Annotated in this window: 39 protein-coding genes and 1 tRNA gene; 17 read left to right on the top strand and 23 right to left on the bottom strand. The window is 66.4% G+C overall.

Features of this window, described 5'->3' with window-relative positions:
• Positions 1-189: 189 nt before the first annotated feature.
• Positions 190-1,155, top strand: a complete 966-nt coding sequence (locus CG716_RS27745) for a hypothetical protein (protein WP_133067036.1) — start codon at positions 190-192, stop codon at positions 1,153-1,155.
• Positions 1,156-1,242: 87 nt separating this feature from the next.
• Here CG716_RS27745 and CG716_RS27740 read toward each other — a convergent pair whose 3' ends face one another.
• The 6 genes from CG716_RS27740 to CG716_RS27715 form a co-directional block, all read right to left on the bottom strand.
• Positions 1,243-2,424 carry a sensor histidine kinase gene (locus CG716_RS27740; protein WP_094484353.1) on the bottom strand — a complete coding sequence of 394 codons (1,182 nt, stop codon included), beginning with the start codon at positions 2,422-2,424 and terminating at the stop codon, positions 1,243-1,245.
• Positions 2,421-3,074, bottom strand: a complete 654-nt coding sequence (locus CG716_RS27735; RefSeq protein WP_094484352.1) for a response regulator — start codon at positions 3,072-3,074, stop codon at positions 2,421-2,423. The genes CG716_RS27740 and CG716_RS27735 overlap by 4 nt, the downstream gene beginning before the upstream one ends.
• Positions 3,075-3,386: 312 nt before the next feature.
• On the bottom strand, positions 3,387-4,751 hold the full coding sequence (locus CG716_RS27730; protein ID WP_094484359.1) for an FAD-containing oxidoreductase: 1,365 nt from the start codon (positions 4,749-4,751) through the stop codon (positions 3,387-3,389).
• A 38-nt stretch (positions 4,752-4,789) separates the two neighbouring features.
• Entirely contained in the window at positions 4,790-5,290 is a 501-nt protein-coding gene (locus CG716_RS27725; protein ID WP_094484351.1) for a DUF4126 family protein, read from the bottom strand.
• A 66-nt stretch (positions 5,291-5,356) separates the two neighbouring features.
• On the bottom strand, positions 5,357-6,211 hold the full coding sequence (gene hisG, locus CG716_RS27720) for an ATP phosphoribosyltransferase (protein ID WP_094484358.1): 855 nt from the start codon (positions 6,209-6,211) through the stop codon (positions 5,357-5,359).
• Positions 6,212-6,220: 9 nt separating this feature from the next.
• The gene (locus tag CG716_RS27715; protein WP_094484350.1) at positions 6,221-6,502 is read right to left on the bottom strand and encodes a phosphoribosyl-ATP diphosphatase; all 282 of its coding nucleotides are present in this window, start codon (positions 6,500-6,502) and stop codon (positions 6,221-6,223) included.
• 65 nt (positions 6,503-6,567) lie between these two features.
• On the opposite strand from CG716_RS27715, the gene CG716_RS27710 reads away from it, so the two are divergent.
• Positions 6,568-7,155, top strand: a complete 588-nt coding sequence (locus tag CG716_RS27710) for a YgdI/YgdR family lipoprotein (protein WP_234818070.1) — start codon at positions 6,568-6,570, stop codon at positions 7,153-7,155.
• Here CG716_RS27710 and CG716_RS27705 read toward each other — a convergent pair.
• Positions 7,152-8,618, bottom strand: coding sequence for a sugar porter family MFS transporter (locus tag CG716_RS27705; RefSeq protein ID WP_094484348.1), 1,467 nt, complete (start codon positions 8,616-8,618; stop codon positions 7,152-7,154). The genes CG716_RS27710 and CG716_RS27705 overlap by 4 nt on opposite strands.
• An 87-nt stretch (positions 8,619-8,705) precedes the next feature.
• On the bottom strand, positions 8,706-9,389 hold the full coding sequence (locus CG716_RS27700) for an HAD family hydrolase (RefSeq protein ID WP_094484347.1): 684 nt from the start codon (positions 9,387-9,389) through the stop codon (positions 8,706-8,708).
• 108 nt (positions 9,390-9,497) lie between these two features.
• Between CG716_RS27700 and gnd the strand changes: the two genes are divergently transcribed.
• The 3 genes from gnd to CG716_RS27685 are packed head-to-tail and all read left to right on the top strand — an operon-like array spanning position 9,498 to position 14,571.
• The gene (gnd, locus tag CG716_RS27695; protein ID WP_207760801.1) at positions 9,498-10,511 is read left to right on the top strand and encodes a phosphogluconate dehydrogenase (NAD(+)-dependent, decarboxylating); all 1,014 of its coding nucleotides are present in this window, start codon (positions 9,498-9,500) and stop codon (positions 10,509-10,511) included.
• Positions 10,512-10,516: 5 nt separating this feature from the next.
• A complete protein-coding gene (zwf, locus tag CG716_RS27690) occupies positions 10,517-11,911 on the top strand; it encodes a glucose-6-phosphate dehydrogenase (RefSeq protein ID WP_094484356.1) in 1,395 nt (464 codons plus the stop codon).
• On the top strand, positions 11,908-14,571 hold the full coding sequence (locus CG716_RS27685) for an MGH1-like glycoside hydrolase domain-containing protein (RefSeq protein ID WP_094484357.1): 2,664 nt from the start codon (positions 11,908-11,910) through the stop codon (positions 14,569-14,571). The genes zwf and CG716_RS27685 overlap by 4 nt, the downstream gene beginning before the upstream one ends.
• Positions 14,572-14,587: 16 nt before the next feature.
• Here the strand turns inward: CG716_RS27685 and metH are convergent, their stop codons facing one another.
• On the bottom strand, positions 14,588-18,367 hold the full coding sequence (metH, locus tag CG716_RS27680) for a methionine synthase (protein WP_094484345.1): 3,780 nt from the start codon (positions 18,365-18,367) through the stop codon (positions 14,588-14,590).
• 303 nt (positions 18,368-18,670) lie between these two features.
• On the opposite strand from metH, the gene CG716_RS27675 reads away from it, so the two are divergent.
• The 3 genes from CG716_RS27675 to CG716_RS27665 all read left to right on the top strand — a co-directional run bounded on the left by CG716_RS27675 (position 18,671) and on the right by CG716_RS27665 (position 21,982).
• Positions 18,671-19,561, top strand: coding sequence for a PAC2 family protein (locus CG716_RS27675; protein WP_094484344.1), 891 nt, complete (start codon positions 18,671-18,673; stop codon positions 19,559-19,561).
• Between the two features lie 120 nt (positions 19,562-19,681).
• On the top strand, positions 19,682-20,857 hold the full coding sequence (locus CG716_RS27670; RefSeq protein WP_094484343.1) for an acyl-CoA dehydrogenase family protein: 1,176 nt from the start codon (positions 19,682-19,684) through the stop codon (positions 20,855-20,857).
• Positions 20,858-20,881: 24 nt separating this feature from the next.
• Positions 20,882-21,982, top strand: coding sequence for an acyl-CoA dehydrogenase family protein (locus tag CG716_RS27665; RefSeq protein WP_094484342.1), 1,101 nt, complete (start codon positions 20,882-20,884; stop codon positions 21,980-21,982).
• Between the two features lie 3 nt (positions 21,983-21,985).
• Here the strand turns inward: CG716_RS27665 and mshC are convergent, their stop codons facing one another.
• The 7 genes from mshC to CG716_RS27630 form a co-directional block, all read right to left on the bottom strand.
• Complete coding sequence (gene mshC / locus CG716_RS27660) at positions 21,986-23,224, bottom strand: cysteine--1-D-myo-inosityl 2-amino-2-deoxy-alpha-D-glucopyranoside ligase (protein WP_094484341.1); 1,239 nt, start codon at positions 23,222-23,224, stop codon at positions 21,986-21,988.
• 110 nt (positions 23,225-23,334) lie between these two features.
• Positions 23,335-24,126 carry a 3'(2'),5'-bisphosphate nucleotidase CysQ gene (locus CG716_RS27655; protein ID WP_094484340.1) on the bottom strand — a complete coding sequence of 264 codons (792 nt, stop codon included), beginning with the start codon at positions 24,124-24,126 and terminating at the stop codon, positions 23,335-23,337.
• A 57-nt stretch (positions 24,127-24,183) separates the two neighbouring features.
• Entirely contained in the window at positions 24,184-25,002 is an 819-nt protein-coding gene (locus CG716_RS27650) for an Rv2133c family protein (RefSeq protein ID WP_094484339.1), read from the bottom strand.
• Positions 24,999-25,583, bottom strand: a complete 585-nt coding sequence (locus tag CG716_RS27645) for an Rv2134c family protein (protein ID WP_094484338.1) — start codon at positions 25,581-25,583, stop codon at positions 24,999-25,001. Before CG716_RS27645 ends, CG716_RS27650 begins: the two co-directional genes overlap by 4 nt.
• Positions 25,584-25,646: 63 nt before the next feature.
• Entirely contained in the window at positions 25,647-26,336 is a 690-nt protein-coding gene (locus CG716_RS27640; RefSeq protein WP_094484337.1) for a histidine phosphatase family protein, read from the bottom strand.
• Positions 26,333-27,166: an undecaprenyl-diphosphate phosphatase gene (locus CG716_RS27635; RefSeq protein WP_094484355.1), complete on the bottom strand. Its 834-nt coding sequence runs from the start codon at positions 27,164-27,166 to the stop codon at positions 26,333-26,335. Before CG716_RS27635 ends, CG716_RS27640 begins: the two co-directional genes overlap by 4 nt.
• A 46-nt stretch (positions 27,167-27,212) precedes the next feature.
• Complete coding sequence (locus CG716_RS27630; RefSeq protein WP_094484336.1) at positions 27,213-27,524, bottom strand: hypothetical protein; 312 nt, start codon at positions 27,522-27,524, stop codon at positions 27,213-27,215.
• Positions 27,525-27,703: 179 nt separating this feature from the next.
• On the opposite strand from CG716_RS27630, the gene CG716_RS27625 reads away from it, so the two are divergent.
• The 3 genes from CG716_RS27625 to CG716_RS27615 are packed head-to-tail and all read left to right on the top strand — an operon-like array spanning position 27,704 to position 30,005.
• Complete coding sequence (locus CG716_RS27625) at positions 27,704-28,696, top strand: YncE family protein (protein WP_420093234.1); 993 nt, start codon at positions 27,704-27,706, stop codon at positions 28,694-28,696.
• Positions 28,693-28,947 carry a DUF5703 family protein gene (locus CG716_RS27620; protein ID WP_094484334.1) on the top strand — a complete coding sequence of 85 codons (255 nt, stop codon included), beginning with the start codon at positions 28,693-28,695 and terminating at the stop codon, positions 28,945-28,947. Before CG716_RS27625 ends, CG716_RS27620 begins: the two co-directional genes overlap by 4 nt.
• Complete coding sequence (locus CG716_RS27615) at positions 28,947-30,005, top strand: quinone-dependent dihydroorotate dehydrogenase (RefSeq protein ID WP_094484333.1); 1,059 nt, start codon at positions 28,947-28,949, stop codon at positions 30,003-30,005. The genes CG716_RS27620 and CG716_RS27615 overlap by 1 nt, the downstream gene beginning before the upstream one ends.
• Positions 30,006-30,009: 4 nt before the next feature.
• Here the strand turns inward: CG716_RS27615 and CG716_RS27610 are convergent, their stop codons facing one another.
• Genes CG716_RS27610 through CG716_RS27595 form a run of 4 tightly spaced genes read right to left on the bottom strand, consistent with a single transcriptional unit; the run spans position 30,010 to position 34,497 of the window.
• Complete coding sequence (locus CG716_RS27610; RefSeq protein ID WP_094484332.1) at positions 30,010-31,083, bottom strand: hypothetical protein; 1,074 nt, start codon at positions 31,081-31,083, stop codon at positions 30,010-30,012.
• On the bottom strand, positions 31,077-32,600 hold the full coding sequence (locus CG716_RS27605; RefSeq protein WP_420093235.1) for an alpha/beta hydrolase: 1,524 nt from the start codon (positions 32,598-32,600) through the stop codon (positions 31,077-31,079). Before CG716_RS27605 ends, CG716_RS27610 begins: the two co-directional genes overlap by 7 nt.
• A gap of 14 nt (positions 32,601-32,614) precedes the next feature.
• Positions 32,615-33,145, bottom strand: coding sequence for a YbhB/YbcL family Raf kinase inhibitor-like protein (locus CG716_RS27600; protein WP_094484330.1), 531 nt, complete (start codon positions 33,143-33,145; stop codon positions 32,615-32,617).
• Positions 33,146-33,171: 26 nt separating this feature from the next.
• Positions 33,172-34,497, bottom strand: a complete 1,326-nt coding sequence (locus tag CG716_RS27595) for a M20/M25/M40 family metallo-hydrolase (RefSeq protein WP_094484329.1) — start codon at positions 34,495-34,497, stop codon at positions 33,172-33,174.
• Between the two features lie 114 nt (positions 34,498-34,611).
• Between CG716_RS27595 and CG716_RS27590 the strand changes: the two genes are divergently transcribed.
• Together CG716_RS27590 and CG716_RS27585 are read left to right on the top strand one after the other, a co-directional pair.
• On the top strand, positions 34,612-35,301 hold the full coding sequence (locus tag CG716_RS27590) for a sensor domain-containing protein (protein WP_133067035.1): 690 nt from the start codon (positions 34,612-34,614) through the stop codon (positions 35,299-35,301).
• A gap of 70 nt (positions 35,302-35,371) precedes the next feature.
• A tRNA-Leu gene (locus CG716_RS27585) sits at positions 35,372-35,457 on the top strand.
• On the opposite strand, the gene CG716_RS27580 is transcribed toward CG716_RS27585, so the two are convergent.
• Positions 35,439-37,085 (bottom strand): recombinase family protein, encoded by a 1,647-nt coding sequence (locus CG716_RS27580; RefSeq protein ID WP_094484327.1) that lies wholly within the window; start codon positions 37,083-37,085, stop codon positions 35,439-35,441. The genes CG716_RS27585 and CG716_RS27580 overlap by 19 nt on opposite strands.
• A 424-nt stretch (positions 37,086-37,509) precedes the next feature.
• On the opposite strand from CG716_RS27580, the gene CG716_RS27575 reads away from it, so the two are divergent.
• Complete coding sequence (locus CG716_RS27575) at positions 37,510-37,860, top strand: helix-turn-helix domain-containing protein (RefSeq protein WP_094484326.1); 351 nt, start codon at positions 37,510-37,512, stop codon at positions 37,858-37,860.
• Positions 37,841-39,103, top strand: coding sequence for a type II toxin-antitoxin system HipA family toxin (locus CG716_RS27570; protein WP_094484325.1), 1,263 nt, complete (start codon positions 37,841-37,843; stop codon positions 39,101-39,103). Before CG716_RS27575 ends, CG716_RS27570 begins: the two co-directional genes overlap by 20 nt.
• Positions 39,104-39,185: 82 nt before the next feature.
• Here CG716_RS27570 and CG716_RS30410 read toward each other — a convergent pair whose 3' ends face one another.
• Positions 39,186-39,350, bottom strand: coding sequence for a hypothetical protein (locus CG716_RS30410; RefSeq protein WP_207760799.1), 165 nt, complete (start codon positions 39,348-39,350; stop codon positions 39,186-39,188).
• A gap of 1 nt (position 39,351) precedes the next feature.
• On the opposite strand from CG716_RS30410, the gene CG716_RS30405 reads away from it, so the two are divergent.
• Positions 39,352-39,525: a hypothetical protein gene (locus CG716_RS30405; protein WP_165774330.1), complete on the top strand. Its 174-nt coding sequence runs from the start codon at positions 39,352-39,354 to the stop codon at positions 39,523-39,525.
• A gap of 348 nt (positions 39,526-39,873) precedes the next feature.
• On the opposite strand, the gene CG716_RS27565 is transcribed toward CG716_RS30405, so the two are convergent.
• Positions 39,874-40,377 (bottom strand): hypothetical protein, encoded by a 504-nt coding sequence (locus CG716_RS27565; RefSeq protein ID WP_094484324.1) that lies wholly within the window; start codon positions 40,375-40,377, stop codon positions 39,874-39,876.
• A gap of 282 nt (positions 40,378-40,659) precedes the next feature.
• Here CG716_RS27565 and mobF point away from each other — a divergent pair, with 282 nt between their 5' ends.
• The gene (gene mobF, locus CG716_RS31195) at positions 40,660-46,461 is read left to right on the top strand and encodes a MobF family relaxase (protein ID WP_094484323.1); all 5,802 of its coding nucleotides are present in this window, start codon (positions 40,660-40,662) and stop codon (positions 46,459-46,461) included.
• Positions 46,462-46,997 lie beyond the last annotated feature (536 nt).

The following is a 46,997-nucleotide window of genomic DNA, read 5'->3' as shown; positions in this document are numbered from 1 at the left end:
TGGGCATACTGACATCCTCTCAGCCCGCCCCCACGGGGCAAGCCAACTCAGATGTCACCTATTCGTGCAGCAGACCCCACTATCGATTGATGGCGGCAATTCTCAGCTTCTACTCATGTACGTTTAGCCACATCTCAGTGCATGACCTGACGGGGAGTGAACATGGACGTTGGCTTGCGGTCAAAGGTAGTGACCGGGGTTGCGTTGCTAGGAGCCGGCACGGTCGCGTTGGCCCCTATTCATCCTGTCGGCTCGGCCGCTTCCCCGCTGTCGCGAATTGGAGTTCCGACTGACGTTTCGACGGCAAACGTCACGCTTGCTGCTGGGCACAAGCCCCCGGAGCGCATCGCCTCTTGGGTCGATTTCTTCACAAATGCGGCGATGGACGCTGGCCTCCTTGGCCAGGTGCACCTCGTTGATCCGCCACCCGTCGGACGGCAGGCGCTGACCACGGGGGCTGGCAACCGCAGCAGCAACGAAACGGCGGTCAAACGCGCGGGCGAGGGGCCGGGCGCCGACCTGGCCACCTCCTTGCCACACTCGTCCAACACGGCCTCTGTGCGCGTCGATGCCGGAAGCCCGGCTGAGGCGGGCGATACGCTCGACAACGCTCTGGGCGAGGCACTCTTCGCGATCGCCCTGCCGCTTTTTCCGTCACTCGGCTTGTCCGGTCAGATCGCCACGAACCTGTCGGCGGCGCTCAACTCCCTTGCTGAGGTGAGCGACCTGATCAATGCGCTGTCAGGTGTCGCTGCGCGCGTGGAGGGACTGACTCACACGATCGGCGACTACGTGCTCACCATCACGGCAATTCGCGGGAAGATACCGATTGCCGCTGCTCTGACGACCATATCGGCGCCGACGGTGGTCAAGAACACCGGCCAGCTGCCACGATTGTCAAAGGATTCGACCGGTTCCACTGATGCGGCGAATGCCAGGCCTGGCGCGACGGCTGGCCGCGCCCACAGTTCGTCAACAGCGATTGTCGGAACTTCCCGCGCGGGCGATCTGACTGATGCGAAGGCACTCCCCGACAGCGCAGCCACCGGCAGTCGCGTGGGAGCCACAACCGAAAAGGCGGCCGGCATGGCGCCGACCCGATCCCATTCGAGTGCCGGCCAAGCCGGCCGTGAGAGCGGGCACACCGGAAAGTAGACGTTCGCTATTTGTTCGGGGAATCGAGTCGGCATGCGCTCGACCGACTTCGCCGCTGCAACGTCGCCAAAGACGAATCGGGACGAACTAGGGCATCTCGCTGACAGGTGTTGGCGGGCCCACAGAATGAGACATATCCTCTGGCGCGCGAGGAGAATAGTTGTGCAGCGGCAACAGTAGAACGAGTTCGTAACCCCCGCTGGCCATCTGGCGCGTGGCGATGGATCCGCCCAGCAGCTCCGCACGCTCGCGAAGGCCTCGTAAACCGTTCTGATCACTGGGCATTGGGTCTGGAGAATGCCGCGGCGGTGAATTGACCAGTGAAAGACGCACCCCGCCCTGGTCTATCTGCAAGCTCAACCATGCCCGCGCTCCCGGTGCGTGTCGGTGAATGTTGGTCAGGCCCTCCTGAATAGTGCGGTAGACAGCGCGCTGCACTGTCGCCGACACCTCCTCAGCGGTCGTGCAGGACGTGTGCACTGTCGTGTCGATTCCGGACGCTGCGACCAAAGCCGAGATGTCCTCGATCCCCGGCTGCGGGGTCAGATCCGGCGACCGGCTGCCCGAGGCTCGCAAGAGCGCAACCATTTGACGAAGCTCGTCCAGCGTCCGGGCACTCAGTGTCCGAATGGTGCGAGCGATCTCAACCACCGCATCGTCGCGAGCGGTCACCTGTAAAGCACCGGCCTGCACCGCGATAAGGCTCACCTGATGGGACACAACGTCATGCATCTCGCGCGCCAGCTCGGTGCGCGCACGCGCCAACTCTTTGTCCAGAAGCAATTGCTGTTGGGATCCGCGCATGTGCTGAACCTCAATAAGCTTCGCGGCCAATTCGGTACGGGCGCGCATGAGAAGGCCCATCAACACGGGTGCACCAGCAAACAACGTTGCGTAGACCAGATCGAGGAGCGAACCCGAAACCGGGTAGCCCTCCTGCCAAAGGCTCCTCGCCGAGTCGACGAACACGATCAGGGTGCAAGCAGCAAGTGGGTAGCGGGCCGGCCGGCGTTCGGCAACGGTATAGAGGGCAATCAGCGAGGCGATGGAGGCCAACGTCACCGCGAGCAACGGTACTGTCGCAAAGAACACCCAATAGGGCGCGCGCCGGCGAAACGGCAATGCACACGAAGCAATTACGGCGGTCGCGACTGCCAGGGGTCGGCTCCTGCTGAACCCGATCGCCTCAGTAGCCTCGATCGCCGCCATCGCGATGAGCAGCGCGTCGATAACGACGCTGCGAGAGAACGCGAATCGGCGAATACTCACGACCCCGGATCCTCGAGAACGCCCGCGCGCTGAGCGATGATTGCCGCTTCGACGCGCGATTTGACCGCGAGCTTTGACAGAATAGAACTAACTTGGTCTTTGACCGTGCTTACGCTTGAATACACAGTGGTTGCGATTTCACCGTTGGACAGCCCTTTCGCCAGCAACCGCAAGACAGCGGTCTCGCGCTGAGTCAACGTCTTGATCGCAGCCACCGACGCTGAGTCGACGTGATCATCGAGGTAACCAGAAATCACCTTCGGGCTGATGGCGCCCGACAACACCAAACCTCCCGCGGCCAGCGTACGCACCATGTCTGGTAGCGAACTTGGATCGGTGTCCTTGAGCAGGAACCCGGCCGCACCGGATCGGAGGGAGGCGGCGACGTACTCGTCGGCGTCGAAGGTCGTCAGCATCGCAACGGCCGGCGGCGACGGGAGCTGTTGCACCGCAGCAAGGACGGCTAACCCATCCTTCCCAGGCATCCGGATGTCCAGGAGGACTACGTCAGGCTCGTGCTCGGTGATGACTTCGACAGCGTGGATGCCGTCAGTGGTTGCCACCACGTCGATGCCCTCCGCGTTGGAAAGGATCAGCTCGAAACCTGAGCGAATCAGAGCCTCGTCGTCAACGATAACCACTCTTGGCACTGAGCTCCTCCTTACCTGCGACGACGGGAGAGGCCCTACCTCGACCGCGTTCCGTTGGGCCCGTCGGTATCGCATCCACCGGAAGCCGTCGGTGACAGCGGATGACCGAAACCAAGCCAACGGACGACTGCGGCTATGAGGATAGTCGCTCAGACGCAGGATCTGGACAGGCCCGGCCGACCAAGGTCTGCGATCAACGCCGCCGCTGAATGCAATCCCCCAATTGGCCATTCACGGCAGCCGACTGGCTAGTCCTGCTTCCGCCAACGGCATTGGCGCAGCGATGGATCCATGGGGATACACCTGTAACCATCACGTAAGCGGCGTCATCTCCTGCAGCATTGTCGGCACCAGCTCGCTGACAGTTGGGTGGATGTGCATGGTGCGCGATATGGCCGTGTACGGCTGCTTGGCCGACATGATGTCGAGGATCGAATGGATAACCTCGTCGCCACCCACCCCCAGGATGGCCGCACCGAGGATCTTTTCGGTGTCAGCGTCGACGACGATCTGCATGAAGCCTTGTGTCTCACCCTTTTCCACTGCCCGGCCGACCTTGGTCATGGGCCGCTTGCCGACCAGCGCCCGCCGGCCCGAAGCGCGGACCTGCTCGACGGTCATCCCGGCGCGGCCCAGCGGCGGGTCGATGTAGAGGGCGTAGGCGGGCACTCGGTCACTGACCCGGCGGGGGTCGTCGTCGAGCAGGTTGGCCGCCACGATCTCGAAATCGTTGTACGAGGTGTGAGTGAAGGCGCCCTTACCGTTGCAGTCCCCCATCGCCCAGATGTGCTCGACGCTGGTACGCAGCTGGTCGTCGACGACGATGTAGCCGCGACCGTCGACCTCGACACCGGCCCGCTCGAGATCGAGGTCGTCGGTATTGGGTCGCCGGCCCACCGCAATCAGTAGATGTGAGCCGGTGATGGGCTGGGCACCATCCGACGGGGTAACGTCGAAACCGTTGTCCCGCTTCTGGAATCGCAACCCGTTGGCGCCAGTGACAACGGTGATGCCCTCGGCGGTGAGGATGTCCTCGATGGCCGCGGAGACATCTTCGTCCTCCCGTGGGGTCAGCCGCGGCCCCCGCTCGAGCACGGTGACGCGGGCACCGAACCGGCGATACATCTGGGCGAACTCCAGTCCGATGTAGCTGCCGCCGACGATCACGAGATGCTCGGGCAGGGTGTCGAGTTCGAGGATGCCGACATTGGTCAGGTAGTCGATGTCGGCCAGCCCCGGCAGATTCGGCGCCACCGCGCGGCCGCCGACGTTGAGAAAGATCCGGTCGGCCTGCAGGACATCGTCTCCGACGCGAATGGTGTGCGGATCCGAGAAGCGGGCGTGCCCGCGGATCAGCGTACAGCCGGGCATCCCCTCAATCCACGACTCAACGCCGCCGCGGTCGCCTAGGACGATACCATCCTTGCGCGCCTTGACTTTTGACATATCGACGGAGATCTCACCGGTGGAAACTCCGTACTCGGCGCCGCGGCGGGCGGTATGCGCGGTGTGGGCGCTGGCCACGAGGGTCTTGGTGGGGATACAACCGGAGTTCACGCACGTACCGCCGACAAGCTTGCGTTCGATCACCGCGACGGTCTGGCCTGCGGCCGTCAACCTGCCGGCCAGCGGCGGACCGGCCTGTCCCGCGCCGACAATGATCGCGTCGTACTTCATCGATTCGCGGATCGCTCCGCTCCTGCCCATCGGCGCCGTCACGTCAGGCTCGCGCCGGCGAGATAGACGACGACGAACCCGCCGATGATCGCGACCGCATCCTCGATCAGTGCGGCCGGCAAATCCTTGCCGAACTTCGCGGCGAGCGCGCCGCGAACCTGCGCCCCGCCCATCGTTCCGAGGACCGCGCCGATCATGCCCGCGCCGATGGCGCTGAAGATGTGGCCGAACGGCGTGCCGATCACTGCGCCGGCCAGTGCGCCAATCACGAGCCGTGCCCCGAACTGGGCCGGCACCTTGCGACTCGGAGTCTTGGGCAGTTGATCCGTGATGAGTTCGCCGACCGCCAGAATGCTCAGCACGACAACCGCGATGGTGTTGCCCAGCCACGACGACCAGGCGCCGTGCGGGGCATCAGCGAGGTTGATCCAGCCGAGCATCGCACCCCAAGCCAGGACGGCCAAGGGTGTCATCGCTCGCAAACCCGCAATGATGCCAATCAGCAGCGCGAACAGCAGAGCGAGAAGCACGTAGTTCATTGCAGCCCTCCGACCGACGGTGTCGTAGTGGACGCTAACACCGCCGACGACCCGCTGCGGAACGAATCAGAAGCGGCAGAACCTGATGTCGGACGCCAGAATCGCCTTGGCCCCGATGGCCGCAAGTTCGTCCATGATCGCGTTGACCGTGCGGCGCGGCACCAGCGCGCGCACCGCCACCCAGTCCGGGTCGGCCAGCGGCGCGATGGTCGGCGACTCGAGGCCCGGAGTGATCTCGGTGGCGCGATCAAGCACCGAGCGCGGGCAGTCGTAGTCGAGCATCAGGTACTGCTGACCGAACACGACACCTTGAACGCGCGCCGCCAACTGGTCGCGCGCGGCGCGGTTGGGATCGTCGCCGTTACCGGCCCGCTCGATCAGCACCGCTTCCGAATCACACAGCGAGTCACCGAAAGCCACCAGGTCGTGCAGCCTCAACGTCCGCCCCGAACCGACGACGTCGGCGATCGCGTCGGCCACACCCAACTGCACCGAGATCTCGACGGCACCGTCCAGCCGGATGACGGTCGCCTCGATTCCCTTGCTCGCCAAGTCTTTCCGGACCAAATTCGGGTATGCGGTGGCGATCCGTTTGCCCGCCAGATCCGCGACGGTCCAATCCCGTCCGGCCGGCGCGGCATAGCGGAACGTGGAGGATCCGAAGCCGAGCGCCAGTCGTTCGTCCACCGGAGCGTCGGATTCGGCGGCCAGATCGCGGCCGGTGATGCCGAAGTCGAGCTGGCCGGAGCCGACATAGATCGCGATGTCCTTGGGGCGGAGGAAGAAGAACTCAACACCGTTGGCCGGATCGATGACAGTGAGGTCTTTGGGGTCGGTGCGCCGTCGGTAACCGGCCTCCGAGAGGATCTCGGCGGCGGATTCGGACAGAGCCCCCTTGTTGGGGACGGCAACGCGCAACATGGCAGCCACCTACAGCTTCCGGTAGATGTCGTCGAGAGTCAGGCCACGGGCGACCATCAACACCTGAGTCCAGTACAGCAGCTGGCTGATCTCCTCTGCCAGCGCCTCGTCGGGTTCATGCTCGGCGGCCAGCCACACTTCGCCGGCCTCTTCGAGGATCTTCTTGCCGAGGGCATGCACACCGCCATCCAGAGCAGCGACAGTGGCGCTGCCCGCTGGTCGGGTGCGCGCGCGCTCCCCTAGTTCGGCGAACAGCTCCTCGAAGGTCTTCACGGCCTGCGATTGTTCCATGCGGGCTGATGCGCCGTCACGGCGGTTTCCGGTCACCCTCGCATCGAGGACTAGGCTGGCGTCTCGTGCGAGCATCCCTGGCAATGACCGCCGTGGGTGCCGCGGCCGTGGCACTGTCGGGCTGCGCCAGCCCGATCGTCACCACCAACGACACCGGTCAGCAAACAGCTCCACCGCCAGCTGCAACGGCTTCAACACGACCCAGCAACGACAAACTGGTCAATGCGTTCGATTTCTACACCAGGACCGACGAGGCCCACTCGGCCTACTATTTCACCAGCCCGAGCGGCAGCTGGCGCTGCGTGATCGTGCCCCGCACCTGGGCCGGCTGCCAATCCAGCGCGGGAACCGGACGCATCGGCATCGCCGGTGCGCCGCAGACCGTGACCGACGACACCGGGCAGAGCGTGGCCCCCAACGCGATCCTTGTGCGCACGCAGGGCGACCCCCAATTCGCCTCGGTGCCGGCCGATCAGTTCAAGCAGCCGGCGGGCACGGCGAACACCTTGCCGTTCAACAAGATCCTCGCGGCCGCCGGATTCCGGTGCAACGTTCAGCAGGAAGCGGGTATCTCCTGCCTCAGCGAGCAGACCGGTAGCGGCTTCACGTTCTCCAATGCCGGCGTCAGCTGGCAGTACACCGACGTGCCCTAGCCGGCGTGTGCCTGCTTGTCCTCGTGCAGCAGTTCGGCATGCATGTCCTCCAGGGCGACACCCTTGGTCTCCATGACCCACTTCCACACGAACAGTCCCGAGAGGATGGCGCACAGCCCATAGAACCCGTATGCGAGACCCAGGTGCTCACGCAGGCCCGGGAACGTCACGGTGATCGCCCAGTTGGCCGCCCACTGCCCCGCCGCCGCAAGGCCGAGCGCAGCGGCCCGGATGCGGTTGGGGAACATCTCGCCCAGTAACACCCACACCACCGGGCCCCAGGACATGCCGAACGCGACCACGAACAGGTTGGCGGCGATCAAGGCGATGACCCCGGAGGCACCGGGCAGGTTCGGCTTGCCGTCGACCAGGGTGGCGTTGGCGAAGATGATCGCCATGGTGATCAGCGTGACCGCCATCCCTGATGAACCGATCAGCAGCAACGGCTTACGGCCGATCTTGTCGATCAGCGCGATCGCGATCAGGGTGGTCGCCACGTTCACCACGGAGGTGATCACGGTGTAGATGGCGGACTGGTCGGCGTCGAACCCGACGGCCTGCCAGAGCACGTTGGAGTAGTAGAAGATCACGTTGATGCCGACGAACTGCTGGAAGATCGACAGGCCCAGACCGACCCACACGATGCCGTAGAGACCACCGGTCGGCTTGCGTAGGTCCCGCCAGGACGGCTTGTCCTCCCGCTCCAGTGTCTGCTGGATCCGGCTGATGGTGATCTCGAGGTTCTTCTCGCCCAGCAGCATGGTCAGCACCCGACGAGCTTCCGGAATCTTGTGTGTGGCAACCAGATACCGCGGCGACTCGGGAATCGTGAACGCCAGAGTGCCGTAGAGGATTGCGGGTAGGGCCATCGCCAGGAACATCCAGCGCCAGGCCTCAAGTCCGAGCCACAGCTCTTTGTTCGGCCCGCCGGCGATGTGCTGCAGGACCCAGTTGATCACGAACGACAGGAAGATGCCGGACACGATCGCCAACTGCTGCAACGACCCCAGCCGGCCACGGATGCGCGGCGGGGAGGTCTCAGCGATATAAGCCGGCGCGATGACCGATGCGATGCCGACGCCGATACCGCCGACGATTCGGAAGATGACGACCGTTGTCACATTGGGCGCCAGGGCCGTACCGATCGCGCTGACGAAGAAGAACACCGCGGCGATCTTCATGACCGAGATGCGGCCGATCCGGTCGGCGATCCGGCCGGCGGACATGGCACCGGCCGCGGCGCCCAGCAACGCCGAGGCGACGGCGAAACCGAGTTCGGCGTCGCCGATGCCGAAGTCCGACTGGATCGAGTCGACCGCACCGTTGATGACGGCGCTGTCGTAGCCGAAGAGCAAGCCGCCGAGTGCTGCCACGGAGGCGATTCGGACGGCCGTGCCGCCCGATGAATAGTCCTCGTCGTCGAATGCCGACGGGGTGTCGCTGGATGGGCCTTGGCCGGCCATGACGCGTCCTTTCCGCAGCGCTGCGAAATCTGTTGGCGACTACGATTGCACAGTCAGCGCCGCGGCAGGGCGTAATCGGGCAGCGGTTTAGGCCGAACGCTCGCCAAGTCCGAGCTGCAGTTCTGCGTGGATGTGCCGCAGCTGCGCGACACCCAGATCGGTAAGCGACGAGACATGGCGCCGGCGCGGGCTGCTGGGCACCTCGACCTCGTTGGGCACCACCAATACCGGACAGCCTGCGGCTTCGGCGGCAGCGGCACCGGTGACCGAGTCCTCGATCGCCAGGCAAGCACCCGCATCGACGCCGAGCAACTGCGCGGCGCGTAGGTAGACGTCGGGTGCGGGCTTGCCGTCCGGTACCTCGTCACCGCACACGGTGACCGAAAAGTATTCCCTGCCAATGCTATTCAGTGCATTCTCGGTCAGTTCCCGGCGAGTGTTCGTCACCAACGCCATCGGGACGTCGGCGGCCGACAGCGCATCGAGCAGTTCCCGAGCCCCGGAGCACCACGGCAACCCGGTGGTGAACAATTCGCCGACGTAATCGTGCATCCAGTCGGCGACCTCGGCCATCCGCTGCGGGTCCGGGTCCAGACCCAGATCGTCGAACACGATGCGGATCACACCTTCGGCCGAGCCGCCCACCGTAGCGTCGCGGACCTCGGGTGCCAGCACGCGACCGTGTCGGGCATATAGCTCGTTGATCGCGACGTCCCAGAGCTTTTCGGAGTCGACGAGGGTGCCGTCCATGTCCCACAAGACCGCTCGCACCGCACGATTGTGCCACGCAATATGCGCTGACTTCGAATCAGTGCCAGTTTGCTGCACTAGGGTGACGAGCACAACACAAGGGGAGACAACGTGGTCACTGCGACACCGATGCAGCTCGGCATGATCGGCTTGGGCCGAATGGGGGCGAACCTCGTTCGACGGTTGATGCGGGACGGACACAAGTGCGTCGTCTACGACGTGAACGCCGCCGCGGTCAGCGAATTGGAAACCGAAGGGGCCACCGGCTCGGCCACCCTCGAAGAGTTTGTCGGCAAGCTCGACGCCCCGCGTGCCATCTGGCTGATGCTGCCCGCCGCGATCGTCGACTCGACCCTCGATGCCCTCGTCCCGCTGCTGGCGTCCGGGGACACGCTGATCGACGGTGGCAACTCGTACTACCGCGACGACATCACCCGTGCACAGAAACTTGCCGAGAAAGGCCTGCACTATGTCGATTGCGGCACGAGTGGCGGCGTGTGGGGGCTGGACCGCGGCTACTGCCTGATGATCGGCGGCGAGACCGAGGTCGTCACCCGCCTCGACCCGATCTTCAAGACCATCGCGCCGGGGATCGGCACCGCCGACCCCACCCCAAGCCGGCCGGCAAACGCTGGTGGCACCGCACCCGAGGGCTACCTGCACTGCGGACCCAACGGCGCCGGGCACTTCGTGAAGATGGTTCACAACGGTGTCGAGTACGGGATGATGGCGGCCATCGCCGAAGGGCTCAGCATCATCAAACATGCCAACGCCGGCAAGGTCGATCGAGTGGTCGACGCCGAGACCACCCCGCTGCGCGACCCGTGGGCCTATCAGTACGACATCAACGTCGGCGAGGTCGCCGAGGTGTGGCGCCGCGGATCGGTGGTGGGATCCTGGCTGGTGGATCTCATCGCGGACGCGTTCGCCGCCTCCCCTGAACTCGAACAGTTCTCCGGGCGGGTGTCCGATTCCGGCGAAGGGCGGTGGACGGTGCTCGCCGCCGTGGACGAAGGCGTCCCGGCCCCGGTCATCACCACCGCGCTTTACGAGCGCTTCCAGTCGCGCGAGCTCGGCGAGTTCACCGACCAGATATGTTCGGCGATGCGCAGCGAGTTCGGCGGCCACGCGGAGAAGAAGTGACGCCGGTGAGCACTCAAAAAGGCACCGCCGCAGATGTCCTGGTGGTCTTCGGCATCACCGGAGACCTGGCGAGGAAGATGACCTTCCGCTCGCTGTACCGCCTGGAGCGGCGCGGACTGCTTGACTGCCCGATCGTCGGCGTCGCGCTCGACGATTGGTCCGCCGACACGCTGCGGGAGCATGCCAGGGCCGCCATCGAGGCCACCGGCGAGCCGGTGGACGATGCTGTCTTCGGGCGTTTCGCGGCCCGACTGTCGATGGTGTCCGGTGATTTCGCTGACCCGGCGACCTACGGCAAGGTGGCCGCAGCCATCAGCGGACGCACGAATCCGGTTTTCTACCTGGAGGTTCCGCCGTTTCTTTTCGGCCGGGTGGTGGATGGCCTTGCAGGCGCCGGCCTTACCGCCAACGCCCGGGTCGTGGTGGAAAAGCCGTTCGGGCATGACCTTTCGTCGGCCAAGGAGCTCAACGATCAGTTGAGCGCCCACCTGCAGGAGTGGCAGATCTACCGCATCGACCACTTCCTGGGCAAAGAGCCGGCGATGGACATCCGCTACATCCGGTTCTCCAACTCGATCATCGAGCCACTGTGGAATCGCGACCGGATCGAGGCCGTGCAGATCACGATGGCCGAAAACTTCGACGTGGCGGACCGCGGCCGCTTCTACGACCCGGTTGGCGCGTTGCGCGACGTCGTGCAGAATCACCTCCTGCAACTGATCGGACTGATCGCGGCCGAACCGTCCAGCGGCGGCCCAGACGGGTTCCGGGACAAGCGGGTCGAACTGTTCAAGAGCATCCGTCCCGCCGACCCCAGCCACTACGTGCGCGGCCAGTACGCCGGCTACCTGGACGTCGACGGTGTCGCGCCCGGTTCTACAACCGAGACCTACGCGGCGCTGAAGTTGCACATCGACAACTGGCGCTGGTCAGGTGTGCCTTTCTTCATCAGAGCAGGCAAGGCTCTTCCGGTGCGGGCCACCGAGATTCGGGTGATCTTCAAGCGGCCGCCGCCGCTGCCGTTCCTGCCGCCGGCTAAAGAGCCCAACCAGCTGATCTTCCGGATCGACCCCGATGCCGGCGTCGATCTGGTGTTGCAGGCCAAGGAAAGCGGCGACGACGCCACCCGCGCTGTCAATCTCTGTCTGGTATTCGCCGACGAAATGGCCGACGCACCCGAACCCTATGAGCGCCTTCTCGGGGATGCCATGCACGGCGACTCCAGCCAGTTCATCCGCGAGGACGCTGTCGAAGAGACCTGGCGGATTGTGCAGCCGCTGCTGGAATCTCCGCCGCAGGTCGAGATCTACCAGCCGGGCTCGTGGGGACCGTCGGGGGCCGACGCACTGGTCGCCGGACACCCGGCCTGGCGGCAGCCCTGGCTCCCCGCGCGCCAGTGAGCACAGCCGAGCAGACACGCCTCGACGAGGCCAACTCCGGCCTGTCGCCGTGGCGACGCTGGGGAACCTACCTGAGCGAGCGTGCCTGGGGCACCGTGCGAGAGGACTACAGCGCCGACGGCGATGCCTGGGCGTACTTCCCGTTCGACCACGCCCACAGCCGGGCGTACCGGTGGAGTGAGGACGGCCTGGCGGGCTGGTGCGACGACGAGCAGACCATCTGTCTGGGCATCGCACTGTGGAACGGGCGCGATCCCGTCCTGAAGGAGCGGCCCTACGGGCTGGCGAACGAGGAGGGCAACCACGGCGAGGACGTCAAGGACTACTGGTTCTATACCGATAATCTGCCCACCCACGCCTATGCGTCGATGGTCTACAAGTACCCGCAGGCTTCATTCCCCTATGAGGATCTGCTGCACACCAACCAGCAACGCGGACCCCAGGACGACGAGTACGAGTTGTTTGACGCATTGCGCGAACAATGGCTGGAGCAAAGGTATTTCGACGTCGATGTGACCTACGCCAAGGACGGCCCGGAGGACGTCTACTGCCGGATCACGGTGATCAACCGAGGGCCTGAGGCCGCACCGATCCACGTGCTGCCTCAGCTCTGGTATCGCAACACCTGGTCGTGGGACCCGGACCAGGAACGGCCGCGGATCACCGCCTGCGGTGACGGCGCGGCGAGCACCTGGCACCCGAAGCTCGGTCAGCGGTGGTTCACGGTCACCACGTCGGGCGAAGATAGTCCTCGATTGTTGTTCTGCGAGAACGAGACCAACAATCGCCTGCTGTTCGCCTCGGCCAACGCATCACCCACCACCAAGGACGCCATCAACGACTACGTCGTCCACGGGATCTCCGACGCTGTCGCCGCCGCCGAGGGCAGCAAGGTGGCCGCCCACGTGTCAACGACCCTGCAATCCGGCGAAACCTACACCATTACCGTGCATTTCGCCGCCACGGATGCAGATCCCACACCGGGCCGCGCCGATGCGGTGCTGGCAGAACGCCAACGCGAGGCCGACGAATTCTACCTCGACGTCGCGACGGCAGATTTGAGCGACGACGAACGGCTCGTGCAACGCCAGGCCTTCGCCGGGCTGTTGTGGTGCAAACAGTTCTACAACTATGCGGTGCGGCGCTGGCTCAAAGGCGATCCGAAACAACCGACTCCACCGCGCGAACGCTGGGCCGGCCGCAACCGAGACTGGCAGCACTTCGCCGTCAGTGATGTGATCCTGATGCCCGACGCGTGGGAGTACCCCTGGTTCGCCGCCTGGGACCTGGCGTTCCACTGCCTTGCCATGGCGCTCATCGATCCCGAGTTCGCCAAGGCGCAGGTGCTCGTGCTGCACGATTCCACCGCACAGCATCCACACGGCCAGATCCCGGCGTACGAATGGAAATTCGGCGATACCAACCCACCTGTGCACGCCTGGGCAGCCTGGCAGATCTACCAACTCGACCAACTTCGCAGCGGCGTCGGTGACTGGGATTTCCTGGCCACCGCGTACCGGTCGGCGACCCTCAACGCCATGTGGTGGCTCAACCAGAAGGACGACACCAATCGGGGCGTGTTCGGGGGTGGGTTCCTCGGCATGGACAACATCGGGGTGTTCGACCGGGACGAGCCGCTGCCCATCGGTGGTGAACTCGCCGAAGTCGACGGCACCGCGTGGATGGCGGCGCTGATCTTCCATCTGCTGGAGATGGCGATCGAACTGTCCCACCAGGATCCGAGCTACACCGACATGTTCAGCCGGTGGGTGTGGGATGCCTGGCTGGTGGCCAACGCGCTGGAGAAGGGCACCTATCGGGTCAGCTTCTGGAACGAGGGCACGAACTTCTATCACGACGTCATCGAGATGCCGGACGGCACAAGCAGATCGCTGGAAGTGTTCTCCATGCAGGCGGTCGTTCCGCTGTTCGCAGCGATCGCCATTCCCACCAGCGCGACTGACGTGACAACGACCATCGAGGACTGCCTGGAAGCGCTGGCACAGACCTACGAGCACACCGAGGACGATGTCCAGTTGGTGATGTCGGGCGGTGACGGTTCGCATCTCATGATCGGCGTCGTCCACCAGGACCGGCTCACGAAAATCCTGCAGCGGCTCCTGGACCCCGAACAGTTCCTCTCCCCCAACGGAATCCGATCGCTGTCGCGATATCACCGCGACCACCCGTACACCTACCACGCCGACGGTAAGGATTACGTCGTCGACTATCAGCCTGCGGAATCACGCAGCCGGATGTTCGGCGGAAACTCCAACTGGCGCGGGCCAGTGTGGCTGCCGACCAATTTCCTTCTGGTCCAAGCACTCAACTCCTACGCGCGATTCCTCGGCGAGGACTACCGCGTTCCCGATCCGGCAGGGTCGGCCGATCAGGTGTCGCTACAGGTGGTGGCCGACCGGTTGGCCCGCCAACTCACCGGCCTCCTGGTCCGCGACGAGACCGGCCGGCGGGCGGTGTTCGGCGACAACGAGTATTTCCAGACCGATCCGCACTGGCGCGATCTGGTTCCCTTCCACGAGTACTTCGACGGCGACACCGGCCGCGGGCTCGGCGCCAGTCACCAGACCGGGTGGACGGCAACCGTCGCCCTGCTGCTGCAGTTCCGGGGGAACCTGTACTTCAGGGCCGGGCGGGTGTAGCCGGGCGGGCGTAGGGCTAATCTTCGGGGTTGTAACCAAGATTGGGGGCGAGCCAGCGTTCGGCCTCCTGCAGAGTCCAGCCCTTGCGCTTGGCGTAGTCGGCGACCTGGTCCTGGGCCAGCCGGCCGACCACGAAGTACTGCGACTGCGGGTGTGAGAAATACCAGCCGCTGACAGCGGCACCAGGCCACATCGCCATCGACTCGGTCAGCTCGATACCGGTCTGTTCTCGGACGTCCATCAACTCCCACAGCGTCGCCTTCTCGGTGTGCTCCGGGCAGGCTGGATAGCCGGGGGCAGGACGAATACCCACGTACTTCTCGTCGATGAGCGCAGTGTTGTCCAGCTGCTCGTCGGGCTGATATCCCCAGAACTCCTTGCGGACCCGCTGGTGCATCCGTTCAGCGAACGCCTCTGCCAGCCGGTCGGCGAGCGACTCCAGCAAGATCGCGCTGTAGTCGTCGTTAGCCTTCTTGAACTCGGCGATCCTCTCGCCAACCCCGAGGCCCGCGGTGACGGCGAACGCGCCAACGTAGTCAGCCAGGCCGGTTTCCTTGGGCGCAATGAAGTCGCCCAGGCTCCGGTTCGGGATGCCGTCGCGGTGCTCGCCCTGCTGGCGCAGGTTGCGCAACGTGGCCAGCACCTCGGTACGGCCCTCGTCGGTGTAGACCTCGATATCATCGCCGACCACGTTCGCCGGGAAGAAGCCGATCACACCGTTGGCGGTCAGCCACTTCTCCTTGATCAGGGTGTCGAGCATCTCCTGGGCGTCGTCGTACAGCTTGCGCGCGGTCTCACCGGAGACCGGGTTGTTGAGGATGTCGGGGAAGCGGCCCTTCATCTCCCAGGCGTTGAAAAATGGCTGCCAGTCGATGAACTCGCGGAGCTCGGCGAGGTCGTAGTCCTCGAACTTCCGCACGCCAACCCCCTGCGCGGGCACTGGCGGCGTGTAGCCGTCCCACTCGATCGGCGTCCGGTTCGCGCGGGCCTTCTCCAGCGTCAGCATCGGCCGCTCGTTCTTCTGGGCATGCCGTTCGCGAAGGGATGCGTAATCCTTCTCGGTGGCCTCCAGCAGTGCTGGGCGCTGCTTGTCGTCGAGCAGTGCGGCGGCCACTGGAACCGAGCGGGACGCATCCTTGACCCAGACCACCGGACCGGACCGGCGCGGGGCCACCTTCACGGCCGTGTGGGCGCGCGAGGTGGTCGCGCCACCGATCAGCAGCGGGATCTCGAGACCCTGGCGCTCCATCTCGACAGCGAAATTGACCATCTCGTCCAGCGACGGTGTGATCAGCCCGGACAGTCCGATGATGTCGGCGTCGTGCTCCTTGGCCGCAGCCAGGATCTTGTCGGCCGGCACCATCACGCCGAGGTCGATCACTTCGTAGTTGTTGCACTGCAACACAACCCCGACGATGTTCTTGCCGATGTCGTGCACATCGCCCTTCACGGTCGCCATGATGATCGTGCCGTTGGTGTCCTTGCTCGCAGCCGCACCGGACTGCTCTTTCTCCGCCTCGATGAACGGCAGCAGGTAGGCCACGGCCTTCTTCATCACCCGGGCCGACTTCACCACCTGAGGCAGGAACATCTTGCCCGAGCCGAAGAGGTCACCGACGACGTTCATGCCGTCCATCAGCGGACCCTCGATCACCTCGATCGGGCGACCACCTGCACCCTCGATCTCGGCCCGCAGTTCCTCGGTGTCGTCGTCGACGTGGGCGTCGATGCCCTTGACCAGCGCGTGCGTGATCCGCTCGCGAACCGGCAGGGATCGCCACTCGGCGGCCGCCTTGTCCTCGGTCTGCTCCGTCTTGTTGAACCGTTCCGCGATCTCCAGTAGCCGTTCGGCCGCATCCTCGCGACGGTTGAGTACGACGTCCTCGATCCGATCCCGCAGCTCGGGGTCGATCGAGTCATACGGCACCAGCGCGCCGGCGTTGACGATGCCCATGTCTAGGCCGGCCTTGATGGCGTGGAACAGGAACACCGCGTGGATGGCCTCGCGGACGGGGTTGTTGCCGCGGAACGAGAACGACACGTTCGAGATGCCGCCGGAGATGTGCACCCCGGGGAGGTTCTCCTTGATCCAGGCGCAGGCCTCGATGAAGTCGATGCCGTAGGTCGCGTGTTCTTCGATACCGGTCGCCAGCGCAAAGCAGTTCGGGTCGAAGATGATGTCCTCGGCAGGAAAGCCGACCTCTTCGGTCAGGATTCGGTAGGCGCGCCCGCAGATCTCCTTGCGGCGCTCCAGGTTATCGGCCTGACCCTGTTCGTCGAAGGCCATCACGACGACGGCGGCACCGTACTTGCGGCACAGCCGTGCCTCGCGGACGAACTTCTCCTCGCCCTCTTTCATGGAGATCGAGTTGACGATCGGCTTGCCCTGCACGTTCTTCAGGCCCGCCTCGATGACCTCCCACTTGGAGGAGTCGATCATCACCGGCACCCGGCTGATGTCCGGCTCGGACGCGATCAGCTTGGTGAACCGGTCCATCGCGGCGACGCCGTCGATCATGCCTTCGTCCATGTTGATGTCGATGACCTGCGCGCCGACCTCGACCTGCTGCAGGGCAACCGACAGCGCGGTGTCGTAGTCCTCGGCCTTGATCAGGTTGCGGAACCGGGCGGAGCCGGTGATGTTGGTGCGCTCACCGATGTTCACGAACAGGGAGTCGTCGGTGATGTTGAGCGGCTCCAGGCCCGAGAGTCGGGTGGCCACCGAAATGTGCGGCACGTCCCTCGGCGCCAAGCCTTCGACGACCTTGGCGATCTCGGCGATGTGCGGCGGCGCTGTTCCGCAGCAACCACCGACCAGATTGACCAGGCCAGCCTCGGCGAATTCGGCGATATAGCCGGCCTGACGCTCGGGGGATTCGTCGTACTCGCCAAAGGCGTTGGGCAGACCCGCGTTCGGGTAGCAGGAGACGAACGTGTCCGCGATCCGCGACACCTCGGCGATGTAGGGCCTCATCTCCGGTGCGCCCAGGGCGCAGTTGAGGCCCACCGCGATCGGCCTGGCGTGCCTGATCGCGTTCCAGAACGCCTCGGTGACCTGGCCGGACAACGTGCGCCCGGACGCGTCGGTGATGGTGCCGGAGATGATGAGCGGCCAGCGCCGTCCGCGCTCCTCGAACAGCGTCTCGACGGCGAACACCGCCGCCTTGGCGTTCAGCGAGTCGAAGATCGTCTCGATGATGAGGAGGTCGGCGCCGCCGTCGACCAGGCCGTTGGCGGCCTCCAGGTAGGCGGCGACCAGCTGGTCGTAGGAGACGTTGCGGGCGCCGGGGTCGTTGACGTCGGGCGAGATCGACGCGGTGCGCGTCGTCGGGCCGATAGCGCCCGCGACGTAGCGGGGCTTCTCCGGCGTGCTGAACTCGTCGGCGGCCTTACGGGCCAGGGCGGCGCCGGCGTAGTTCAGCTCGTAGGCCAGCTCGTGCATGTCGTAGTCGGACAGCGAGACCGCGTTCGCGTTGAACGTGTTGGTCTCCAGGATGTCCGCGCCCGCCTCCAGGTACTCGCGGTGGATCTCCTCGATGATCTGCGGCTGCGTGAGGGTGAGAAGGTCGTTGTTGCCCTGCAGCGCGGTGGGCCACTCGATGAACCGCTCGCCGCGGTAGCCGGCCTCGTCCGGGCGGTCGCGCTGGATGGCCGTGCCCATCGCGCCGTCGATGACCATGATCCGCTGGCGCAGCGCGGAGGTGAGTTCGTCGGTGCAGTCTGGGCGGATGTGCGGTTCAAAGCGATTTCCCGTCGCTTCGCTCGCCGTGGTCGCGTCCACGTACGCTCCTTCCATTACGGAAGGCGTCCTTGACTCTGCCGAGCGTGGCGGTCACCGGCATGGACCGGAGAACCGTTGCAACGCCTCTCGACGGTGAAAAGTCTACGTCGTCGCCCGGCGGCTGGACGCCCAGCTCAGCTCGATCCGATTGGGGTCGCCCATCGTGTCGGCATCGCCATAGTTATCCAGGTTAACCAGTTTGCAGCCGAACGTATTTCGCCGTCGGCGCCTTGGCCGTGATCGTCAGCACCAGTCACCACGCCCGAGCAGTCGGTCTGAGAAGGCTCATCGCGGCCGATCAACCCTTACGCTGAACTCGTGACCCCGTCGAACTTCAGCGGCGCGAAAGGCCCGGACCTGCCCGAACTGCAGAACACCATCATTGTCGCGGCCTTCGAGGGGTGGAACGACGCCGGAGACGCCGCCAGCGACGCGCTGGAGCACCTGGATGCCATCTGGGAAGCCGATACGCTCATCGAGATCGACGACGAGGCCTACTACGACTACCAGGTGAATCGTCCGGTGATCCGGCAAGTGGATGGCGTGACGCGCGAACTGGTGTGGCCTTCGATGCGGATTTCACACTGCCGACCGCCCGGCTCGGACCGCGACATCGTGCTGATGCACGGGGTGGAGCCCAACATGCGGTGGCGCACGTTCTGCGCCGAGCTGCTGGCGATCGCCGACAAGCTGAACGTGGACACCGTCGTGATCCTCGGGGCGCTGCTGGCCGACACGCCGCACACCAGGCCGGTGCCGGTGTCGGGTGCGGCCTACTCCCCCGAGTCGGCCAAGTTCTTCGGCCTCGAGGAAACCCGGTACGAGGGCCCGACGGGTATCGCCGGCGTGTTCCAGGACGCCTGCGTGGCGGCGGGCATCCCGGCGGTGACGTTCTGGGCCGCCGTTCCCCACTACGTGTCGCAGCCGCCCAATCCGAAGGCCACCGTGGCGCTGCTGCGCCGCGTCGAAGATGTCCTCGACATCGAGGTGCCGCTGGCCGACTTGCCCGTCCAGGCCGAGGAGTGGGAGCAGGCGGTGACCGAGATGACCGCCGAGGACGAGGAGATCGCCGAGTACGTGGCCTCCCTCGAGCAGCGCGGTGACGCCGACGTGGACATGAACGAGGCACTGTCCAAGGTGGACGGCGACGCGCTGGCCGCCGAATTCGAGCGGTATCTGCGCAGGCGCGGTCCCGGCTTCCGGGGCTGATCACGGGGCCGGCCACAGTCGCGAATCGCCGGTCTAAGGGTGGTCCTGCCGACCGGTTGGTAGGGCTGCGCTAACGTGCACTGAGATACCGCCGAGTAACAACGAATCGAGGTTGGCCTCGTGAGACTGGCATTAAGCGACGAAGACGCGTCGTTCCGCGACGAGTTGCGCGAGTTCTTCACCACCGAAGTCCCCGCCGACATCCGCGAGCGGGCGCGCACCGACACCCTGAACTTCCCGGACGACGCGATCACGACCCAGCGGATCCTGAACAAGGCCGGCCTGGGTGTGCCGAACTGGCCCGTCGAATGGGGCGGCAAGGACTGGACCCCGCTGCAGCGGCAGATCTGGGCCGACGAGATGCGCATGGCGTGCGTTCCCGAGCCGCTGGCCTTCAACGCCAGCATGGTCGGGCCGGTGATCGCCCACTTCGGATCGCAGGAGATCAAGGAGCGCTTCCTGCCCCCGACCGCCAACCTCGACATCTGGTGGTGCCAGGGCTTTTCCGAACCGGAAGCCGGCTCTGACCTCGCCTCACTGCGCACCGTGGCGATTCGCGACGGCGACGAGTACGTCATCAACGGGCAGAAGACCTGGACAACGCTGGGCCAGTACGCCGACTGGATCTTCGTGCTTGCGCGCACCAATCCCGACGCGCCGAAGAAGCAGGCCGGCATCTCGTTCATCCTGGTCGAGATGTCCACCCCGGGCATCACGATCCGGCCGATCAAGCTGATCGACGGCAGCTACGAGGTCAACGAGGTCTTCTTCGAAGACGTTCGCGTGCCCGTCAACCAGCTTGTCGGTGAAGAGAACCAGGGCTGGACGTACGCGAAGTTCCTGCTGTCTAACGAGCGCACCGGCATCGCACGCGTCGGCACCACCAAGCTGTGGCTCGCCGACGTCAAGGAGAACGCCGCACAGACCAAGGTCGGGGCGGGCAGCCTGCTCGAGGACCCGCTGTTCGCGGCCAAGGTCGCCGAGATCGAAAACGAGCTGCTGGCACTGGAACTCACGCAGCTGCGGGTCAGCGGTGACGAGGCCACCGGCAAGCCGAATCCCGCGTCATCCATTCTCAAGCTGCGCGGCAGCCAACTGCAGCAGGCCATCACCGAACTCGCGGTGGAGGTAGCCGGACCGGATGCCCTGCCGTTCGACGGCGGCGCCGATATCGAATCGCCGCAGTGGGCTCAACACGCCGCGCCGAAATACCTGAACTACCGCAAGACCTCGATCTACGGCGGAAGCAACGAGGTCCAGCGCACCATCATCTCCTCGACGATCCTGGGACTGTGACATCTATTCCGGAGAGGGCCGGCCATGAACTTTGACCTGACCGACGAACAGCAACTCCTGCGCGACACCGCTCGCGAGGTGTTCTCGCGCACGTACGACACCGAGAGCCGCAACAAGATCGTCGACTCCGAGCTTGGCTGGAGCCGCGACGTGTGGCGCCAGCTGGCCGAAATCGGCATTCTCGGACTGGGATTCGACCCCGAGGAGTCCGGCCAGATCGAGATCATGGTCGTGATGACCGAGATCGGTCGCCGGCTGGCACCTGAACCGGTCGCGACCGCCGCGCTGATCCCCGGCAGCCTGATCGCCGAACTCGGCAATGACGAACAACGGGCGCTGCTCGACGACGTCGCCGCAGGTGAGAAGCTGCTCGCACTGGCCCACACCGAGAAGGGCCTGCGCGGCCTCGACGAGTTGTCCACCCGCGCAAGCAAAACCGGCGACTCTTGGAGCATCACCGGCCGCAAGAACCCCGTGCTGGCCGGTGGTAGCGCCGACGTCATCATTGTCACCGCCAGCCTCCCCGACGGCGGGATCGGCACCTTCCTCGTCGACGCCGCGGCGACTACCCGCCGCCCGTACCGCACCTTCGACGGACTCCGCGGCGCGGAGATCGACTTCGACGACGCCCCGGCCCAACAGCTCGGCGACGGCGATGTCAGCGACCGCATTCACGCCGCGCTCATCCGGTATTCGTCCGCACTGTGCGCCGAAGCCGTTGGCGCCATGGACGAATCGCTGCGGCTGACGACGGAGTACCTGAACGCCCGCAAGCAGTTCGGTGTGCCGCTCAAGACATTCCAGACGCTCACCCAGCGCGCGGCGGACATGTACGTCTCGCTGGAACTGGCCCGCAGCATGAACTACTACGCGGCCATGTGCGTCAGCGACGGTCGGCTCGATCCCGTGGTCGCGGCCCGGGCCAAGCTGCAGAGTGGACGGTCGGGACGCCACATCGCCCAGGAGTCGATCCAAATGCACGGCGGCATTGGCGTGACGGCGGAATACCCGGTGGCCCACTACGCCGCGCGGCTGACCGCGATCGACCAGACCCTCGGCTCGGCGACCGACCAGCTGCGCTTCCTGAGTGCTCAGGTGGGCAGTTACGGCGTGGTCACGCTCTAAGCGTTAGAGCGGCACACCCAGCAGCGCGTCGACCGCCGCTGCCACTGCGGTCGGCGCGGCGGCGTGGTGACCGCCGTACTCCAGCGCGTCGGTGACCCAGCCGTCAACGGCAGCAAGCGCTTTGGGGGTGTCGAGGTCGTCGGCCAGATACTGGCGCAACCGCCCCACGACGTCTGCCGCGTCCGGGCCTGCGGGCAGTGCGGCGGCCGAGCGCCAGCGATGCAACCGCGCGTTTGCCTCCTCAAGCACTGCGTCGCTCCAGTACCGGTCGCTGCGATAGTGCCCGGCCAGCAAGCCGAGCCGGATGGCCGCCGGGTCCACGCCCTGCTCCCGCAACCGGGACACCAACACCAGGTTGCCGCGGCTCTTAGACATCTTGTGGCCATCCCAGCCGATCATCCCCGCGTGCACGTAGTGGCGCGCGAACCTGCGCTCCCCCGTGACACATTCGGCGTGCGCGGCCGAGAACTCGTGGTGCGGGAACACCAGGTCACTGCCGCCGCCCTGGACGTCGAACCCGAAACCGATGCGGTTCAACGCAATCGCTGCACACTCCACATGCCAGCCCGGCCTGCCCGCACCGAACGGCGCGGGCCAGCTGGGCTCGTCAGGACGGGCCGCCCGCCACAGCAGCGCGTCGAGTGGATCGGCCTTACCGGAACGGTCCGGGTCGCCGCCGCGCTCGGCGAACAGCCGCATCATCGTGTCGCGGTCGTAGCCGGACTCGTAACCGAACTGGGTGGTGGCGTCGGCACGGTAGTAGATGTCGGGGTATTCGGCGTCGTCGACCGCGTAGGCCGCGCCGGAGGCCAGCATCTTCTCGACCAGCTCGATGACCTCGCCAATCGTGTCGGTAGCGGCGACGTAGTCACGCGGTGGCAATACCCGCAATGCGGTCATGTCCTCACGGAACAGCTGGGTTTCCCGCGCACCGAGCTCGCGCCAGTCGATGCCGTCGCGGTTGGCCCGTTCGAACAGCGGGTCGTCGACGTCGGTGATGTTCTGCACGTAATGCACGCTGTGGCCGCCGTCGAGCCACACCCGGTGGACGAGGTCGAACGCCAAGTAGGTGGCGGCGTGACCGAGGTGGGTGGCGTCGTAGGGGGTGATGCCGCAGACGTACATCGTCGCGGTCTCCCCCGGCGCGGTCGGGCGGACCTGGCGATCGGCGCTGTCGAAAAGGCGCAGCGCCGGCCCACGGCCCGGCAGCTGCGGGATATCGACGGCCGGCCACGACTGCATGGCGTCGACTCTAAGGGGTTCGCTGTTCACTGCTCTCCGGGTGGTGAGTGGACCGGCCTTCTCGCCACACAGTGACAACGAAGCGGACGGATTGATTCCCTCACCTGCCGTCAACTGGCCAGCCACATAGCGTCGAGCAGGAGGTCGGCCACCTCCGAGCGGCACATCAGCAGATCCGGCAGGTACGGATCGGGCTGGTTGTAGCGCAGCGGCGACCCGTCGATCCGGGTGGCATGCAGGCCGGCAGCCTGCACCACGCCGGCCGGTGCGGCCGAGTCCCACTCCCACTGGCCGCCGGCGTGAATATAGGCGTCGGCGTCGCCGCGCACCACCGCCATCGCCTTGGCGCCGGCCGACCCGATCCGGAGAAACTCGATGTCGAGGCGATCGCGCAGCCGCCACAGGACCGCGGGCGGACGGTTGGAACTCGCCGTGATCCGGATCGGCCCGGAGGGTGCCGGTGGCGGCGCGGTCACCGTGTCCGACCGAAAAACCTCGCCGGTGGCCGGCAGTGCGACCGCGGCGTCGGTGATGCTGCCGTCCGGTCCGGCGCCATCCGATGTGGCCGGCCCGGCGGCTCCGTTGCGCTGCCACAGCGCCACATGGACCGCCCAGTCGGCCCGTCGCGGCAGCGAGAACTCGCGGGTCCCGTCCAGGGGGTCGATGATCCATACGCGGTCGGCGTTGAGCCGCTTGAGGTCGTCGTACGCCTCTTCCGAAAGCACCGCGTCACCGGGCCGCTCAGCGCGCAGGCGGCGCAGGATCAGGGCGTTGGCCCGCACGTCACCGGCGTCGCCCAGCGCGGGCGGAAAGTCGAAGCCGATCTCCTCACGCACCGACAGCAGGAGCCGGCCCGCCTCCTCGGCGAGGTCGGCGGCCAGCGCCGCGTCGGTCATCGTCATCAGGCCAGTATCGCCGAATCATGATCGGCGCCGCAGGTCGCCCCGCGGCACGAGGCGTCAGAAGGCCGGCCAGGGAATCGGCCGGTGCCGGTCGGGCCCGGGCATCACCGGCTCGGCCAACAGCGAACGGATGCGCCTGCGCAACGCGGCGACCTCCGCGGGGGTGATGTGCTCGCGCAGCTGTTCGCCCAGCGGGCCGGCCAGCTGGTCACCCAGGGCGGAAACCGACTGCAGCGTCTCGTCGTCGACGGGCTTTCCCGCCCAACCCCACAGCACCGTGCGCAGCTTGTCCTGGACGTGCAACGAGACGCCGTGGTCGACACCATAGACCCGGTTGTCCACCCCGGTCAGGATGTGCCCACCCTTGCGGTCGGCGTTGTTGACGATCACGTCGAAGACCGCCATCCGGCGCAGCCGTGCGTCGTCGGCGTGTACCAGCGTGACATCATTACCGGCGTAGTCGTAGGCGTGCAGCACCGAAAGATAGCCCGGCGGAACCGATCCGGCCGGGCACAGGTCTACCAGATCAGGTCCTTCAGGTTCGCCGTCGTCACTGTCGCCGGGTTGGTCGACCCACAGCTGCAGCATCCCCGGGCCGGCTGGCCCGTCGCGAATGATAGTGTGCGGCACAATGTTCCAGCCCAGTGCGGCCGACACCAAATAGGCGCCCAACTCCCGGCCCGCCAATGTGCCGTCGGGGAAATCCCACAGCGGCTGCTCACCGGCGACCGGCTTGTACACGCAATGCACGACCTGGTCGGACCAGTTCGCCTCGCAGAGGAAGGTGGCGTTGCTGGCCGAGCGGATCCGTCCCAGGATCGTGAGCTCACCGCAGCGCAACGCCTCCCGGGCCGCCGCCTCGTCGGTGCCCGTCACGAGTCCAGATCGTCATCGACTCCGCCGAGTGCGCCACGTCGATATCCGTTGGTACGCACGCAGATGTGCCCCTCGGGATCGAGCGGCTCGTCGCAGAGCGGGCATGGCGGACGGCCGGCGGAGATCACGCGATGGGACCGGGACGCGAACTGGCGGGCCGACTCGGGGGTCAGGAAAACCCGGACCGCGTCGGGACCTTCCTCGGCATCGTCGAGCACCACGGACGCATCGAATTCGGTGTCGGAGACGGCCAGCAGTTCGACGACGACGGTCTGCGCCTCCGAATCCCAGCCCAGCCCCATCGTGCCGACCCGGAACTCGGCATCCACCGGAGTGATGAGCGGGCTGAGGTCGTCGATGTCGGTCTCCGGCGGCAGCGGCGTGCCGAACCGGCGGTTGATCTCGACGAGCAGGGCAGCGATGCGCTCGGCCAGCACCGCAACCTGCTGTTTTTCCAGGATGACGGAAATGACCCGGGCGTCGTGCACCGCCTGCAGGTAGAAGGTGCGGTTTCCGGGCTGCCCGACAGTCCCGGCGACGAATCGGTCGGGTGTGCGGAAGACGTGAATTGCGCGGGCCATGTTATTTCCAAAATACCGGCATAAGGAGTTGAGTCGTAATTCGGCGAGACAATCGAGCCGGACTCAGTCCGTCGACCCACCCACGACGGCGTCGTCGGACTTGTCGTCGGCTGCCGGTGGCGGTGCGGACAGCGCCGAGGCGAGCTCAGCACCGGTGTGGTTGACGTGCACCACAAATGGACGGATCGGCGTGTAGCGGATCACACTCATCGACGCAGGATCGGCGGTGATTCGCTGGAAGCTGTCCAGATGCGTGCCGAGCGCGTCGGCGATGACGGCCTTGATCACATCACCGTGCGTACAGGCAATCCACAGCACGTCGTGGCCGTGCTCTTCAGCCAGTCGGCGGTCATGTTCGCGCACCGCCGCGACCGCGCGGGCCTGTACCTGCGCCAGGCCCTCACCGCCAGGGAAGACGGCCGCGCTCGGCTGGTGTTGCACCACCGACCACAGCGGCTCCTTCACCAGGTCCTTCAGCGCGCGACCGGTCCACTGCCCGTAGTCGACCTCGGCGAGGCGCTCGTCGATCAGCGGCTCCAGACCCAGCTCGGCGGCCAGCGGCTCCAGCGTGAGTCGGCAGCGCAGCAGCGGGGACCGCACCAAAGCCTTGATCGGCAGGTTCTTGACGCGGTCCACCAACGCCTGCGCCTGGTCCTGCCCCTTTTCGTCGAGTTGGACGCCCTCGGTGCGGCCGGCCAGCGTGTGGGCGGTGTTGGATGTCGAGCGGCCGTGCCGCAGCAGTATGACGGTCATCTCGCCGCCACCACACCTGTCGCCAACAGCCCCATCAGGACCAGCGATAGCACCACCCGGTAGCCAACGAACCAGTACATCGCGTGGTTGGCGACGAAGCGCAGCAGCCAGGCGATCGCCGCGTAGCCGACGACGAACGTGATGACCACCGATACCAGCAGTTGCGGCCCGGTGGCGCTCATCCCCTCGGTCACCGGATGGAAGGCGTCCGGCAGCGAGAATAATCCTGAAGCCAAGACGGCCGGAATGCCAAGCAGGAAGCCAAATCTCGCCGACAGCGGGCGATCGAGGCCCAGGAACAGGCCGGCACTGATCGTCGACCCGGACCGGGACACTCCCGGCACCAGAGCCAAGCACTGCGCCAGACCGACGAGCAGGCCGTCTTTCCAGGTCAGCTGATCGGCGTGGCGGCTCTGCCTGCCGACGTACTCGGCGGCGGCGATGACGGCGGAGAACACCAGCATCGCGGTGGCAATCACCCACAGATTACGAACCTCGCCGCGGATCAACTCCTTGAAGGCCACGCCGATCACCACGATGGGCAGCGTGCCGATGATGACGTACCAGCCCATGCGGTAGTCGATGTTGTCTCGATGGGACTTGACGAACAGGCCGTTGAACCACGCCGTGAGGATCCGCCAGATATCGCGGGCGAAGTAAATGACCACCGCGGCCTCGGTGCCCAACTGGGACACCGCCGTGAACGACGCACCCGCGTCCGCAGAGAAGAACACCCGAGACACGATCGCCAGGTGGCTCGACGACGAGATCGGCAGGAATTCCGTCAGGCCCTGGACGATCGACAGAACGACGACCTGCAACCACGACATCGGCGCGACATCCACGCCGCCGACCGTACTGGATAGACCGGGTGTATCAGCGCGTCGGGCGGGCCACCGGCTGGGCGGCCGCCACCGCGTCGCGCACGGCGGCGGTCAGGCTGCGCTCGTCATCGACATCGAAGTCGGTGAGGCTGCGGGCGGCGGTCGCCACCACGTCCTCCTCGTGGGGCACCGGGCCGGCCAGCCGGGGGTGGTAGACCTCGATGAGGAGCTGGGCACGGTGGACCCGGAACGAGAAGCTGCGGCCATCACCGAGGTGACCAAATCCGCTGGCAAACACACCAGTGGAGATGTCTTCGATGGCAAACTCTCGCCTGTCGGACTCCGATGTCACGGCCAAGGTCATGGGGTCACCATAACGCGGGTTACGGCGCGAGAAAAGACAATCACGTCAAAGTGTCTTCCTCGCCCACGCTTAGACTTCGTCTTCGACAGTGGGCGACATCGTCGCTCGATCGTGAACACGTTGAGGGCTACCCGTTGGCAATGCTCGTAAGCATGGCTGGTTTGCGCAGGTGGACGGCCATGTTTCTGGCGTCCGCGGCAATTACGGCCGGGTGTTCGTCGAACCCACTGAGCGCCCCGCCGCCCACCATCGAGCCGGCCGCGCCCGCGGTGTCTCCACCCCCAGCTACCCGCCCGGCAGGCGAGTTGATGCCGCTCAGCGGACGCCCAGAGGCTGCGATCTTCGACTCCCGCACCGCATCGCTCGCAGTCTTGGCCCCCGGCTCCGACCCGCAGTCGCCGTCAACGCTGACGCTGTTCGGGGTCTCCGGCGTCACCCGCGAACTCACCCTGCCCGGTCCGGCCACCGCGATCGCCGGTGACAGTCAGGGCGCGGCGTATCTGTCCACCCGGGGCGGCTACTTCACCGTCGACTTGGCGGCCGGCACCGCGGCGCCGGTGTCCATCAACGACGAGTCGGGCACCGACTTCACCGCGATCGCCCGGCGCGCCGACGGCCGACTGGTCCTGGGCAGCGCCGACGGCACCGCCTACACGATGGGTTCGGAGACCGCCGTCGCCGAGAAGGTGAAGATTTTCGCGCGCGTCGACGCGATCGTCACCGAGGGGAACAATGCCGTCGTCCTGGACCGCGGTCAGACTTCGGTGACATCTCTGAACAGCGACGGGCAGACCGGGCAAGCACTGCGTGCCGGCGAAGGGGCCACCACCCTGGTCGCCGACCCGCTGGGCCGGGTACTGGTGGCCGACACCCGGGGCGGGCAGCTGCTGGTGTTCGGGGTGGATCCCCTGATCGAGCGGCAGGCCTACCCCGTTCCGGAGGCCCCGTACGGGCTGGCGGGATCGCGGAATTTGGCGTGGGTTTCTCAGACCGCGGCGAATATGGTCGTTGGTTACGATTTAGCTACTGGTATTCCCGTGGAAAAGGTGCGTTACCCGACCGTGCAGCAACCGAACTCGCTGGCTTACGACGACTCGTCCGACACGCTGTACGTCGTGTCGGCAACGGGTGCCGGCGTGCAGATGATCCGCAACGCGGCCGGTGTCCGGTGAGCGCGGCGGGTCGGGGCCGGATGCCGGCGAGCTGGGAAGTCGAGCTGTCCGACGAGTACGAGTGGATCCCTCTTCGGTTGCCTCCGGACGTGACCCGCATCAGTGCCTCGACACGACTGTCCATCGAGGCCGAATACCGCGGCTGGGAGCTCACCCGAGTGCGGCTCTACACCGACGGAAGCCGACGAGTGCTGTTGCGGCGCAAGAAATCTCGTGTCAACGGTCACACCGCAGACCAGCCCGAGCTGTGATGTACAAAGCGCTGCGGCGGGCATTCTTCCTGATGCCCCCCGAACGTATCCACACGCTGGTGTTCGCTTCCCTGCGCGCGGCCACGGCAGCCGAGTTCACCCGCCGCCCTCTGCGCGCCCGCCTCGCCCCGCAGGATCCGGTGCTGGCCAGCACTGTTTTCGGCGTGCCCTTCCCCGGTCCGCTCGGGCTGGCCGCCGGGTTCGACAAGGACGGCCTGGGGCTGAGCACCTGGGGGGCACTGGGATTCGGCTATGCCGAGGTGGGCACCGTGACCGCCCAACCGCAGCCGGGCAACCCGCAGCCACGGCTGTTCCGGCTGGCCGAGGACCGGGCACTGCTCAACCGCATGGGGTTCAACAATCACGGCGCCGGGCAGCTGGCGCTGCAGCTGGCCCGCAAGCGGCCCGACGGACCGATCGGGGTGAACATCGGCAAGTCGAAGATCACTCCGCCGGAGCTGGCCGCCGAGGACTATCGCTGCAGCGCACGGCTACTCGGCCCGCTGGCCGACTACCTGGTGGTCAACGTCAGCTCCCCCAACACCCCAGGACTGCGCGATCTGCAGGCGGTGGAATCCTTGCGTCCCATCCTGTCGGCCGTGCTGGGCGAGACGACAGCCCCGGTGCTGGTGAAGATCGCCCCCGATCTGTCCGACGAGGATGTCGACGCCGTGGCCGATCTTTCGGTGGAGCTCGGGCTGGCCGGCATCGTGGCGACCAACACCACGATCTCGCGGGCCGGCCTGCGTACACCCGGCGTGAACGACCTTGGGGCCGGCGGGATCTCCGGGCCGCCGGTGGCACGCCGGTCGTTGGAGATCCTGCGTCGGCTGTACGGGCGGGTCGGTGGCAAGCAGGTGCTGATCAGCGTCGGCGGCATCGAGACGGCCGACGACGCCTGGGAGCGCATCACCGCGGGAGCGTCGCTGCTCCAGGGCTATACCGGGTTCATCTACGGCGGCGGCTTGTGGGCCAAGCAGATTCACGACGGAATCGCGGAGCGGCTGCGCGCCGGTGGTTTCGGCTCGCTGGCCGAGGCAGTCGGGTCCGCGATCTAGCGGCTTACTCGGGACGCAGCCCCAGGAATCCGCCATCGGCGTCGTACAGCAAGTCGTAGTGCCCCAATGCCCGCAGACCGGTGTTCACGAATGTCCCGTTTCGCGCCAGCGCGTGATGGACACCGGCCGGCGTTTGCGCACCGCCGTCCCCCACCGCGAAGCTGTAGTGCAGGTCGCCGACGGTGATCGTCATGGCGGTACCGCGGGCCACCATCCCGCTCGACGGCAGGCCGTCACCCTCGACGATCATGTCCAGCAGGCCGGTGTCGATCAGCACCTTGCCGGAAAGGGCTGGGCCGGAGCCCAATTGGAAGCCACCCGTCGGCGTCATCCAGTCGTTGTGGGCGCCCTGCGCCGGCGCACCGGCACTGGCCAGCTGCTGCATGGTCCACGCGCCGGTGACATTCGCCCCCGTCAGCCCGAGCGACAACCCGCCACGCCCGATGAGGTAGCCGCGGCGCATCGTGCCCGCCGCCATCTCGGTGAGGTTCAGGAATGGGTTGTAGGTCGGTGGATGTGCGGTCGGTCCGCGACCGAAGCCGACGCCCATCATGTGCGGGATTCCGCCTGTGCACCCGCGCGAATTCACGCCAACACCAAGGCATTTCGAACTGGTCACGGCCAGCACCGGGACGGTCGCCCGCGCAGGAGTAGTGGCCCCGGCGGCGTTGACCGCCTGCGGGAAGCTCACCGGGAGCGTGGCCCACACCCCGTCCAGCTCCAGGCCGCTGGAGCTGTAGGTGAGGTGCCCCGCGGGAGCGTCGGCCGGGATGTTCGGCACCTCGGCGGCCGGCACCACCACACCGACCGACCCGGTGTCGACCGTGAACTGCGACACCGTCCCGCCGTTGACCGACGCCTCGACCTTCAGTGTGCGGGTCAGGTTCGCGAAGTCCGGCGACCCCACCCACGGCACCGTGTAGCTCTGGCTGAACGAGCTGTACGTTCCCGCCGCCTGCGCGCTCGAGGGCACACTCGAGGGCGCACCCGGCGGTGGCGCGCTGCTTGGGGCCGAACCACATGCGGCCACCAGGAGCGCCGCCGCACACGCGGGCAGGACTGATTTCCTGATCAGCACGTGGCGCCTTGCGGTGGCACTGTGAGATCGATCAGATAAGTCGCCGCGTACTTGTCGACACATTTGTTTCCCTGAAACACCACCGTGTGCTGCGTGCCGTTGAACGTCAGCAGGGCGCCACCCAGCTGCTTGGCCAGCTCCACGCCGGCCTGATACGGGGTCGCCGGGTCGTGAGTCGTGGAGACCACCAGCACGGGCGGCAGACCGGGCGCGCTCACTGTGTGTGGGCCGCTGGTCGGCGGAACCGGCCAGAACGCGCAGGCGTCCAGCGGCGCGTTGCCGGTGAACGCTCCATAGCTGTCAAATGGCGCCAGCTGCCGCCCCCGCCGATCCTCGTCGATGGCCTTCGCTCGGTCGGTGTTGGGCGGCTCGTCAACGCAATTGACCGCGGTCAGAACGTCGTTGGAATTGGAGTAGTGGCCCTGGCTGTCGCGGTTCCAGTATGCGTCGGCCATGTCCAACAGGGTGTCTCCCCGTCCCTTGGAAAGCTCGGTCAGCCCGTCGGTGAGATGCCGCCACAAGCTCGGCGAATAGAGTGCCATCACGGTGGCGGTGATCGCGTCGGCGTAACCCAGTCCCCGAGGGTCGTCGGTGTGAACGGGCTTGGCCACCAAGGGATCCACCAGGTGGTGGTAGGCGTCGACCGCCTTGGCCGGATCGGTGCCCAGCGGGCATCCGGGAGCCTTGGCGCAGTCGGCGGCGTAATCGTTGAAGGCCTTCTGGAAGGCGGCGTCCTGGTCGAGATTGGCCTGGATCGGATCGGCGTTCGGGTCGACGGCACCGTCGAGGATCATCGCCCGCACCTTGTCCGGGTAGGCCTCGGCGTAGGCCGAGCCGATTTCCGTGCCATAGGAGAAGCCCAGGTAGGTGAGTTTGTCGTCGCCGAGTGCCGCCCGCAGCCGATCGAGGTCTCGGGCGACGTTGACCGTCCCGATGTTGGCCAGGAAGTCCTTGCCTACCTTGTCGACGCACCGCTGGGCGATCTGCTTCTCGATGTTCTCGATGTGCGCAACGCCCGCCGGGCTGTAGTCGACCTGGGGGTCGGCGCGGTATGCGTCATTGTCTGCATCGGAGTTACACCACAGCGCCGGAACCGACGACCCGACACCCCGCGGGTCGAAACCGACGAAGTCGAACCGCTGACGGATCTCCGGTGGCAGCGATGACACCAGATCCATCGCCGCGTCGACTCCTGACTCACCCGGACCGCCAGGGTTGACAATCAGGGAGCCGATCTTCTGACCGGTGGCCGGAAAACGGACCAGTGCCAGATGCGCCACGGGGCCGTCGGCCTTGGCGTAGTCGACGGGTACGTCGATCTCGCCGCATTGCGCACCGGCCGGTATTTGCGAGGCGCCATCGCCACCGATCATGCGACACGGCGACCACTCCACCGGCGCCGGTTGAGCCATGGGCGGACCCACCGGCACCGGCAGACCCGCAATCGATGTGCTGCAACCTGATATCAGTACGGCCCCGATGACCGCCCCGATCCGTGCGACGCGCTGACTTCCGATGTGCCCCAAGATGGTCAGTTCTGCTCGTAGGTGCCGTGAATGACTGCGCGGGCAATCGAATTCATGAACAGGTTGAACCCAAGGTAGGCCGGGCTGGCATCCTCGGAGAGCTCCAGCTTCTCTACCTTCACCGCGTGCACGGCGACGTAGTAGCGGTGGTAGCCGTGCCCTTGCGGCGGCGCGGCCCCCAGGAAGCGGCGGATGCCGGCATCGTTGACGAGGGTCAGCGCGTCGCCGGGCAGCACCGAACCATCACCGACTCCGGACGGCAACTCAGTGACGGTGGCCGGCAGGTTCGCCACCGCCCAGTGCCAGAAGCCGGACGCGGTCGGGGCGTCGGGGTCGTAGACGGTGACGGCGAAGCTGCGGGTCTCTTCCGGGAATCCCGACCAGCTCAGCTGCGGCGAGACGTCTTCACCGCCGGCGCCCATGATGCCGCTCACCTGAGCGTTCTTCCAGGGCTCACCGTCGGCGAAGTCGGTGCTGGTCAGCGTGAAACCGGGGAGTTCGGGCAGGAACTCGTAGGGGTTGTAGGGAAATGCCATGTGACGGGCTTCCTTTCGTTGTCGTCTCAGCAGTTCTGCAAGAAGTGCTCGAGCACCTGGGTGCCGAAGTGCAGCGCGTCTACGGGTACCCGCTCATCGATGCCGTGGAACAGGGCGGCGAAGTCCAACTCCGGCGGCAGCCGTAGCGGGATGAACCCGAAGCATCGAATACCAAGGCGGGCAAAAGCTTTCGCGTCGGTTCCACCGGACAGCATGTAGGGCACGGTTCGAGCTTCCGGGTCGACGGCCAGCAATGCGTCGTTCATGGCGTCGACGAGGTCGCCGTCGAACGTCGTCTCGTAAGACGGCAGGTCGCGTTCCCAGGAGCGGGTAACGTCAGGGCCGATCAGTTCGTCGATCTCGCGCTCGAACGCTTCTTTGCGCCCGGGCAGCACCCGGCAGTCGATGACCGCCTCGGCGGTCTGCGGGATCACGTTGGCCTTATAACCCGCTTTGAGCATGGTCGGGTTGGCGGTGTCGCGCAGCGTCGCACCGACGATGCGGGCGATACCACCGAGTTTGGCGATCGTGCCCTCGAGATCCGGCGAGGCCGGGTCGAAGTTGTACCCGGTCTCCTCGCTGACCGCCTTGAGGAACTGCTCCACGGAATCGGTGAGCACCAACGGGAATTGGTGACGGCCAAGCCGGGCAACGGCTTCGGCGACGGCGGTGACGGCGTTGTCGTCGTGCACCATCGAGCCGTGGCCGGCCCGACCGCGGGCGGTCAGCCGCATCCAGGACAGTCCTTTTTCCGCGGTCTCGATCAGGTAGAGCCGCCGCTCCCCGCCATCCTTGTGCGGCACCGTGAGCGAGAAACCGCCCACCTCGCCGATGGCCTCCGTGATGCCTTCGAACAGATCGGGCCGGTTGTCCACCAGCCACTGCGCGCCGTAGGTACCGCCGTGTTCCTCGTCGGCGACGAACGCGAAGACCAGATCGCGCGGCGGGACGATGCCGGCCCGTTTGAAGTGCCTGGCGACGGCGATCATCATGCCGCACATGTCCTTCATATCGACCGCGCCGCGACCCCAGACATAGCCGTCGGCGACCGCGCCGGAGAAGGGATGGACGCTCCAGTCGGCCGGCTCGGCGGGCACCACGTCGAGGTGGCCGTGAATGAGCAACGCACCACGGGTGCGGTCGGCGCCGGGGAGACGGACGAACACATTGCCACGGCCCGGTGCGCCCGACTCGACGTACTCGGTGGCGTACCCCACCTCCGACAGCTGCTCGGCGACCCAGAGCGCGCACTCCGCCTCGCCCTTGGTGGTGGCCAGCTCCCCGGTGTTGGAGGTGTCGAACCGGATCAGGGCGCTGACGAGATCGACGACCTCGTCGACGGGTTGAGTCACAGTCCCCCTTCCTACCACTGGCGGGCCCGGCCCGTAGCTGCGGAGGTTGCGCTTTACCACAAGATTCCCTTCAACCACTCGCGCAACACGCCGAGATAGGGTTTGATTTAGCGGGTGACCCCCCGCCTCCCTGTGCTCGCCGCGGCGCTGTGCCTGTCGGTCAGCGGCTGTTCGGCCATCACGACAGGGACCGCGATGCCCGTCGGAAAAGCGCCATTGACCACCCCCGATACCCTGCCGACCTTGATGTTGCCGGCACCTGACGTCGGCGCGGCCCTGTCCAGCGACGACGTGGTGGTCACCACCGACGTCAACAAGCCGTGGAACGACAGTGCGCACTTCGCGGACGTGAATTGCCTGGCCATCGCCGGTGCAGCGCAACAGGGGGTGTACGCGAGCAGCGGGTCGACCGCCGTCCACGGCCAGGTGTTGCGGGAGCCGCCGACCGCGCCGGAGTGGTCGCACTACGCCGTGCAGGCCGTGGTGTCGTTCCCGAGCGCCGAGGCCGCCGCGAAATTCTTCACCGCGTCGCAGCGCGGCTGGGCCGCCTGCTCGAACCGGCAGCTGAACTACGCCCAGCCGATCGGGCCGCCGCAGGTGTGGTCAGTCGGCCAGACCAGCACCGACAACGATGTGCTGGCGGTCTCGCGAGTGCAGCAGAGCCCGCAGCGCTGGGCCTGCCAGCGGGCGTTGACCGTGCACAGCAATGTCGCGGTGGACGTCGAGGCGTGCAGCTTGGATGGCCCGACGGCGGCGGCCAGTGCGATCGCTGGTGAGATCGCTGGACGGCTGCCCACGGCCTAGCTCGGGCTCGTTTTGGGCTGCGGACCCCGATCCGTTAGCCTTAGCTGCCCCTGGCTGTCTTAGGGGCGATGTCCGAGTGGCGGAATGGCAGACGCGCTAGCTTGAGGTGCTAGTGCCCTATTAACGGGCGTGGGGGTTCAAGTCCCCCCTCGGACACATCCAGCGACACGACTTAGGTCGGCCGTCGCAGTGACCTGACGTAGGTGCGGGTCATACTCCAGACGCAGACCCAAGCTGACGTAAACCTCGGCACGTTCGGCCGGAGTCGCAGCATCCAGGACCGCGCAGAGACCACCCAATTCCTTGATCAAACCCTCTATCTCGGCGGCAGTCATGACGTGCGGTCGCTCAGTGCGTTCAAGCTGTGCCTTCAGTTCGTCGCGCTCAGCACTGCGCTGAGACAACGCACCCTTCAGCTCCTCGACGGCCACACCAGACTCCACCGCGGCTACGAGTGCCGCGATCTTGCGGTTCACCTCGCCGAGTTGGCGTCGCAACACCGCATAGCGAGCAGTCCCAGCCGCGTCCGCATCCTGCCCACGAGCGAGATGCTCCGGATCGGCGAGACTGGCGATCCATGGGTCAAGCCGCGCAGTCACGTCGTCTTCACGCACATAGACGGTGCGGGGGTGATCTGTGAGATCGACAGGGACAGAACGCGATTTACCGAGCTCGCACCGGTACAGAATTCGTGTTGATCGCTTGCCGGAGCGGTCCGCTCCCTGCATACGTCGTCCACACGCTGCACAGAACAGCAGGCCGCGCAGCGCGTACGGCACAGTCGATTCCCTATTGGATACTCGACTTGGCCCCCTGCGGGCGCGGGTCCGAAGCCGGGCGGCCTCTGCCAGGTCGTCCGATATCAACGCCTCGTGCGTGCGTTGGTTCGGTTCGATCCAGTCCCCCGCGTCACGCCACCGCATCCGCGTCTCGTACCCCGCAGCGACGTCATCCGGGTCCAGCAAGACCTCGAACTTCTCCTGCTTGCCCCACACCCGAGTGCCCAGATATGTCGGGTTGTCGAGCATGGCTCTGATCGCCGAATGGGACCAGCCGCGCGGGTCGCGATGACGATTCCGTGCCGGGTCGTACTGACTCGGCGAGGGCACTCCTTCATCTGTGAGTTGCTGGGCAATAAAACGTAAACCGGCCCCCTCGGCGTACATGCGATAAATCCGCTCGACGACCGGAGCAGTCACCGGGTCCGGATCGAGGCGGTGAATCCGTTGACCGAGATTCGCTTTGGCCGGGTTGGGGTGCGGACCCGCATCGACCAGCCGGTAACCATACGGCGGCCGACCACCGAGATATCGGGAGGAATCCTGTGCCAGCGCCGACATCGCCATGCGCACACGCATCTGGATCCGCGCGCGCTCCCCCTTGCTCATGCCGCCGAAGAGAGTCATCACCAGGTCGTGCGCCTCCGAGCCCGGATCGACGGCGCCCCCGACCTCCGGCACCCACAAACCCACTCCGTAGTGGGTAAGCACTGGGAACGTGAGCGCGAACTGTGGGCCGTAGAAGGCACGGGCCGGCTCCCCAATCACCACAGCATCGAACGAACGCTCCCGAGAGGAGACATCCGTAAGCAAGCGTGCAGCCTCCGGCCGGCGCTTCCACGGCAGCGATCTGCTCTGCCCGATATCGAAGTAGTCGGCGACGAGAACTCCGCCGTGCGGAGCGATTAGGTCCAGGGCACGTCGCTTCTGCCAGCTACGGCTCGCCTCAGGGTCTTGAGCATCCTCGGTGCTTACTCGGCCATAAAAGGCGAACCTGATGCTCACGCGACTCCTTTGCCTCCTCGGAGCTTCCGTCCCCGTACCGCCAGTATTACGCGTATCAGAGCACGGTCGGCCTCATACGGCAGCACGTAGTCGTCGGGCATCACAATGCCAATGGCCTCTCCATGAACGTCCGAGTCAGGAAAGGATCCGCGAGCATCCATGGCGCACCTGCCCTTCTCCCCGGATTGACGTTCAGCCCACCGCGACCTCACTGAGTCGATCGTGATGCCGCGATACTCCTGATTGTCAGCGCCTGATCGTCGCCGTGCTACGCCCATAGGAGATCGGATTAATCGATCGTCAGAGCGTGAGCAGTGCAGTCCAAAGTCGGGGCGAAGCCGCCGTTCGCCCGGGGTTGTCACGCTCTTTACTAGCGATAAAATGTTGATAGAATCCATTTAATGACATTTAAAGGTAGGTAGCTATGGTGAAGCGAGTGATCGCGCCGACCCGCGCCGCGATGGACGCCCTTGTAGTACTCGGTACACAGATCCGGGCGGCCCGGCACGACAGGAAGTGGACGGCCGCGGACCTTGGCATGCGCATCGGGGCTGACCCGCGCACCATCACCGCCATTGAACGCGGCGCAGCCGGAGTCTCCATCGGAACCGTGTTCAGTGCGGCGTCAGTAGTTGGCGTGCGACTGTTCGGCGCCGACGACGACGAGCTAGCCCGGCTTCGTCGGCGCGGCGAAGAGCGTGTGGCGCTGCTTCCGTCGCGTGAGTATCAGCCACGATCGATGGGATCGGACGCCGATGGCGCTCTCGACTTCTGAGGCGCCACGCGACGCGTTCGTCTGGGTCTGGCTCCCCGGCCACACCAACCCGATCCCAGCCGGACGGTTGCGCTTTCAGAGTCGCGGCCGCCGATACGAGTTCGGCTATGGCCGCAGCTACCTCGAACGCGATGACGCCATCAGCCTCTATGAACCCGAGCTCCCGCTGCGCTCTGACTGGCAGGCTCCACCCCCAAATATGTCGATTGCATCCGCGCTGCGCGACGCCGGCCCTGATTCGTGGGGTCAGCGCGTAATCCTGGAACGACTCCACGGTGTCGCCGGACGCGACGCCGATACGACCGACCTGGACCAGATCACCTACTTCCTGGAGTCGGGATCCAATCGCATTGGCGGGCTGGACTTTCAGACCAGCCCCGAGATCTACGTCCCGCGCGGGGCGTCGGCATCGTTGGACGAACTGCATGCTGCCGCGCACACGCTGGATCAGGGCCGCGAACTGAACGAGGAATTGGGAGCGGCGCTGCTGCGGGGAACCTCGATCGGGGGCGCCCGGCCCAAGGCGCTCATCGATGTCGACGGCAGGAGCCACATCGCCAAGTTCTCTTCGGCATCGGACCCGTATCCGGTCGTCAATGCCGAGGCGCTGGCACTGGAACTGGCTCGACGAGCCGGAATCGACACCACCGCATCGTTTGTCACCACATCGCTGGGCCGTGACGTCCTCGTCATCGAACGGTTCGACCGCCCCGCAGGCGGTGGGCGGCGGATCATCGTCTCGGCGTTGACCATGCTCGGGCTCGACGAGATGGAAGGCCGCTACGCCACCTACCCAGACTTGCTCGACGTGCTGCGCCGCACCAGTACCGACGCCGCCGTCGGCCGACGGCTGTTCGAGCGGATCGTGTTCAACGTAGCCATCGGCAATAACGACGACCACGCGCGCAACCACGCCGCCTTCTGGGACGGCAAGGCCTTAGATCTGACCCCGGCATATGACCTGTGCCCGCAGATCCGCTCTGGTGAGACCTCGTCACAGGCGCTGGCATTCGACCGCGAGGGAAACCGCGACAGCTCGTTCGCCGCGGTTGTTGCCGCTGCGCCGGTGTACGGCCTGACCACCGCAGAGGGACGTGCAGTCGTAGATGCCCAAGTCGCGGCCATCGAACACAACTTCGACGAGGCTGCTGACCTAGCCAAGCTGACCCGAGCGCAGCGCAACTTACTGTGGCGCAGGCAGATCCTGAACCCGTACGCGAGCTACGGATACACCGCGTCGTGATCGGAAGATTCGTGTAGTCGTTTGGCGAGCCACCTCCGCGGCGTGGATGGCGGCGCGGGCCGATCGGTCCAGGCCGCACAGCTCAGAGCACCAGCGGCGCTGCCGGCCAGCTCATGTCGATAGAAACCTGAGCCTCCGAGTTCCCGTCGACAATCCAGTGCAAATACCTCGCCACCGCCACGCTGCCGGTTGCGAGCAGCATGCGCGCCAATTCACGCTCCACCATGCCACCATGCCACCATGCCACCATGCCACCATGCCACGCCGCACAACGCCTCCGACTGCTCGCGGGCATCCTTGGCGCCTCCGACAATCACTCAGCGGGCGCCGAGTGTGCCTACACGCGCCACGCCGACCTGACCGACGTCTTCCCGACGATGGCCAACTTCTACGACATCACCATCACCTTCGCCGCCGGATAGGCATGGCCCATTCCACCCGGGCGGCAGGTACTCACTCAGTACCGGCCGCGGCGGGTCGACGACCACCGCCTGACCACTCTCACATGCAGGCGGTGCCGTGCGCACAACGACGTCGGATAACCCACCGCCAACCCGTACCGATTGGTACGCAGCATGATCCGGCGGCTATCGCGGCGGACGCGGTGTCTGCCGTACTCGTCTCCGACGATCGCCCCGGTGAAAAGCCATCAGTTCGTGGCGGCCGACGGCTTGCTCGAACCGGGCGATCTCGGCGGCATCACGAACCGGGTCGACCACCAGTTGTGGTGGTTGCGAGCTCCGTCGATCTGTCCTCACCGTGCGCTCGCGCTAACCCGACGCCGGCCACGTCTCGTCTGGCACGCCGATTGCTGGACTCACCGGCGGTGACATCACGGAGCACACCGCGGCAACGCCACCGCTCCGTGCGCCAGCGTCATCGGGGTTGCGGCGGGTCTGCGTCGCCTGGTCCGGGCCCAAGTCATTCGGTGCGGTCGATTCTGCGGAGCGGATCAGTTCGCGCAGCACCTTTCCGCTCACTCCGGTCAAGCCGGCGATGTCGCGCAGCGTCTGTCCGCGATTGCGCAGCGCGACGACCGCCTGACCGGCCGTGCGGCGATGCTCGGCGCGCTTGCCCTCGGCCTGCTTTTTGAGGCCGGCGGTCTTGGCTTCCAGCCACTCATCCACCGCGTCGAGCCGTTCCCGACTGGAGAAGAACACCGCCAGGTCCTCGGCATTGCGCGCGGCCCGTTCGAGCACTTCCTTCTGCGAGGCCTTCACCGCTTCGCGGGCGGCCCGCACCGCTGACTTCGATTTCGACACTTTGTTCGCCATGGCGCTCAACCTAAAACCTCCACCACCCCGCCAGCAGTGCCCCAACCACATGTCCTGCATCCGCGCAGCGGCCATTCCTACACTCCCCCAAGTGCATCTGACGCCGCACACCCACCTACCGCCCCCTCGGCCCGTCTTCACCTGCGCCCTTAGGTCGCCTTTCTGTGTCGATCACACCTAGTGCATTGAGGTCACGAAACGATAACGGCACTCGGTGCATCAACTTTGGGCGGTGCTGTAGGGGTGGTTGCGCCCTAGCGTTTTCGGGGTGATCGCGCGGTGATGGGCCTACACAAATTAACCGCCGGAGACGGGTACACCTACCTGCTCCGGCAGGTCGCCGTCGCCGATGGCACCGATCTGGGCCGGGCCAGCCTCACCGACTACTACTCAAGCAAGGGAGAGACCCCCGGACGCTGGGTCGGAAGCGGCCTGGCCGCACTCGGGCGGCCGGTCAGCCGCGACCCCGACAACCCTCTGGTCCAACAGCTTTGGGGGGTGCCCAAGGGCTCCGAAGTCACCGAAGATCAGATGAAGGCACTCTTCGGGGAAGGGCTGCACCCCAACGCCACCAAGATCACCGAACACCTCACCGGCATCGGGGTATGGGTCGACGGCGCACACGCCGCCGCCAAGCTCGGCCGCCCATTCCGGTTGGGCGCCAACGAGAACGACTTCACCCGCCGGCTGCGCGGCGCCTACAGCAGCTACAACCACACCATCGGCCGCGCCACCAACGCCCCGCTCGACCCGGAAGTGCGCGCCGAAATCCGCACCACCGTCGCCGCGGAAATGTTCGTCGAACGCTACGGCCGCACCCACCTCGACGAGCGCGAACTGACCGGGTTCATCGCCCGGCTCTCACGCCTAGACACCACCGCCGTAGCCGGGTACGACCTGACGTTCACCCCCGTCAAATCGGTATCCGCACTGTGGGCACTAGCCCCGCTGAGCATCGCCAAAACCATCGAAGACTGCCACCACAAAGCCGTCGCCGACACCCTGGCGTTCCTCGAATCCCAAGCCTGCTTCTCCCGCATGGGCACCAACGGTGTAGCCCAGGTCGACGCAGGCGGATTCATCGCCGCCGCCTTCGATCACCGCGACTCCCGTGCCGGGGATCCGAACCTGCACACCCACGTCGCGGTGAGCAACAAAGTATGCGCGATCGGCCCCGATGGCATCCCCCGCTGGCTGGCCCTCGATGGCCAACCGCTCTACAAAGCCAAGGTGTCGGCATCGGAGCTGTACAACACGTTGTGCGAGGCCAATCTGATCGCCGAACTCGGCGTCAGCTTCGCCAACGACACCCCTGAACCGGGCAAGCGGCCCGTCCGCGAAATCGTCGGCATGTCAGCCCAACTGATCGACGTGTGGTCGTCGCGCCGGGCGGCCATCGAGCACCGCGTCGGCCAACTCGCCAAAGACTTCCAACAGGTCCACGGGCGTGAGCCCAGCGCGGTGGAGATGCTGGCCCTGTCCCAGCAAGCCACGCTGGAAACCCGAGCCGCCAAGCACGAACCACGGTCGCTGGCAGAGCAGCGCCACCAGTGGCGGACCGAGGCCATCGGCGCCCTGGGAAGCCACCGCGAACTCGACGCGATGGTCGCCGCACTGACCTCCGGGCGGGCCCCACGCGAACGCGTCACCGTCACCGAGCAGTGGGTCGCCGAACAGGCCGCCAAGGTCATCGGCACGGTCTCCGCGTCACGCTCGACATGGCAGATCAACCATGTTCGCGCCGAGGTGTCAAGAGTCCTGCGCTACACCGACTGCCACGACACGCCACAGGTGGCGGAGCGCATCATCGCAGCCGCCTTGGGCACCCACAGCATCGCGTTGACGACCACCGCCGACACCGAGATGAACGAGCCCGACGTGCTGCGCCGCCGCGACGGCGCCAGCGTCTACACCCGCCACGACACCACCGCCTACACCAGCGCCGAGATCCTCGCCGCAGAGCGCCGAATCCTGCACGCCGCAGGGCTTTCCGGCGGCCATGTCGTCGACGACGACAGCATTGGCCTCGCTCTGCTGGAAGCCCACGCCCAGCACGGTGCGGAACTCAACGACGGCCAACAAACCCTGCTGCGCGACATGGCCACCTCCGGGGCCCGCGTGCAACTCGCACTCGCCCCCGCCGGCACCGGCAAGACCACCGCGATGGCCCCCCTTGCGGCCGCGTGGGCCAACAGCGGAGGCAACGTCATCGGCCTCGCACCGACCGCCGCGGCGGCCGAAGTCTTGGCCGCCGACCTCGGCGCAGCGACCGACACCATCGACAAACTGGTCCAACTTTCCGGGCGCGGCGGCGGTCCCCCACCGGCCGCCGATGACCCCGCCCGCACCTGGTTCGACCACATCGGCCCCCAAACCCTGATCGTGGTCGACGAGGCCGGCATGGCGTCCACCACAGGGCTGGATGCGGTGATCTCCCACGCCCTGGCCCACGGTGCCAGCGTGCGCCTCATCGGCGACGACAAGCAGCTCGCCTCAGTCGCCGCGGGCGGGGTGCTGCGCGACATCGTGGCCCAGCACGGGGCCCTCACACTGTCGGATGTCGTGCGGTTCACTGACCCCATCATCGGGGCCGCCGAAGGCGCAGCCAGCCTCGCCCTGCGTGACGGTGACCCCACCGGCATCGCGTTCTACCTCGACCACAGCCGGGTCCACGTCGGGGCCGAACACGTCGCCGCCGACATGGCCTATCAGGCATGGGCAGAAGCCATCGGCGAGGGCCGCGACGCCCTGCTCATCGCCCCCACCAACGAGCTGGTCGCCGAACTCAACGAACGCGCCCGCCTGGACCGGCTGCGCGGCGACCCGCACCCGGACAACACCCGCACCGTCACCCTGTCCGACGGGTTGACCGCCAGCGTCGGGGACTGGATTCTGACACGCAGCAACGCACGCTGGCTGCACATCCCCGGCGGCGGCTGGGTCAAAAACGGGCACCGCTGGGTCATCAAAGACATCAACGACCGCGGCACCATCACGGTGTCGCGGCTGACCGGATCCGACACCGAATCCATGGCCCGGCTGCCCGCCCGCTACGTCCAGACGAACACCACGCTCGGGTATGCCCGCACCATCAACGGCGCCCAAGGATCGACCGCCCGCCACGAATGCCACGTGGTCGGCTCCGACACCTTGACCCGCGAACAGCTCTACGTCGCCCTTACCCGCGGCAGGCGCGAAAACCACATCTACTTCTCCACCAGCGAGGCCGACCCGCACGCCATCCTCACCCCCAAAGCCACCCACCCCCCGACCGCGGTGGACATCCTGTCAGGCATCCTGCGCCGCGACGGCGCACAGATCTCCGCGCACAGCACGCAACGTGCCGAACGCGATCCGTTCACCCGCCTGGCGCGCGCGGCCGACATGTACACCGACGCCCTCTCCAGCGCCGCCGAGCAGCTCGCCGGCACCGACACCATGGCCCGCATCGACGCCGCCGCCACCGCCCTGCGCCCCGACATCACCAACGCCGAAGCGTGGCCAGTGTTGCGGCGCAACCTGGCCCTGCTGGCCCTCGACGGCCACGACCCGCAGCAGGCGCTGGCGCACGCCGCGCAGCGCCCGCTCGGCAACGCCACCGACCCCGCCGCCGTGCTGGATTGGCGCCTGCCCACCCCCGACAACTCCGCCCTGGACATCGTCGGCCCGCTACGCTGGCTGCCCTCGATTCCCACCGTCCTGCAGGACAATTCGGCATGGGCGCGCTACCTCAGCGCGCGTGCCCAACTCGTCGAAGACATCGCCGAGCAGATCCGCGAAAAAGCCCGCGCCTGGACCCCGGCCACCGCCCCGATATGGGCGCGCCCGCTGGCCGGGCAACGCCCCGGACTGCTCGCCGAAATCGCCGTCTTCCGCGCCGCCCACGACGTCGACCCGGCCGACACCCGCATCACCGGACCCACCCAGCACGCCAACCGCTCCGCCTCCTTCCAAGCCCTGCTACATCAGCGCCTGGACGCCGCACTCATCAGCGGCGGACACGGCGCTACCCGGTGGCGCACCCTGGCCGACAACGTCGACCCGAACATCACCGCCGACCCGTTCTGGCCCCGGCTGGCCACCCACCTCGACCAAGCCGCCCGCGCCGGCGCCGACGTCACCGCACTCGTCGACGAGGCGATGGCCCGCCACGGCGCGCTACCCGACGAACTGCCCGCCGCCGCCTTGTGGTGGCGGCTGGCCGGCACCCTGGCCCCGGCCACCCTCGACGCCTCCAACGAACGGCTCCGCCCACCGTGGACGGCCGAGCTGCACCGCATCCTGGGCAGCGCGGCTGCCGAAACCATCACCGGCGACCCGGCCTGGCCCGCACTGGTCAACGCGGTCAACGCCTCAGACTGGCCGCCGGCCGACCTGCTCGCCGCCGCCGCCGAATACCTTCTCGACGCCCTCGACGACGACGCGATCCGCCCCGACGAATACGCCCGCGTTCTGACCTACCGCGTCGAGCTGCTCACCCACTACGCCGCCGACATCGACACCGACATCCCGCACCCCGCCGACAGCGTCGGACAATCATTGAACGAGCCGCCGCTGCACCCAATCGGCACCGATCACCTTGCTGATCCCGGCCAGGACGAGTACCTGAGCTACGACTCCGAATTCGAGGACAGTCTCGGCGATCTGGACTTCTACTCCCTGCTCACCGAGCGCCCAGCGGCCACCCCGAATCTCGACATCGACATCACCGAACTGCGGGCCCGCTGCGCTGAGGCCAAGGCGCGCGCTCGGGCGCTGGCCGAGGCGGTGCTCTCCGCGCGCGGGGGCCCGGCCGAGCAGGCCGCAGCAGGCGAACTGATCGCGCTGCACCGCCGCCACGTCGAGCAGCGGCCCTACCAACACGACGTGGCGCACGCACACGCCGGCTGGGTCGCCGCCGAAGCCGCCTACGAGGCCCAGCAGTACCGCATCACCCAGCTGGAAAAGCTCATCGCCCGCGCCGAGAGCGAACACGACCAGAACCTCGCCCAGGCCTACCGTGAGCGGCGCGGCGATCTCGCCGCCGATGCCACTGACCTCGGCATGGCCGTCATGCGCAGCCGCGCCGAACGCGACACCGCCACCGCGCGCCTGCACGCGATCGCCGGCGGACCCGATCGCGTCGTCACCGCCGAGGACATCGAAGCCCGCCGCGCGGCGGCCGTCCACGCCGACATCGCCGCACTCAACACCGCCCGAGCCGAAGCCCGCGAGCTGGACAACCAACTCAGCCGCGCCGAGGCGCGCACCGCCCGCACCTTCGCCGAGAACCCCGCACGCGAACGCGAGCAGGCCCACGGGGCGACGCTCACCACCGAACGCGATCTGATGGTGTTGCGCGCTGAGGTGGATTTCGTGGAGGCGGCGGGGTCGCGGTCCCCGGCCACGGTGTACTCACCCCCGGCCGGGGACCGGGCCTGGGAGGAGTTGGACGAACCGGCCCGCGCCGTCGTGGAGACGATCACCGCCAGCATGCAGTCGGTGCACGTCCTAACCCTGGGCCCCGACGCCGACAAACACCACGCGTTGGCCGCGATCACCGCCGCCGCCACCGGCAAGGGCAGACACGTGCTAGCGATGCCGGCCACCGAAACCGCCACCGCGTTCGCCGAACACCACCGCTACGCCGAACGATCCACCGACCCCGCCACCACCCTGCAACGAATCGACAACGGGCAGTGGACCATTCCGCCGGGCCACCTACTCGTCATCGACGACGCCGACCACCTCGACCCCGCCCAGCTGCGCTACTTCACCGAACACGCCGGCCGCACCAACACCAAACTGCTACTCCTGCACACCCCCACCAAGAGCCGCACCCCCGCCCACAGCCTCATCGACGCCCTCGCCGACAACCTGCCCTGGGCCCAACGCCTCGGCACACTCACCACCGACCGCGACACCGCAATCGACCGCGCCGCAACACATCTACGCCAACACGACCCGGTCACCACCGAAGACCGCGAGGCCGCCCACCTCCTAGCCCGCCGCGACACCCTGCGCGACACCTACCAAACCCAATACAAACCCCGCCTACGCAACCACACCCACGAACACACCCGCGACCACGGACTCGACATCTAAACATCAGTGGCCCAACGACTCTGAATCGAAGCCAACACGGCGGGGCCAATTGGGCTCTCAGATATACGGCGGACCTGGGCTTGGTATCAACGCCAGTTCCCCATGAACGCAAAATGAGCAGCCCTGGAGCATCGGCGCGACAGTCAGCGAACGGTGATCGGCCGTACCCTGCCGTCGGGCCACTATTCGACCAGCCGCCCGTCGCCTGTGAGCGCGACAGGCGTCATTCCGCGCGTCACCAGAACATCGCCGTAATTACACTCGGCGAGGTAGCTACGCGCAGCAGAATCGATACCCGCATTGAAGGCCGCACCCTCGTCATCGGAAAGCGCTGGCAGCACCAATGGCCGCGCAAAGCCGAACCCACCCGCCTGTCGGCCACCGCGCATGGGTCTTCGAGGTTCTTGTTCTTGGCATCAGACGCCCTCATCGGACATCCAAACCCTATTCGCGACGGGGACAGCTGATATGTAGGCGTTGTTTGTCAAGAGGCAGGTGAAAGCCGCCCCGGTTTTGGTGCCGGGGCGGCTTTCGTT

Origin of the sequence: Mycolicibacterium sphagni (genome assembly GCF_002250655.1) — a bacterium.
GTDB classification, from domain to species: domain Bacteria; phylum Actinomycetota; class Actinomycetes; order Mycobacteriales; family Mycobacteriaceae; genus Mycobacterium; species Mycobacterium sphagni.
Note: the sequence above shows the minus strand (reverse complement) of the source record. Positions and strands in the feature narration are given on the sequence as shown.

Bases quoted from the DNA above. Each gene is read 5' to 3' on its own strand.
- CG716_RS27730 (WP_094484359.1), bottom strand. From the start codon at position 4,751: ATGAAGTACGACGCGATCATTGTCGGCGCGGGACAGGCCGGTCCGCCG.
- CG716_RS27725 (WP_094484351.1), bottom strand. From the start codon at position 5,290: ATGAACTACGTGCTTCTCGCTCTGCTGTTCGCGCTGCTGATTGGCATC.
- hisG (WP_094484358.1), bottom strand. From the start codon at position 6,211: ATGTTGCGCGTTGCCGTCCCCAACAAGGGGGCTCTGTCCGAATCCGCC.
- CG716_RS27715 (WP_094484350.1), bottom strand. From the start codon at position 6,502: ATGGAACAATCGCAGGCCGTGAAGACCTTCGAGGAGCTGTTCGCCGAA.
- CG716_RS27705 (WP_094484348.1), bottom strand. From the start codon at position 8,618: ATGGCCGGCCAAGGCCCATCCAGCGACACCCCGTCGGCATTCGACGAC.
- gnd (WP_207760801.1), top strand. From the start codon at position 9,498: ATGCAGCTCGGCATGATCGGCTTGGGCCGAATGGGGGCGAACCTCGTT.
- metH (WP_094484345.1), bottom strand. From the start codon at position 18,367: ATGGAAGGAGCGTACGTGGACGCGACCACGGCGAGCGAAGCGACGGGA.
- CG716_RS27665 (WP_094484342.1), top strand. From the start codon at position 20,882: ATGAACTTTGACCTGACCGACGAACAGCAACTCCTGCGCGACACCGCT.
- mshC (WP_094484341.1), bottom strand. From the start codon at position 23,224: ATGCAGTCGTGGCCGGCCGTCGATATCCCGCAGCTGCCGGGCCGTGGG.
- CG716_RS27655 (WP_094484340.1), bottom strand. From the start codon at position 24,126: ATGACGATGACCGACGCGGCGCTGGCCGCCGACCTCGCCGAGGAGGCG.
- CG716_RS27645 (WP_094484338.1), bottom strand. From the start codon at position 25,583: ATGGCCCGCGCAATTCACGTCTTCCGCACACCCGACCGATTCGTCGCC.
- CG716_RS27640 (WP_094484337.1), bottom strand. From the start codon at position 26,336: ATGACCGTCATACTGCTGCGGCACGGCCGCTCGACATCCAACACCGCC.
- CG716_RS27635 (WP_094484355.1), bottom strand. From the start codon at position 27,166: ATGTCGTGGTTGCAGGTCGTCGTTCTGTCGATCGTCCAGGGCCTGACG.
- CG716_RS27630 (WP_094484336.1), bottom strand. From the start codon at position 27,524: ATGACCTTGGCCGTGACATCGGAGTCCGACAGGCGAGAGTTTGCCATC.
- CG716_RS27625 (WP_420093234.1), top strand. From the start codon at position 27,704: ATGTTTCTGGCGTCCGCGGCAATTACGGCCGGGTGTTCGTCGAACCCA.
- CG716_RS27615 (WP_094484333.1), top strand. From the start codon at position 28,947: ATGTACAAAGCGCTGCGGCGGGCATTCTTCCTGATGCCCCCCGAACGT.
- CG716_RS27600 (WP_094484330.1), bottom strand. From the start codon at position 33,145: ATGGCATTTCCCTACAACCCCTACGAGTTCCTGCCCGAACTCCCCGGT.
- CG716_RS27575 (WP_094484326.1), top strand. From the start codon at position 37,510: ATGGTGAAGCGAGTGATCGCGCCGACCCGCGCCGCGATGGACGCCCTT.
- CG716_RS27570 (WP_094484325.1), top strand. From the start codon at position 37,841: ATGGCGCTCTCGACTTCTGAGGCGCCACGCGACGCGTTCGTCTGGGTC.
- CG716_RS30405 (WP_165774330.1), top strand. From the start codon at position 39,352: ATGCCACCATGCCACGCCGCACAACGCCTCCGACTGCTCGCGGGCATC.
- CG716_RS27565 (WP_094484324.1), bottom strand. From the start codon at position 40,377: ATGGCGAACAAAGTGTCGAAATCGAAGTCAGCGGTGCGGGCCGCCCGC.
- mobF (WP_094484323.1), top strand. From the start codon at position 40,660: ATGGGCCTACACAAATTAACCGCCGGAGACGGGTACACCTACCTGCTC.